The following is a 55,636-nucleotide window of genomic DNA, read 5'->3' as shown; positions in this document are numbered from 1 at the left end:
CCGGCCGAGCAGCAGCAGGATCCAGCAGCGGGTGCCGACACTGCCTACGCCCACCACCTTGCGGGCGACGTCCACCAGCCGGTAGTGGCCCAGCAGATGCCGCCGCTCCGACGGCAGCGTGCGCGCGTACTGTTCCAGCAGCGACTGCAGGTACCGGTCCTCCTGCTCCGCCGATCTGCCGGCCTCCAGGTTCCGCAGGGGAGTGATCAGCGGTGGGTCCGCCGCGATCCGCCGGCCCTGTGGCGTCAGCGTGGTCAGCTTGGCGAAGGCCTGCATATGGGTGCGCGAGCGGGCGCGCGCGGTCGCCTGTTCGGTACGGCGCCTGCCCGCCTTGTCCATCGAGGAGGCCAGCAGTTCGCGCATCCGGTCGGCGTCGTCCTGGGCGTACCAGATGTCGAGCGTGCGCATGTGGGCGAACTCCCGCATCCGCTCCCGGTAGGCCCGCACGCAGCGGAGCACCGCCTCGTTCTGCTGTCCGACCGTGAAGCCGTTGGCCCGGCCCGCGATGACGAAGCTGGCCGCCAGCCGCTTGACGTCCCACTCGAACGGGCCCGGGAAGGTCTCGTCGAAGTCGTTGATGTCGAAGACCAGATGCCGTTCCGGCGAGGCCAGCAGCCGGAAGTTCAGCAGGTGGGCGTCGCCGCACAGTTGTACCTGGAGCCCGGTGCCGGGCAGCGGGCCGAGATCGGCCGCCGTGACCGCCGCGGCGCCGCGGTAGAAGCGGAACGGGGATTCGAGCATCCGGCCGTAGCGGATGGGCACCAACTCCGGTACCCGCGTGGCCGACTGACGCTCCAGCACCTCGATCACGTCCGGCCGGTCCGGCGCGGGTTCGAAGACGCCGTGGCCCGAACGCGGTACGCGGGAGCGGGCGTTCCTGCCCTGGGCCGCGCGGTCGGCCAGTGACCGGGAGACGGTGACGGCACTCGGTGCGGTCATGGTGTGCGCCCTCCTCGTGCCTCACCCCCGTGCCACTCCACCCCACCCGTTCCGGCCGGTGGGAGGGATCACCCACCACGGGTGATCCCTCGCCCCGGCCGGAACGGAATGCTTGCCGCTGAGGGGTTCGCGCGCCGCCCCGCCTGGCGGTCCGGAGACGCCCCGTCGGTCACGCGAGGAGGAGCCATGACCGAGTCGCGTGGTACGACACCGGGCACCGGACCGTCGGATGCGTTCGGCGGGGCGGCCGCGGGACCGGGACCGGGACCGGGGGAGGCCATGACGGTGCTCGCCCGGTCGTGGATCTGGATCCTGGGGTCGGCGGTCGTGACGCTGGTTCCGGGTGTCCTGATCCTCGTCTGGCCGGACGAGACCCTGCACGTGCTGGCCGTTCTCATCGGCCTCTACCTGCTGCTCATCGGCGCGCTGCGGTTCGTCACGGCCTTCTCCCGGGCGGGAGCCGGGGAACGGCTGCCCGGGCTGCTCATCGCGCTGCTGTTCGTCCTGGCCGGGGTGCTCTGCCTGCGCAACCCGCTGCAGACCATCGCCGCGCTGTCACTGATCGTCGGGCTCGCCTGGCTGGCGTCCGGCATCCTCACGCTCTACACCGCGATCTCCGCCGAGGACCTCCCGCACCGCGGCGTGGTCCTCGGCGCCGCGCTGCTCGGCATCGTCGCCGGCATCGTGGTGCTGGTCCTGCCCACCGAGTCGGCGCGGGCGCTGACCCGGCTGCTCGGGCTGTGGCTCGTGCTGCTCGGCCTGGTCGAACTCGCGGTCGCCCTCACCTGGCGGGCCGCGCTGCGCAGGGCGGCCACCGCGCAGGCCACCCCGCGGAGCACGGCATGAGACACCCCGCAGGGCGCCCCGCCGGACAGCTCCGGCCCGCCGCTGCGAGGCAGCCGGACGGTCCGGGCCCGCCGCTCCCGGTGCCGCCGGACGGCGGTGACGCACCGGCCACGATCACCCGCCTCGGGTGAGGCCGCCCCGCCCCGCCCCGCGCACGCTGAGATCGGCATACACCGGCCCGGCCGGCTCGACAGGCCGGAGCCCCGGACTGAGGAGAGAAATGAGCGCGCAGACCTACCTCGCGTACGACTATCCACTGCTGAGCGCCTTCTGGACGATGTTGGTGTTCTTCCTGTGGATCATGTGGTTCGTCCTGCTGTTCCGGATCATCGTCGACATCTTCCGCGACGACGGCATGAACGGCTGGGCCAAGGCCGGCTGGACGCTCTTCGTGATCGTGCTGCCCTTCCTGGGCGTCCTCGTCTACCTGATCGCCCGCGGCAAGGGCATGGGCAGGCGGGAGATTGAGCAGGCGCACGCACAGCAGGCCGCGTTCGACTCCTACGTCCGGGAGACCGCGCTGGGCGGCGCGGGAGGCAGGAGCAGCGCCGACGAACTCGCCAAGCTGTCCGAGATGCGCTCGCGCGGCGACATCAGCGACGACGAGTTCCGCAGGGCGAAGGAACTGGTCCTCAGCGGCGGCGGCACCGGCACGGGCACGGGCACCAGCACGGCGCAGCAGCCCGCTCGCGGCGTACCGACCTCGTCCGGACGCTGAGCACCCCCCACCACGACGAATGGAGGCATTGGTATGACCGCACCGCGCACCAGCACGCACACCCGGGCCGCCAAGCAGCAGTGGGCCGGTGGCCTGACGGCCTTCGCGGGCATCATGCTCATGATCGCCGGGCTGCTCAGCCTGTTCCGCGGCATCATGGCGATCGCCCAGGACGACGTCTTCGTCACGACCCCCAACTACGTCTTCAAGTTCGACCTCACCAGCTGGGGCTGGATCCACCTGGTCCTCGGTGTGATCGCGGTGGCCGTCAGCTTCGGTCTGTTCGGGCCGTCGATGTGGGCACGGATCGCCGGCGTCGCCATCGCCGGGCTCGTCATCATCGCCAACTTCCTGTCCCTGCCGTACTACCCGGTCTGGTCGGTCGTGATGATCGCGCTGTCCGGCTTCATCATCTGGGCCCTGTGCGTCGTCAAGCGTGACGACGTCTCCGCGATGCCCTAGCACCGGGGTCACGCCCCGCCACCGGTCTGCGAGGAGGACGCATGGACAGGTATCCGCCCATCGCGGAGCACGGAATGGTGGGTGACCTCCAGACGGCGGCCCTGGTGTCGTCCGGCGGAACCGTCGACTGGTGGTGCACCCCCCGCTTCGACTCGCCCAGCGTCTTCGCCTCGCTGCTGGACAGCGAGCGCGGCGGTCACTGCCGGCTGGCGGCGGAGCATCCGGACGGCGACGGGATGTCGGTGCGCCAGCTGTACCTGTCCGACACGGCGATCCTGGTCACCCGGTTCATGGGGCCCGGCGGTGTCGGCGAGGTCGCCGACTTCATGGTCCCCGTCGACTCGCCGGAGCCCACCGACCGGCACCGTCTGATCAGGATCGCCCGGGTCGTACGGGGCAGCCTGCCCTTCGTCCTCACCTGCCGGCCGCGCTTCGACTACGGGCGCGCCCGGCACTCCCTCGCCCTCGCGGACGGCCACGCGGCCGTCCTGCGGGGCCCGGGCACGGACCTGCATGTCCAGACCACCGGCGGCATCACGCTGCGGGCCGACGGCGACGACGTCACCGCCCGCTTCACCCTCTCCGCGGGGCAGGTCGCCGCCGTCGTGCTGACCACCACGGACGGTGGAGCCCCGGCCCCTCAGGTGCCGTCCCTGAACAGCGTCGCCGAGGACCTGGAGCAGTGCCGCGAGTTCTGGCTGTCCTGGCTGCGGTCCTGCACCTACCGCGGTCGCTGGCAGGAGGTGGTGAACCGCTCGGCGATCACCCTCAAGCTGCTCACGTACGCGCCGACGGGGGCACCCGTCGCCGCGGTCACCATGGGGCTGCCCGAGCAGGCGGGCGGCGAGCGCAACTGGGACTACCGCTACACCTGGATCCGGGACGCCTCCCTGTCCGTAGGGACCCTGATCGACCTGGGCTTCGTGGAGGAGGCGTACGCCTTCCGCCGCTGGCTGCGCGATCGCATCGAGGCCGGGGGCACCGCCTCGGGCGACCCCCTCCAGATCATGTACCGGGTGGACGGCGACCCCCATCTGACCGAGGAGATCCTCGACCACCTGGAGGGCTACCTGGGATCACGGCCGGTACGGGCGGGCAACGCGGCCGCCGACCAGCTCCAGCTCGACATCTACGGGGAGGCCTCCGACGCCTTCGTGGTCGGCCGGGACGTCGGCGCGATACGGGGCTGGAAGGCACTGAGCGGCGTGCTGAACTGGCTGGCGGACAACTGGGACCGGCCCGACGAGGGCATCTGGGAGACCCGCGGGGGCCGGCAGGACTTCACCTACAGCCGGCTGATGGCCTGGGTGGCGTTCGACCGGGGCATCCGCGCGGCCACCGAGTTCTCCCGCCCGGCCGACATCGAGCGCTGGACGGCCGCCCGGGACGCCATCTTCGAGCAGATCACCGAGCGCGGCTGGCACGACAAGCGGAAGGCCTTCGTGCAGCACTACGACACCGACGTGCTGGACGCCTCGCTGCTGCTGATGCCCCGGGTCGGTTTCCTCTCCCCGCACGACCCGGACTGGATCAGCACCCTCGACGCCATGGACGAGGAACTGGTCAGCGACAGCCTGGTCTACCGGTACGACCCCGCCGCGTCCCCCGACGGACTGCGCGGCTCCGAGGGCACGTTCAACCTCTGCAGCTTCCTCTACGTCGAGGCGCTCGCCCGCTCCGGCCGGCTTCTGCAGGCCCGGCACGCCTTCGACAAGATGCTCACCTACGCCAACCATGTCGGCCTGTTCGCCGAGGAGATCGGCCCCTCGGGCGAGCAACTCGGCAACTTCCCGCAGGCGTTCACCCACCTCTCGCTCGTCACCGCCGCCATGGCGCTCGACGAGGAGCTGAACCGGGCGAGCACGATGCCGAGCGACGGCGGAACCCGGCACCCCGGTGTCCACGGCTTCAAGGTGCCGCCCGAAGTCCCGGACGGAGGCACCGAGGGTGACTGACCAGGCGGTGCCGGCCAAGGTCCCGCCGGGGGAGCGGCGGGTCCTCGCCGCGCTGGCCCTCGCCCAGTTCATCTGCAGCTTCGCCGGCTCCAACATGAACGTGATGATCAACGACATCAGCAAGGACCTGGACACCACGGTCCAGGGGGTACAGGTCTCCATCACCCTCTTCCTGCTGGTCATGGCCGCGCTGATGATCCCCGGCGGCAAGATCACCGACCGCTACGGCCGCAAGCGGTGCTTCCTCGCCGGTCTCGTCGTCTACGCCGTGGGCGCGCTGCTGTGCGCGGTGGCACCCGGGCTCGGTGTCCTCATCCTCGGCAACTCGATCCTCGAGGGCGTCGGCACCGCCCTGCTGATCCCGCCGGTCTACATCCTCACCACGCTGCTGTATCCCGACGTCACCTCCCGCGCCCGGGCCTTCGGGGTGATCATGGCGCTGGGCGGCGTCGGCGCGGCGGCGGGACCGCTGATCGGCGGACTCATCACGACCGGCATCAGCTGGCGCGCGGCCTTCGTGTTCCAGGCGCTGGTCATCGCACTGATCGTGGGGCTGAGCCGCGGTATCGAGGACCCCCTGCCCCCGGACCCGGACCGCGCCTTCGACACCGGGGGAGCGGTCCTGTCGGCCGCCGGCCTGGTACTGATCGTCATGGGCATCCTGGCGGCGGACAACGACGTACGGCTGATGATCGCCCTGATCGTCCTCGGCGTCCTCGTCCTCGCCTGGTTCTTCCGTTCCACGCGCGCGAAGGAACGGGCCGGGCGCGAGCCCCTGCTCTCGCTGAGCCTGTTCCGCAACCGCACCTCCAACCTCGGGCTCATCACGCAGAACGTCCAGTGGCTGCTACTCATGGGCACGTCCTTCACGGTGGCCGCCTACCTCCAGGTGGTCCGCGGCTACGACGCCGTCCAGACCGGAGTGATCTTCACGGCGGCCACGCTGGGGCTGCTGCTGACCTCGCTGTCCGCCGAGCGGCTGGCCGCGCGGCGGCCCCAGCGGACCCTGATCATGGCCGGCTTCGCGCTCTCCGTCGCGGGCGTGGCCGTCCTGGTCGCCCTGGTCGCGACCTTCTCCACCGCCTGGGCCTTCGTGCCCGGGCTGCTGCTCATCGGGCTGGGACTCGGCGTGATGCTGACCCCGTCGGTGAACGTCGTCCAGTCGAGCTTCCCGGAGGAGCAGCAGGGTGAGATCTCCGGCCTGTCCCGCAGCGTGTCCAACCTCGGTTCGTCCTTCGGCACCGCCATCGCCGGCACCATCCTCGTCGCCGGGCTCACCACGGGCGCCTACGCCGCCGCGATGATCACCCTCGGCGTGATCGGCCTCGCCGGCCTCGCCGCGGCGGCCCGTCTGCCCCGCGCGCCGGGCCGTACGGCGGCCGGGGACGCGACGGCCGGCACCGCGCCGGGAACCGAGGCGGAACCGCCGGTCCCGGACCCCGGGCGCCCCCCTGCCCCACGCCGCCCGCACCGCGCGTGACATCATCGGCGCCGGTCAGGACCGACGCCGAAAGCGGTGGCAGGAGCCGCACGAGGAGCACGATGAACCCCGCTCTCACCGCCCCGCCCGCGGTGGGCACCTCGCTGCTGGACGACTTCTCGCTGGAGATGACCGGCAAGGACGTGCCGAAGCTGGAGGAGGCGCGCCACAGCATCCCGCCGGGCACGCGGATCAACGTGACCTTCCTGGCGGGCGAAGACCTCGCCACGCGGCTGGCCGCGGCCCGTGCGGTCAAGCGGCTCGGCTTCGTCCCGGTGCCGCACATCTCCGCCCGCCGCCTGCCCTCCCGGGCCCACCTGGAGGAGTTCCTGGCCGGCCTGGCCGCGGACGGCACCGCCGAGAACGTGTTCGTGGTCGGCGGCGACCCCGCCCGCCCCGAGGGCCCGTACCCGGACGCCCTCTCCGTCATCCGCACCGGGCTGCTGCAGCGGCACGGCGTCCGCCACATCGGCATCAGCGGCTACCCGGAGGGCCACCCCGCGATCACCGACCGCACGCTGTGGTCGGCGCTCACCGACAAGTCGGCGGCCCTCGACACCGAACGGCTCACCGGCGACGTCATCACCCAGTTCGGCTTCGACGTCGACCCGGTGCTCGGCTGGCTGGAGACCGTCCGCGCCCGTGGCGTCGCCCTGCCGGTCCGTATCGGCGTACCCGGCCCCGCCGGGGTGCGCCGGCTGATGACCTACGCCACCCGCTTCGGTGTCGCCACCAGCGCCTCCGTTGCCCGCAAGTACGGCTTCTCGCTGACCAACCTCATGGGTACGGCCGGCCCCGACCGATTCCTGCACGCCCTCGCCCGGCACCTCGACCCCGCCCGGCACGGCAGGGTGAAGGTGCACTTCTACACCTTCGGCGGGCTGCGGGCCACGTCCGAGTGGATAGCCCGGTTCCGGCACGGGGAGCGGACGGGCTGACCACCCGCGGGGCGATTCGGCGGCCACCTGGCACCGCGACGTACGTGTCGGATTCCCGCCAGCGAGCGGCCCCCGCGGTGCCCGATCCTTGAGGCATGCAGACAGGGATGCACCTCGACCGGGAGCGCTGCGTACGCGCCGTGCGGTCCAAGGACGCGCGGTTCGACGGATGGTTCTTCACGGCCGTCCTGACCACCCGCATCTACTGCCGGCCGAGCTGCCCGGCCGTCCCGCCCAAGGCGGAGAACATGACGTTCCTGCCGAGCGCGGCGGCCTGCCAGCAGGCGGGGTTCCGGGCCTGCAAGCGCTGCCGCCCCGACACCAGCCCCGGCTCCCCGGAGTGGAACCTGCGCGCCGACCTGGTGGCCCGGGCGATGCGGCTGATCGCCGACGGGGTCGTGGACCGCGAGGGCGTACCCGGGCTGGCCGCCCGGCTCGGCTACAGCGCACGGCAGGTCGAGCGTCAGCTGCTCGCCGAGCTGGGCGCCGGACCCCTCGCGCTGGCCCGGGCCCAGCGGGCGCAGACCGCCCGGCTGCTCGTCGAGACGACCCCGCTGCCCATGGCGGAGATCGCCTTCGCGGCCGGCTTCTCCTCCATCCGTACCTTCAACGACACCGTCCGCGAGGTCTTCGCGCTCTCCCCGAGCGAGCTGCGCGCCCGGGTGCCGGGAAACCGCGCGGCGAGCACCCCCGGCACCCTCGCGCTGCGGCTGCCGTTCCGTGCCCCGCTCAACCCGGACAACCTCTTCGGCCACCTCGCCGCCACCGCCGTACCGGGCGTGGAGGAGTGGCGGGACGGTGCCTACCGGCGCACGCTGCGGCTGCCGTACGGACACGGCATCGTCGCCCTCACCCCGCGCCCCGACCACATCGCCTGCCGTCTCACCCTCGGCGACCCGCGCGATCTGACCGTGGCCATCTGCCGCTGCCGGCGCATGCTCGACCTGGACGCCGACCCCGTCGCCGTCGACGAGCGGCTGCGCGCCGATCCGCTGCTCGCGCCGCTGGTGGACCGGGCGCCCGGCCGCCGGGTGCCGCGCACCGTCGACGAGGCCGAGTTCGCCGTCCGCGCCGTGCTCGGGCAGCAGGTCTCCACGGCCGCGGCACGCACCCACGCGGCCCGCCTGGTCACCGCGCACGGCAAGCCCCTGGACGACCCCGAGGGCGGCCTCACGCATCTCTTCCCGTCCCCCGAGGCGCTGGCCGCCGTGGACCCCGAGACCCTGGCCATGCCCCGCACCCGCCGCACCACCCTCACCACCCTGGTACGCCAACTGGCCGACGGCACCCTGCACCTGGGCGTCGAGTCCGACTGGGCCGAGGCCCGGGCCCGCCTGCTCGGCCTGCCCGGCTTCGGCCCGTGGACGGCCGACGTCATCGCCATGCGGGCCCTCGGCGACCCCGACGCCTTCCTCTCCACCGACCTCGGGATCCGGCGCGCCGCCCGGGAACTGGGCCTGCCCGCCACCCCGGCCGCGCTCACCGCCCGCGCCGAGTCCTGGCGCCCCTGGCGGGCCTACGCGGTCCAGTACCTGTGGGCGACGGACGGCCACCCCATCAACTTCCTGCCCGCCTGAGGACCTTCACCATGAAGAAGCACACCGTCATCGACAGCCCCTACGGGCCCCTCACCCTCGTCGCCGAGGACGGCGTCCTGTGCGGCCTCTACATGGCCGGCCAGCGCCACCGCCCACCGCAGGAGACCTTCGGCGACCCCGACGACACCCCCTTCGCCGAGGCCGGGGAACAGCTCCGCGCCTACTTCGCCGGCGAGCTGGCGGAGTTCACCCTCGAACTCCGCCTGTCCGGGACCCCGTTCCAGCGCGGCGTCTGGGACCGGCTGACCCGCATCCCCTACGGCGAGACCCGCTCCTACGGCGAACTCGCCACCGAGCTGGGCAACCCCAGGGCGTCGCGTGCGGTCGGCCTGGCCAACGGCAGGAACCCGATCGGCATCATCGTGCCCTGCCACCGGGTCATCGGCGCCGCGGGCGCCCTCACCGGCTACGGCGGCGGCCTCGACCGCAAGCGCCGCCTGCTCGACTTCGAACGGGGAACGGCCCTGTTCTAGCGCCTGTCGCGGGACCGTTCCCGCCCCTGCTCCGGCGCGTCCAGCCGGCCCAGCAGCGTCGGCAGCGCCGTGCCGATCGGCTCGCGGACGACCTCGTCGGCCAGGTCGTCGTACGGTGTCGGCTCGGCGTTGACGATGATCAGCCGCGCCCCGTGGTCGGCGGCGACGCCCGCGAGGCCGGCCGCGGGCTGGACCTGGAGACTGGTGCCGACGGCGATGAAGATCTGGCAGGCCTTGGTGATGGCGACCGCCTCGCCGAGGACGACCGGGTCGAGCCGTTCGCCGAACATCACGGTCGCCGGCTTGAGGATGCCGCCGCACTCCAGGCACGGCGGGTCGTCCTCACCGGCCTCGACGCGGGCGAGGGCGTCCTCCATCGGCCCCCGGGCATGGCACCGGGTGCACACCACACTCCGTGCGGTGCCGTGCAGCTCCAGCACCTTGCGGGCGGGCAGTCCGGCGAGCTGGTGCAGCCCGTCCACGTTCTGGGTGATGACCCTGACCGGCACCCCGGAGCGCTCCAGCCCGGCCACGGCCCGGTGCGCGGCGTTCGGCTCGGCGTCGCGCGCGTCGTTCCCGCGCCGCATCAGCCACGACCGCCGCCGGATCTCCGGATCGCCCATGTAGTACTCGTACGTCACGAGCTTCTCGGCCTCCGGGTCCCGCCGCCACAGCCCGTTGGGGCCGCGGTAGTCGGGGATGCCGGAGTCGGTGGAGATGCCGGCCCCGCTCAGCAGGGCGACGAGGGGCTTGGTCATGTACCCGAGGTTAGGACGGTGATCGAGGACACCGCGAACGGATTTCGACGGGTACGGTCCCGGCGACGGGCGCCGGCTGTTAGCGTCCCGGCATGGCCAAGGTGACTGTCTCGCTCGACGCCCAGCTCGTCGTCGAGGTCATGGTGCTCGCGGGGGTCGGCAACCCGCAGGACGCCGTGGAACTCGTGGTCCGCGACTACATCGAGCGCGGGCACCGCACCGAGGCGCGCGTCACCGAGCGCGAGGACGCGCTGCGCGACGTGGACGCCAGGCCCCGGGACCCGGACGGCTGAACCCTCAGGCCACCCGGTGGCCGTTCTCCAGCTCCGCCGTGCCGGTGCCCTCCGCCAGGACGTCCAGCGCGGCCAGCACCCGGTGGCCGAGGGCACCGGGCAGGTGACCGGGGAGCTCCTCGCGGGGCACCAGGCGCCAGGACAGCAGTTCCTCCTCCTGCAGCCGGATGGCGTCGAACTCGGCCGCGGTGAGGACTCCGCCGTCGTACAGGTACGCCACCAGCGGCGGTCGTCCCGTGCCGTGCACCCAGTCCACCGTCAGCAGCCGGCCGAGTTCCCGGTCCAGGCCGATCTCCTCGAGCGTCTCGCGGCGGGCACCCTGGCGCGGGGTCTCCCCGTCGTCGGACTCGACGGTCCCGCCCGGAAGGGCCCACCCCTCGCGGTAGTTGGGCTCGACGAGCAGCACCCGCCCCTCGGGGTCCCGGAAGAGCGCGGCGGCGGCGGCGAGGACTCGGGGCAGGCTCGCGATGTACGCGGCGAAGGTGTCTGTGCTGGTCATCCAGGAAGGGTAACCAGATACCGGGCGGCTAAGGCCCGGTTGTCGCCAGGCGCACGGTGCGTTCCGCCAGCGCACTGATCCGTACCCCGTCGAAGCCGAACACCGCGCTGCGCACCGTGTCCTGGAGCGGCTCGGTCCACTGGGCCGGGATCGCGGCCGCGCCGGTCATCACCCCGGCCACCGAACCGGCCGTCGCGCCGTTGGAGTCGGTGTCCAGGCCGCCGCGGACGGTGAGGGCGACGGTCCGGGTGAAGTCGCCGTCGCCGTACAGCAGCCCGGCGGTCAGAACGGCCGCGTTGGGGACGGTGTGGATCCAGCCGAGCCCGGCGGTCTCCTCGGACACCGTGCCCAGGGTCTCCTCCCAGGACAGGCGGGTCTCGTGCAGGGACATCACCCGGCGCACGGTACGGGCCAGCCTGCTGCTCGCCGGGATCACGGCCAGCGCGCTCTCCAGCGCGTCCCGCACGCCCGGCGCGGTGAACGCCGCCGAGATCAGCGCGGCCGCCCACATCGCCCCGTAGACGCCGTTGCCGGTGTGCGACAGCACCGCGTCCCGGCGGGCCAGCGAGGCCGCGCGGCGCGGGTCGCCCGGGCAGGTCCAACCGTGCACGTCGGCCCGGATCAGGGCGCCGATCCACTCCTGGTACGGGTTGTCGTACGTCGCCGTCAGCGGCGGCTTCAGACCGTTCGCGAGGTTGCGGTACGCGGCCCGTTCCGCGGTGAAGGTCTGCAGGTACGGCAGCCCCAGCAGCCACAGGTCGCCGACCTGCTCGGTGCTGAAGCCGAAACCGTGGGTCTCCAGCAGGTGCAGGCCGAGGATCGCGTAGTCGACGTCGTCGTCCCGGCAGCTTCCGTGGACGCGGCCGCGCACGCACTGGCGCCACTCGGGTCGCAGCACGGCGGCGTCGGCCGGGTCGGCGGGCTCGGGCAGGTAGTCGGTGAGCGGCAGCGCGGCCGCCCGGCGCAGATAGCCGTCGATGCGCTCGCGCGTCCACACCTCGCCCTGTTCGACCGGCTTGCCGAGCATGTTGCCCGCGATCCGGCCGAGCCAGCCGCCGTGGACGCGGTCGGCGAGGTCCGGCCCGTTGTCGAGGTCACTCATGGCTGGTGCCTACCCGCTTTCCCCGGCCGCCTCCCAGCCGTTTCCCACGGTTCGGCAGGGCATGGCGGCGCGGACGTCCTGCGGTTAAGGTCACAGCGGCGCGACTGGCCCCGACGTGCGCGGGGCCCGGAGAGCAAGGGGAATGCAAGGTGGCGGACGCTGCAGTGAACGGGACCCGTCGGGTGCTCATCGCCGCGGACAAGTTCAAGGGCTCGCTGACGGCCGTGCGGGTCGCCGAGCGGGTCACGGCCGGGCTGCGCCGGGTCGTGCCCGGTCTCGAGGTCGAGGCGCTGCCGGTGGCCGACGGCGGCGACGGCACGGTGGACGCGGCCGTCGCGGCCGGCTTCGAACGCCGGGAGGTCCGGGTGGCCGGGCCGCTCGGGCAGGAGATCACGGCCGCGTACGCGCTGCGCGGCGGCACCGCCGTCGTGGAGATGGCCGAGGCGAGCGGGCTGCAGCGGCTGCCGGCCGGGGTGTTCGCGCCGCTGACCGCCTCGACGTACGGCTCCGGGGAACTGTTGCGCGCAGCGCTGGACGCGGGCGCGCGGACGATCGTGTTCGGCGTCGGCGGCAGCGCCACGACGGACGGCGGCGCCGGGATGCTGTCGGCGCTGGGCGCGCGGTTCCTGGACGCCGACGGGGAGCCGGTGCCGCCGGGCGGCGGCGGCCTCGTCGCGCTGGCGCGGGCCGACCTGTCCGGCCTCGACCCACGCCTGAACTCGGTGGAACTGGTCCTCGCCAGCGACGTCGACAACCCGCTGACCGGCCCGAAGGGCGCGCCCGCGGTGTACGGCCCGCAGAAGGGCGCCACCCCGGACGACGTGGCGGCCCTGGACGCGGCGCTCGCCCACTTCGCCGAGGTACTGGAGACGGCCGTGGGCCCGCGTGCGGCCGACCACGCGGCGGCGCCGGGCGCGGGGGCGGCCGGCGGCATCGGCTACGGCGCCCTCCTGCTGGGCGCCCGGTTCCGCCCCGGTATCGAGGTCATGCTGGACGTGCTGGGCTTCGCCCCGGCGCTGGAGCGCGCCTCGCTGGTGATCACCGGTGAGGGTTCGCTGGACGAGCAGACCCTGCACGGCAAGGCTCCGGCGGGAGTCGCCGCCGCGGCCCGCGCGGCCGGGAAGGAGGTCGTCGCGGTGTGCGGGCGGCTCGCCCTGCCCGAGGAGGCGCTGCGGCGGGCCGGGATCGGCCGGGCGTACCCGCTGACGTCCGTCGAGCCGGACGTCGCGAAGTGCATCGCGGACGCGGGGCCGATCCTGGAGCGGGTCGCGGAGCGGATCGCGCGGGACCTGCTGGACTGACCCGTCACCGCAGGGGGTCAGCCCACCGTCGAAGTCCCGGAACCAGCCGCCGTTGGTGAGGCCCTCCACTTGCGGTTCTCGCACCACTGCTTCGACATGTGGTGGATGGTCCTCGAGGTGCGCTCCCAGACCAGGGAGTGTCCCGGGCCGGCCAGGAGGAACATCAGCTTCCGCGGCCCCGCGACGGCCGCGTGGAGGTCCGGCACTTGACGGGCCAACGGGTGAACCGCTTCCTCCCTTGAAGCCGAAACGGGTGTGGCCCGAGTCGTAAGGACTCGGGCCACACCCGTCGGTACCGACTAGGACGCTAGGGCAGCTGGGCCGCCCGCGACTCGCGGCGGTTGTCGCGGAAGTTGTTCACCCGGCGGGCCGTGGCGAACAGCGGGATCACCGCGCCCATGACGAGCTGCAGCGCGCAGCCGGTCTGCAGGAGCAGCTGTCCGCTCGGGGCGTCGAAGGCCCAGGCGGCCAGGAGACCCATCGACAGGACGATCCAGCAGAGCATCGCCCCGGCGAGGCGGCCGCGCGGCTTCGGGTACTCGACGCGGCTCACCATCAGCCACGCGGTGCCCAGGATCGCCAGCAGGGTGGCCACGAAGGGCAGCTCCAGCAGGACGATCGAGACGACCGTCAGCGCGCCGAACGGCGAGGGCATGCCCTGGAACACGCCGTCCTTCACCGTCACGCAACTGAACCGCGCCAGCCTGAGCACCACCGCGAGGAGCACCACGATCGCCCCCAGCGCCGCCACTCTCTGGTGCGCGTCGTCCGCGACCATGCCGTAGACGAGGACGAAGTACGCGGGCGCCAGGCCGAAGCTGATCAGGTCCGAGAGGTTGTCCAGCTCCGCGCCCATCGGGGACGAGCGCAGCTTCCGCGCGACCAGGCCGTCGAACAGGTCGAAGACCGCCGCGCAGAGCATCAGGATGACCGCCGTGGCCGCGCTGTGGCGGGCCATGCCGGACTCCTGGCTGCCGGTGAGGTGCGGGATCAGGATGCCGGTGGTGGTGAAGTACACCGCCATGAACCCGCACGTGGCGTTGCCCAGCGTGAGGGTGTCCGCTATCGACAGGCGGAGAGAAAGAGGCATCTCCTCCTCGTCGCCCGCGTCGTCGGCCTCGGGCACCCAGCCCGCCTGGGTCTCCGGATCAATCACGGTCAATGCGAGTCACCCCAGCCACGGTCTTCTGTCCGACCTCGACCGCGACCTCCACGCCCTCGGGCAGGTAGAGGTCGACACGCGAGCCGAAGCGGATCAGACCGATGCGGTCGCCCTGCTCGACCTTCGTGCCCTCGGGGATGTACGGCACGATGCGGCGGGCCACCGCGCCGGCGATCTGGATCATCTCGATGTCGCCGAGTTCGGTGTCGAAATGCCAGACTACGCGCTCGTTGTTCTCGCTCTCCTTGTTGAACGCGGGAACGAAGCCGCCGGGGATGTGCTCGACCGACGTCACGGTGCCGGCGAGCGGCGCGCGGTTCACGTGCACGTTGAGCGGGCTCATGAAGATCGCGACGCGGGTGCGGCCGTCCTTCCAGGGCATGATGCTCTGCACCACACCGTCGGCGGGCGAGATGACCCGGCCGGGGGCGATCTCACGCTCGGGGTCGCGGAAGAACCACAGCATGCCCGCCGCGAGCGCGGTGGCGGGCACGGCGACGGCCTTGGCTGCACCCGAGCGGCGGGCGCGGGCCAGGCTGAGGGCTGCGGTGGCGACGGTCGGAAGAAGCCACGGCGATGCTCCGCGCGCGAGGCGTGCGCCTACCAGGCTGTCGCGGTGTGCAGAGGTTTGGCTGTGGGGCATGGATGACCTTCGTAGCGGATGATGCCGCGCTCTGACGGGGGACGGCGGCTTTCCCGGGATCGTACCGGTCGCAGGTCGCAACTGGGCAAGCCAGGAAGCCGAGTCGGCGGCTGAGGGGTATCGACGGGGTGTGATCTTCTTCTCGAAGAAAACACCCCGTTTCCGGACAATCAGCCCTGGAATCGATACTCTTCGAGCAGCCTGCGCCCGATGATCATTTTCTGGATCTCGGCGGTACCCTCACCGATCAGCAGCATCGGAGCCTCCCGGTAGAGGCGCTCGATCTCGTACTCCTTGGAGAAGCCGTAGCCGCCGTGGATCCGGAAGGCGTCCTCCACGACCTCCTTGCAGTACTCGGAGGCGAGGTACTTCGCCATCCCAGCCTCAAGGTCGTTTCGTTCCCCGGAGTCCTTTTTACGTGCCGCGTTGACCATCATGGCATGCGCGGCCTCGACCTTGGTAGCCATTTCGGCCAGCTTGAACTGGATGGCCTGGTGCTGGGCGATGGCCTTGCCGAAGGTGTGCCGCTGCTGGGCGTACCCGACGCCCAGCTCGAAGGCGCGCTGCGCCACGCCGCAGCCGCGGGCCGCCACGTTGACGCGGCCGACCTCCACTCCGTCCATCATTTGGTAAAAACCTCGGCCGGTGACGCCGCCGAGCACCCGATCGGCCGGAACGCGCAGGCCGTCCATGATCAGCTCGGTGGTGTCGACGCCCTTGTAGCCCATCTTGTCGATCTTGCCCGGGATGGTCAGGCCGGGGCGGACCTCACCGAAACCGGGCTCCTTCTCGACCAGGAAGGTCGTCATCGACTTGTGCGGGGCCGTGCCCTCGGGGTGACCTTCGTCACTTCGGACGAGAACGGCGACGAGGGAGGATGTTCCGCCGTTCGTCAGCCACATCTTCTGGCCGTTCAGGACGTACTCGTCGCCGTCCTTGACCGCCTTCGACGTGATCGCCGACACATCGGAGCCGAGGCCCGGCTCCGACATCGAGAAGGCGCCGCGGATGTCGCCGGCCGCCATGCGGGGCAGGAAGTGGTCCTTCTGCTCCTGCGTGCCGTGCTGCTTGAGCATGTACGCGACGATGAAGTGGGTGTTGATGATGCCGGACACCGACATCCAGCCGCGGGCGATCTCCTCCACGCACAGCGCGTACGTCAGGAGCGACTCGCCCAGGCCCCCGTACTCCTCGGGGATCATCAGACCGAAGAGGCCGAGTTCCTTCAGGCCGTCCACGATCGCTTGCGGGTACTCGTCGCGGTGCTCCAGCCCGGTGGCGACCGGGATGATCTCCTTGTCCACGAAGTCGCGGACGGTGGAGAGGATCTCCTGCTGGACGTCGGTCAGACCGGCGGTCTGGGCGAGGCGCGCCATGGCTACTTCTCCGTCTTTTCCGAAGGGGCGTTCAGCTCCGGGCGGCCGGGCTGCTCGCCGCCGCGCTCCTTGATGTACGTCTCGGTGGGCACCATGACCTTGCGGCGGAAGACGCACACCAGGGTGCCGTCCTGCTTGTAGCCCTTGGTCTCGACGTAGACGATGCCGCGGTCGTTCTTGGACTTCGACGGCCACTTGTCCAGCACGGTCGTCTGGCCGTAGATCGTGTCGCCGTGGAAGGTCGGCGCCACGTGCTTGAGCGACTCGATCTCCAGGTTGGCGATCGCCTTGCCGGAGACGTCCGGCACGGACATGCCGAGCAGGAGCGAGTAGATGTAGTTGCCCACCACGACGTTCTTGCCGAAGTCGGTCGTCTTCTCGGCGTAGTTGACGTCCATGTGGAGCGGGTGGTGGTTCATGGTGAGGAGACAGAACAGGTGGTCGTCGTACTCCGTGACCGTCTTGCCCGGCCAGTGCTTGTACGTCGCCCCGACCTCGAACTCCTCGTAGGTGCGTCCGAACTGCATCGCGCTCAGGCCTCCGGGATCTCGAACTTGCTGGTGCGCTGCATGCCGGCGGCGCGGCCCTTGCCGGAGACGACCAGGGCCATCTTGCGGCTGGCCTCGTCGATCATCTCGTCGCCGAGCATCGCGGAGCCCTTCTTGCCGCCCGCCTCGGACGTGTAGTAGTCGTACGCGTCCAGGATCAGCTCGGCGTGGTCGTAGTCGTCCTGGGAGGGCGAGAAGATCTCGTTGGACGCCTCGACCTGGCCCGGGTGCAGCACCCACTTGCCGTCGAAGCCGAGGGCGGCGGCGCGCTGGGCGACCTCGCGGTAGCCCTCCACGTTGCGGATCTGCAGGTAGGGGCCGTCGATCGCCTGGAGGTTGTTGGCGCGGGCGGCCATCAGGATCTTCATCAGGATGTAGTGGTAGGCGTCCGCCGGGTAGCCGGGCGGCTGCTCGCCCACGACGAGGGACTTCATGTTGATGGAGGCCATGAAGTCGGCCGGGCCGAAGATGATCGTCTCCACGCGCGGGGAGGCCTGCGCGATCTCGTTGACGTTGTTCAGGCCCTGGGCGTTCTCGATCTGCGCCTCGATACCGATCTTGCCGACCTCGAAGCCCATCGTCTTCTCGATCTGGGTCAGCAGCAGGTCCAGCGCCACGACCTGCTGGGCGCTCTGCACCTTCGGCAGCATGATGCAGTCGAGGTTCGGGCCGGCGCCCTCGACGACCGTGACGACGTCCCGGTACGTCCACTCGGTCGTCCAGTCGTTCACCCGCACGACACGGGTCTTGCCCGTCCAGTCGCCCTCGTTGAGGAACTTGACGATGGTGTGCCGCGCCTCGGGCTTGGCGAGCGGCGCGCACGCGTCCTCCAGGTCCAGGAAGACCTGGTCGGCGGGGAGGCCCTGGGCCTTCTCCAGGAAGCGCGGGTTGCTTCCCGGTACCGCCAGGCAGGAGCGGCGGGGGCGAAGGCGGTTGACGGTCGTCATGCGGGGACCTCCAGGGGGTCGAGCTTGTTCGCTTTCCGGATCTCGTCGGCGATGCGGCCGATGATCCCGGTGATGTCGAAGTCCTTCGGGGTGAACACCGCTGCCACACCGGCGGCCCGGAGCTCTTCGGCGTCACCGTTCGGGATGATGCCACCTGCGATCACCGGTATATCTGTGGCACCGGCCACACGCAGGCGCTCCAGCACGTCCGGCACGAGCTGCGCGTGCGAGCCGGACAGGATCGACAGGCCCACGGCGTGGACGTCCTCGGCCAGGGCGGCGTCCACGATCTGCTCGGGGGTGAGCCGGATGCCCTGGTAGACCACCTCGAAGCCGGCGTCGCGCGCGCGGACGGCGATCTGCTCTGCGCCGTTGGAGTGACCGTCCAGGCCGGGCTTGCCCACCAGGAAGCGCAGTTTGCCGACGCCCAGCTCGCGGGCGGTGGCGTCCACCTTGGCGCGGACCCCGGCCATGGCCGAGCCGGCCTCGGCGGTGACGGCCACCGGTGCGGAGGACACCCCGGTCGGCGCCCGGAACTCGCCGAACACCTCGCGCAGGGCGCCCGACCACTCGCCGGTCGTCACCCCGGCGCGGGCGCACTCCAGCGTGGCCTCCATCAGGTTGCCGGTGCCCTTGGCGGCCTCCTTCAGCCGGTCCAGCGCCTTGCAGGGGCGCGGGTGGTTGAAGGGCGGCTGGTAGCGGGTGTCCCGCCAGTTCTCCAGCGAGGCGACGACGCGCGCCTCGACCGCCGGGTCGACCGTCATGATCGCGGTGTCCAGGTCGGCCGTGAGCGGGTTCGGCTCGGTCGTCTCGAAGATGTTGACGCCGACGATCTTCTCCTGGCCGGACTCGATCCGCGCCCGCCGCTCGGCGTGCGAGGAGACGAGCTGCGCCTTGAGGTAGCCGGACTCGACGGCGGCCATCGCGCCGCCCATCTCCTGGATCCGGTCCATCTCGGCGAGGGACTCCTCCACCAGGGCGTTCACCTTCGCCTCGATGACGTGCGAGCCCTCGAAGATGTCCTCGTACTCCAGCAGGTCGCTCTCGTGGGCGAGCACCTGCTGGATGCGCAGGCTCCACTGCTGGTCCCACGGCCGGGGCAGGCCCAGGGCCTCGTTCCAGGCGGGGAGCTGCACGGCACGCGCGCGGGCGTCCTTGGAGAGGGTGACCGCCAGCATCTCGAGCACGATCCGCTGGACGTTGTTCTCCGGCTGCGCCTCGGTCAGGCCGAGCGAGTTGACCTGGACGCCGTAGCGGAAGCGGCGCTGCTTGGGGTTCTCGATGCCGTACCGCTCACGCGTCACCTTGTCCCAGATGCGGTTGAACGCCCGCATCTTGCACATCTCCTCGACGAAGCGGACGCCCGCGTTGACGAAGAAGGAGATGCGGGCCACCACGTCGCCCATGCGCTCCTGCGGCACCTGGCCGGAGTCGCGCACGGCGTCGAGCACGGCGATCGCGGTGGACATCGCGTACGCGATCTCCTGCACCGGCGTGGCCCCGGCCTCCTGCAGGTGGTAGCTGCAGATGTTGATCGGGTTCCACTTCGGGATGTGGGAGACCGTGTACGCGATCATGTCCGTCGTCAGGCGGAGCGAGGGCCCCGGCGGGAAGACGTGCGTCCCGCGGGACAGGTACTCCTTGACGATGTCGTTCTGGGTCGTGCCCTGGAGCTTGGTGATGTCCGCGCCCTGCTCCTCGGCGACGACCTGGTAGAGCGCCAGCAGCCACATGGCGGTGGCGTTGATCGTCATCGAGGTGTTCATCTGCTCCAGGGGGATGTCCTGGAACAGCCGGCGCATGTCACCGAGGTGCGAGACGGGCACGCCCACCCGGCCGACCTCGCCGCGGGCGAGGATGTGGTCGGGGTCGTAGCCGGTCTGGGTCGGCAGGTCGAACGCCACCGACAGTCCGGTCTGGCCCTTGGCGAGGTTGCGCCGGTACAGCTCGTTGGACGCCTCCGCCGTGGAGTGGCCGGCGTACGTGCGCATGAGCCACGGCCGGTCCTTCTGACGCTCAGTCATCTATGACCTCCGGGTCCTCAGATGTTCCGGAAGCGGTTGATGGCGTCGATGTGCTTGGCGCGCATCTCCTGGTCGCGCACGCCCAGGCCCTCCTCGGGGGCGAGGCACAGCACGCCGACCTTGCCCTGGTGCAGGTTGCGGTGCACGTCGTAGGCCGCCTGGCCGGTGTCCTCCAGGGAGTACACCTTCGACAGGGTCGGGTGGATCCTGCCCTTGGCGATGAGGCGGTTGGCCTCCCAGGCCTCGCGGTAGTTGGCGAAGTGCGAGCCGATGATCCGCTTGAGCGACATCCACAGGTACCGGTTGTCGTACTCGTGCATGTAGCCCGAGGTCGAGGCGCAGGTGGTGATGGTGCCGCCCTTGCGGGTGACGAACACGGAGGCGCCGAAGGTCTCGCGGCCGGGGTGCTCGAAGACGATGTCGATGTCCTCGCCGCCGGTGAGCTCACGGATGCGCTTGCCGAAGCGCTTCCACTCCTTCGGGTCCTGGGTGTTCTCGTCCTTCCAGAACTTGTAGCCCTCGGCGTTGCGGTCGATGATCGACTCGGCGCCCATGGAGCGGCAGATCTCGGCCTTCTGCTCGCTGGAGACGACGCAGATCGGGTTGGCGCCGCCGGCCAGTGCGAACTGGGTGGCGTAGGAGCCGAGGCCGCCGCTCGCGCCCCAGATGAGGACGTTGTCGCCCTGCTTCATGCCGGCGCCGTTGCGGGAGACGAGCTGGCGGTAGGCGGTGGAGTTCACCAGGCCCGGGGCCGCGGCCTCCTCCCAGCTCAGGTGGTCCGGCTTCGGCATCAGCTGGTTGGACTTCACCAGCGCGATCTCGGCGAGGCCGCCGAAGTTGGTCTCGAAGCCCCAGATGCGCTGCTCGGGGTCGAGCATCGTGTCGTTGTGGCCGTCCGAGGACTCCAGCTCGACGGACAGACAGTGGGCCACGACCTCGTCACCGGGCTTCCAGGCGTTGACGCCCGGGCCGGTGCGCAGGACGACGCCGGCGAGGTCGGAACCGATGATGTGGTACGGCAGGTCGTGGCGCTTGGCCAGCTCGTTGGTGCGGCCGTAGCGCTCCAGGAACCCGAAGGTGGACAGCGGCTCGAAGATCGAGGTCCACACCGAGTTGTAGTTGACCGAGGAGGCCATCACGGCCACCAGGGCCTCGCCCGGACCCAGTTCGGGCAGCGGCACGTCGTCCAGGTGGATCGACTTGCGCGGGTCCTTGTCACGGGTCTGCAGGCCCGCGAACATCTCCGTCTCGTCCTTGTGGACGGTGATCGCGCGGTACGACTCGGGGAGCGGCATGGCGGCGAAGTCGGCGGACGTGGCGTCCTTCGACTGGATCGCGTCCAGGATGTCCTTCACGGTCACGGTGTTGCCTCCGGCGGTGAGCGCCCTGAGGGAGGGGCGCTGGGGGATCGTCGGTGCTGCTGGGAGCTGCTGAGGGTTTTGAGGGTGTGCCGTCGGTTCGGCGGGGGTGGTGCTTCGGCAGCGCTTTGTGGCGCGGGAGGTTGCCTGTGACGCAGGCGTCCGGGCGCGCAGGCCGTCCGGCTTGCGGGGACAGCCGACGCACGAATGGTCTCTGCGCGCCGGCCGCCCGGACTCCCTTCAACGTATGACACCGCGTGTCATGCCGCAAGGCACTGAGTGCCAGAAGCTGCTCTCAGATGAAATCTTTACGTGACAAATGAGCGATGATCGATCGAACGGGCTCCGAAATCTCCTCGAAAAGGGCCCCTGACATGCCAAAACGGCCACCCCGAAGGGTGGCCGTCATCACAGGGCACGCAGTGCCTCAGCGCTCCTTGAGCGCCTCCTCGATGGTGCGCATGACCTCGTCGAGCGGGGCGTCGGTGCGGGCGACCGTCACCAGGACCTCGCCGTGCGCGGAGACCGTCGCCGGCGCCATGGTGGCCGCCTGCCCGGCCGCCGGGCCGCGTCCGGCGCCGATGCCGGTGCCGAACGTCTTGCGCACGATGGCGAAGGCGTGGTCGAGCTGTGCCTCCACGTCGCCCTGGCCGTCGGCCCGCAGCCAGCGCCTGAGGACGTGGTTGTGGGCGGTGACGACGGCGGAGGCGGCGACCTCGGCGAGCAGCGGGTCGTCGTTGGCGTCGTCGGCGTGCGCGTGCTCGTCGAAGTGGCCGAGCAGGTAACGGGTGAACAGGCGCTCGTAGCGGGCCACCGAGGCGATCTCGGCCTCCCGCAGGGTGGGCACCTCGCGCGTCAGCTTGTAGCGGGCGACCGAGATCTCCGGCCGGGCCGCGTACATCCTCATGACTTCCTTGATGCCGCGGCACACCGTGTCCAGCGGATGCTCGTGCGCCGGGGCGGCGTTGAGGACCGCCTCGGCACGGATGAGCGTGTCGTCGTGGTCCGGGAAGATCGCCTCTTCCTTGGAGCGGAAGTGGCGGAAGAAGGTGCGGCGTGCGACCCCGGCAGCGGCCGCGATCTCGTCGACGGTGGTCGCCTCGTACCCCTTGGTGGCGAACAGCTCCATCGCTGCGGCCGCCAGTTCTCGGCGCATTTTCAGCCGCTGGGCGGCGGCGCGACTGCCTGCGGCACTTTCCGGCGCGTCGGGCGTGGCTGGCGTACGTGAGGACTTGGCGGGCTGGGGCATGACCCGAACGTACTGCATGTGCGCAGCAGGATGCGCAGGTCCGGGGGATCCCCCGCCCGCGAGGGGCGGGGGCGTTCCCGCTGGGCCGAGCAGTCCGCCCCAGTCCTTCTCCGTCCGGGACCAGTCGCCGACGCCGTCAGCGGCGGGCATACTCGCGGAAGCCGCGGCCGGTCTTGCGGCCGAGGCAGCCCGCGGCCACCAAGTGCTCCAGCAGCGGCGCCGGGGCCAGGCCCGGGTCGCGGAACTCGCGGTGCAGCACCTTCTCGATCGCCAGCGAGACGTCGAGGCCGACCACGTCCAGCAGCTCGAACGGGCCCATCGGGTAGCCGCCGCCGAGCTTCATGGCCGCGTCGATGTCGTCCAGCGTCGCGTAGTGCTCCTGGACCATCTTGATCGCGTTGTTGAGGTACGGGAACAGCAGCGCGTTCACGATGAACCCGGCCCGGTCGCCGCAGTCGACGGCGTGCTTCCTGATCCGCCCGCAGACCTCGCGGACGGTGGCGTGCACGTCGTCGGCCGTCAGGACCGTGCGCACGACCTCGACCAGCTTCATCGCCGGGGCCGGGTTGAAGAAGTGCATGCCGATCACGTCCTGCGGGCGCGAGGTGGCGCGGGCGCAGGCGACGACGGGCAGCGAGGAGGTGGTGGTGGCCAGCACCGCGCCCGGCTTGCAGACCTTGTCCAGCGCCGCGAACAGCTGCCGCTTGACCTCCAGGTCCTCGGCGACCGCCTCGACCGCCAGGTCGACGTCGGCGAAGGCGTCGTAGGAGCCCGCCGGGGTGACCCGGCCCAGGGTCTCGGCGGCCGCCTCGGCGGTCATCCGCCCCTTGTCGACAGAGCGCGAAAGCGACTTGCCGATACGGGCCTTGGCCGTCCGCGCCTTCTCCTCGCTGCGGGCGGCGAGGACGACCTCGTAGCCGGCCTTGGCGAACACCTCGGCGATGCCGGAGGCCATGGTGCCCGAGCCCGCGACACCGACGGACCGGACCGGACGTCCCTCGGCCCCGGTGCCGCCGGCGGCCGGCGTCAGCGGGTCCGGCACGACCGTGGCGCTGCCCGGCGCCTCGTAGGTGTAGAAGCCGCGCCCGGACTTGCGGCCGGCCAGGCCCGCCTCGCTGAGCTGCTTGAGGATCGGGGCGGGGGCGTGCAGCCGGTCGCGGGACTCGGCGTACATGGCGTCCAGGACCGTACGCGCGGTGTCGATGCCGATCAGGTCCAGCAGGGCCAGGGGGCCCATGGGCAGGCCGCAGCCGAGCCGCATCGCGGCGTCGATGTCCTCACGGGAGGCGTACTTCGCCTCGTACATCGCGGCGGCCTGGTTGAGGTAGCCGAACAGCAGGCCGTCCGCGACGAACCCGGGGCGGTCGCCGACCGCGACCGGCTCCTTGCCCAGCTCGATCGCGAGGTCCGTGACCGCGGCGACCGCGGCCGGCGCGGTCAGCACCGAGGAGACGACCTCGACCAGCTTCATCGCCGGGGCCGGGTTGAAGAAGTGCAGGCCCAGCACCCGCTCGGGGCGTGCGGAGTCGGCGGCGAGACGGGTGACGGACAGCGCGTTGGTGCCGGTGGCCAGGATGGTCTCCGGGCGCACGATGCCGTCCAGCTCGCGGAAGACCTGGTGCTTGATCTCGTACGACTCCGGGACCACCTCGATGACCAGGTCGGCGTCGGCCGCCGCGCGCAGGTCGCAGGAGAGGCGGACCCGGGCCAGGACGCCGGCGCGGTCCTGCTCGGTCAGCCGGCCGCGCTCGACGGCGCGGGCGGTGGCGGCCTCCAGGGCGGCGAGCGCCCGCGAGGTCTGGGCCTCGGCGACGTCGATGCCGATCACCTCGCGGCCCGCCTTCGCGAGAACCTCGGTGATGCCGGTGCCCATGGTGCCGAGGCCGACGACGGCGATCGTCTTGAGCTGGGACAGAGGGGTGTCGGACAGGGGAGTGGCCATCGCGGGACTCCAGAAATGAGGGTGACGACTGGGAACGCGCCGGGTGCGCCCGAAGGCGCACACCGGGGCGGAAAGGAGTGCGGGTGTTGCCGGGCTGCTGGCGCACACGCCCGGTGCCGGCACCACGGGCGTGCACACGCCCGGGAGCGGCGGAATCCGACCGGCCCTGTCCCGGAGCCGGGTCGTACTGCGGTACCGAGGTACCGAACCGACCAGCGCACGACGGCTGCGTCACCAAACCGTCGTGAGCGAACAGCGAGTGGGTAACTCGCTCGTCTGAGCTTAACCGGCCAGTAACGAGCGCGCCAGCCCTGCGCCGTAGCCGACTTTGTGATGTAGCTCCCTGCGCACCGGCGACCGGCCTACGCTGGCCCCGTGGACGAAGAGTCGCGATCGCTCACGGAACGCCTAAGGCAGGAGTCGCACGGCTCGCCCGGTTACGAGCGGCTGCTGACGACCGGGGACCACGACGAACTGGCCGAGGTGCTCACCGCGCCCGGACAGCCGCTGTGGGCCCGGGAACTGGCCGCGTTCCGGCTGGGCCGGGCCGGCGACCGGCGCGCCTTCGAAGCGCTCGTGCTGCTGCTCAACCACCGCGACCCGCCCCGCTGCGCCTCCGCCGCCCACGCCCTCGCCCGGCTCGGCGACCCGCGTACGGCCCGCGCCGCGGCGGCCCTCGCCACCAACGAACTGCGCGTCGCCTACGCCCTGCAGCCGGTACGGCTCCTCGTCGAGCTGCGCGCCCCGGAGTCCGTACCCGCGCTGATCACCACCCTGGAGCGCCGGCTGCGCCCGCACGACCCCTACCGGCGGGTGGCCCTCGCCTGCGTGGACGGGCTCGGCACGCTCGGCGACGCCCGCGCCCGGCGGGTGCTGGGCGAGGCCCTCGCCCACCCGGCGCTCGCCGAGGCGGCGGTGCGGGCGCTGGCCCGCATCCCGCGCCAGGAACGGAAGTGACGCCGGGTCAGTCGCCCAGGGCCCGGGCGTAACGCACCTCGGGCACGAGCTCGCCGCCCGCCTCGAAGGGCTCCTCGGCGCCGTCCCACCGGAAGCCGGCCCGCTCGTAGAAGCGGCGGGCGCGCGTGTTCTCCTTCAGCACCCACAGGAACATGCGCGGATACCCGGCGCACCGCTCGACCGACTCCGCCAGCAGCGCCCGGCCCACCCCGGTGCCGAGATGGTCCGGGTCGAGATAGATGGCGTACAACTCGGCCTCCCCGGTGCGCACTTCACCGTCGCGGTACGGCCCGTACGCCGCCCAGCCGGCCATCTCGCCGCCCCGCTCGGCGACCAGGTTCACCACGGCGCCGTTCCCCTGCGCGAACCAGGCGCGCCGCCGCTCGGCGTCCCGCGCCACGCTGAGCGCGTCGAGATACGGCTGCGGCACGAGCCCACGGTAGGCGTGCTGCCAGCCCCGGACGCGGATCTCCGAGACACGGTCGCAGTCGTCGAGGGTCATCGGGCGGATGCGGAGGGAGGGGTCGTCCATGACCGCACCCTAAGGAGCCGCTCCGCCCGGCGCCCGTGAATATTCGCCGGCCCCGACCGGCGAGGTGCCGGCCGGCCGTCTTAACCGCGGAAGCCCAGCAACCTGTGCAGGTCCGCGCCGCGCGAGACGGTCGGGGCCGCCTTGTCCGCCGGGGGCTCGGGGTCCGGCGACCTCTCGCAGACCGCGTCGGCCGTACCGGCCGTGCCGCCCTGGCGCGGGAGCCCGCCGCCGGAGAGGTAGTCGGCCAGGTACCGGTCCAGGCACGCGTTGCCGCTGAGGCTGATGCCGTGGTTGCCGCCGCCCTCCTCGACCACCAGGCGGGAGCCGGCCAGCAGCCGGTGGGCCGTCACCCCGCCCGCGTACGGCGTCGCCGCGTCGTCGGTCGCCTGGAACAGCAGCGCAGGCGGCAGCTTCGTGTTGGCGACGTCCACCGGCCGCTGCGTCCCGGTCGGCCAGAACGCGCACGGTGCGTTGTACCAGGCGTTGTTCCAGGCCATGAAGGGCGCCTTCGCGTACACCCCCCAGGTCTCCGTCCGCCAGCGGTTCCAGTCGCGTGGCCAGGAGGCGTCACGGCACTGCACCGCCGCGTAGACGCTGTACCCGTTGTCGCCCGGGCCGTCCACGGCGCCGTAGTCCTGGTACGCCTTCACCAGCGGCCCCGTCCTGCCCTCGTTCGCGTAGGCGGCGAACGCCGCCGCGAGGTGCGGCCAGTAGCCGTTGTAGTAGCCGCCGGGGATGAAGGCATCCTCCAGTTCGGCGGCGCCCACCTTGCCGCCGGCCGGCTTCTTCGCCAGGGCCGCGCGCATCGCGTACCACTCGGCCTCGACCTTCGCGGGGTCCTTGCCGAGCCGGTACCTGGCGTCGTGCCGGGCGATCCAGGCCATCAGGGCGCGGTGGCGGGCGTCGAAGGCGTAGTCCTGGCCGACGTTGTCCTCGTGCCAGACGCCCGTCGGGTCCACGATCGAGTCCAGCACCAGGCGCCGTACCCGCTCGGGGTAGAGCTTGGCGTACACCGCGCCCAGATAGGTGCCGTACGAGTACCCGAAGTAGCTGATGCGCGGCGCGCCCAGGGCCCGGCGGACGGCGTCCATGTCACGGACGGCGTCGATGGTGTCGATGTACGGCAGCACGTCCGCGTACTTGCGGCCGCAGGCGGCGGCGAAGGACCGGGCACGCTCGAGGTTCGTCCGCTCCAGCGCCGGTGTGGCGGGCACGGTGTCGGGCCGCACCGGCGCGAAGCGGCCGGCCGAGCAGTCCAGCGCGGGCGTGCTCTTCCCGACGCCCCGCGGGTCGAAGCCGATGACGTCGTACTGGGCCGCCACCGACCTGGGCAGTGCCGACGCGACGTAGCCGGCGAGCTTCAGGCCGCTGCCGCCGGGGCCGCCGGGGTTGACCAGCAGCGGGCCCTGGGAGGTCGGGGCGGTGTGCGGGACGCGGGACAGGGCGAGCGTGATCTGCCGGCCGGACGGCCGCGCGTGGTCCAGCGGCACCTGCAGTGACGCGCACTGCAGGGCCGGGTAGTCGTCGGTGCCGCACTTCTTCCAGGTGAGCTTCGGCGCCGGAGCGGTGGGGGCCGCCTGCGCGGGGACGGCCGTGACCGAGCCCGCCACCATGGCGGCGGCTGCGCACAGCACGGCTGCGCGTGTCCTCATGGGTCCTCCCGGGACGGAGGGTGACGCGAACCGTGTGATCACGGTCCTCGCCGGATCGTCCCGAAATCGGTGCCCCGCAGAACCCGTTCTGTCGATACTTGACCCAATTGGGTCGAGGGATGCCCTCCAACGCTCTCAGAGGAGGGTGAGCTGGGTCGGCTCCGAAGGGGCGGGTGCCTCGGCGGCCCCGGCCGGGCGGATCCGCCGGGCCGCTCCCGCGCGCGTGGGGCCGATGCCGTACTCCTGGGCCAGTTCGTGCACCTGGCGGGTGATGCGGCGCTGGTACCACTTGGGCGCGTAGGCGCCCTCCGCGTACAGCCGCTCGTAGCGGCGCACCAGGTGCGGGTGGTGCTGCCCGAGCCAGGCCATGAACCACTCCCGCGCGCCCGGCCGCAGATGCAGCACCAGGGGCGTGACCGAGGTTGCCCCGGCCGCCGCGATCGCCCGCACCGTCTCCCGGAGCTGGGCCGGGTGGTCGCTCAGGAAGGGGATGACCGGCGCCATCAGTACCCCGCAGCCGATGCCGTGCTCGCCGAGGACGCGGACCACGTCCAGCCGGCGTTCGGGCGCGGGCGTGCCCGGCTCCACGGTGCGCCACAGCCCGGTGTCCGTGAAGCCCACCGAGACCGAGATGCCCACGTCCGTCACCCGGGCCGCCCGGGTCAGCAGCTCCAGGTCGCGCAGGATCAGGGTGCCCTTGGTCAGGATCGAGAACGGGTTCGCGTGCTCGGTGAGGGCCGAGATGATGCCCGGCATCAGCCGGTAGCGGCCCTCGGCGCGCTGGTAGCAGTCGACGTTGGTGCCCATCGCCACGTGGTCGCCCTGCCAGCGGCGCGAGGCGAGCTGACGGCGCAGCAGCTCGGGAGCGTTCACCTTCACCACGATCTGGGTGTCGAAGTCGATGCCCGTGTCGAGGTCCAGGTAGCCGTGCGTCTTGCGGGCGAAGCAGTACACGCACGCGTGCGTGCAGCCGCGGTACGGGTTCACCGTCCACTCGAACGGCATCCGGGACGCGCCCGGCACCCGGTTGAGGATCGAACGCGCCCGGACCTCGTGGAACGTGATCCCCCGGAACTCGGGCGTGTCGAAGGTGCGGGTGGTCACGGCGTCCGCGCCGAACAGGGCGGGGTCGGCCCGGCGGTGTTCGGGCTCGCCTGTGAGGTTCTCCCAGCGCATGACGCCTCCTCGGTAGCACTGCCGCACAGAATAGAACATCTGTTCCCGTGATCGTGCGACCCCGATTTGGGCGGCCGGGCACCGGGGTGGTTGGCTTGCTCCCACTTCGAGAAAACTGGTCCTGGAGGAACGCAATGGCGCAGGTCGAGGCCACTACGGAGCGGGTCGTCGCGGCGGACGCGGAGAAGGTGTTCGACGCCCTCGCCGACTACAGCGGCACACGGCAGCGGCTGCTGCCCGAGCACTTCAGCGAGTACGAGGTGCGCGAGGGCGGTGACGGCGAGGGCACCCTCGTGCACTGGAAGCTGCAGGCCACCAGCAAGCGGGTGCGCGACTGCCTGCTGGAGGTCAGCGAGCCCACCGACGGCGAGCTGGTCGAGAAGGACCGCAACTCCTCCATGGTCACCACCTGGCGCGTCACCCCCGCCGGCGAGGGCGGCTCCAGGGTCGTCGTCACCACCAACTGGCAGGGCGCCGGCGGCATCGGCGGCTTCTTCGAGCGGACCTTCGCACCCAAGGGCCTCGGCCGGATCTACGACGCGATCCTCGCCAACCTGGCGCGCGAGGTCGAGAAGTGACCGGGCGCGCCAAGTGACTGGGTGCGTCCGCGGCTGACCCCAAACGCCGTCCGGCGGCGGGGTGTTGTGCCCCTCACCGGTTCGAGTGGATTCGCATCCCGTCCGAGCTTGTGCCGTAACTCGCCGTACTTGTCCGCAGTTGTCGTCTTGCGCGGGAATTGTGTGACAGGTGCGACGAGGGGAGCGGTACGTGGGTGGGACGACTCTGGTCCGGGACGAACCGGTCACGGCACCCCCCGGGACACCCGCGCCCCCAGCGCCCGAGACCGCCGAACTCGGCGCCCGACGGGTGCGGTTGATCTTCCTCGGGCTGATGCTGGCGCTGCTGCTCGCCGCGCTGGAGCAGATGATCGTCGCCACCGCGCTGCCGAAGATCGTCGGTGAGCTGCACGGCCTGGACAAGATGTCCTGGGCGATCACCGCCTATCTGCTCACCGCCACCATCGGCCTGCCGCTGTACGGCAAGCTCGGCGACCTCTTCGGCCGCAAGGGCGTCTTCCAGTTCGCGATCCTGGTCTTCGTGGCCGGTTCCGCGCTCGCCGGGCGGGCGCAGAGCATGGACCAGCTGATCGCCTTCCGCGCCGTCCAGGGCGTCGGCGCGGGCGGACTGATGATCGGGGTGCAGGCGATCATCGCCGACATCGTGCCGCCACGGCAGCGCGGCCGCTACATGGGCCTGATCGGCGCCGCGTTCGGCGTCGCCTCCGTCGCCGGTCCGCTGCTCGGCGGCTACTTCACCGACCATCTGTCCTGGCGCTGGTGCTTCTACATCAACGTCCCCTTCGGCCTGCTCACCCTCGCCGTGGTCACCGCCGTCCTCAAACTCCCCAGGCCCCGCGTCCGTGCCCGTCTCGACGTGCCCGGCGCGCTGCTGCTGGCCGCCGCCTCCACCTGCCTGGTGCTGCTCACGAGCTGGGGCGGCACCGAGTACGCCTGGGGCTCACGGGAGATCCTCGGCCTCGGCGCGGGCGCCCTGGCCGCCACGGTCCTCTTCCTCGTCGCCGAGCACTTCGCCGCCGAACCCCTCATCCCGCTGCGCCTGTTCCGGGACTCCGTCTTCAACGTCACCGGCCTGGTCGGCCTGGTGATCGGCGTCGCGCTGTTCGGCGCCGCCAGCTATCTGCCGACCTTCCTGCAGATGGTCGACGGGGCCAGCGCCACCGAGTCCGGGCTGCTGATGCTGCCCATGATGGCCGGCATCGTCGGCGCCTCGATCATCGGCGGGCAGCTCATCAGCCACACCGGGCGGTACAAGCTCTATCCCGTCCTCGGCGGCGCCCTGTCCGCCGTCGGCATGTGGCTGCTGTCCCGGCTCGAGGTGGACACGCCCCGGCTGTACTACAGCGTCTGGATGGCCGTCCTCGGCGCCGGCATCGGCCTGGTGATGCCGGTCCTGGTCCTCGCCGTGCAGAACTCCGTGCGCCCCGCCGACCTCGGCACCGCCACCAGCGCCAACAACTACTTCCGGCAGATCGGCGGCAGCGTCGGCGCCGCCGTCTTCGGCACGCTCTTCGCCGGCCGGCTCACCGACGCCCTGCGGCGCGAACTGCCGCCGCGCGCGGGCGCCGGGCTGCCCGACCCCGAGTCCCTGACCCCGCAGCTCGTACACGCGCTGCCACCGGCGCTGCGCGACGCCTACATCCGCGCCTACGCCGACGCGATGCCCCGGATCTTCCTCTACCTCGTCCCGGTGCTCGTCCTCGGCCTGCTCATCGCCATCTTCCTCAAGGAGAAACCGCTGGTGTCCCACAACGCCGCCGAAACCGGGCCCGTGTCCCCGACCACCCCCATCCCGCAGGCCCGCCACCAGCCCCCGGCCGGGGCGTCCCGCTCGCCGTACGCCGCCGGAGTCCCCGTCTGCGGCACGGTGCAGCATCCCGACGGGACCGTGGTGCCCCGCGCGGCGCTCACCCTCATCGACATCGCCGGACAGCAGATCGGGCGCGGCGCGAGCGGCGACGACGGGCGCTACGCGCTCGCCACGCCCGGCGTCGGCTCGTACGTGCTGATCGCCGCGGCCGGCGGCCACCAGCCGCAGGCCGTCTCCGTCACCGTCGGGGAGCGGCCCGTCGAACTCGACGTCGTCCTCGGCGGCGCCGGACGCCTCGCCGGCAGCGTGCTCACCGCCGACGGCAGCCCCGTCCGGGACGCCACCGTCACCCTCACCAACGTGCACGGCGAGGTCGTCGCCAGCACCCGCAGCGGCCGTGAGGGCGGTTACGACATCACCGAGCTGGTGGCGGGCGAGTACACCCTCGCCGCCAGCGCCCCCGCCTTCCGGCCCGCCGCGCTCCCGGTCACCGTGCAGGCCGCCCGGGAGACCCGGCAGGACGTCGAACTCGCGGGCGGCGCCGTGCTGCGGGGCACCGTCCGGGCGAGCGGCGGCCGTCCGGTGGAGGACGCCCGCGTCACGCTCCTGGACGCCGCCGGGAACGTCGTGGACACCCTCACCACCGGAGCCGACGGGGCGTTCCGGTTCGTGGACCTGTCCTCCGGCGAGTACACGGTCATCGCCGCAGGTTACCCACCGGTCGCAACCGTCCTGCAGGTCGCCGGCGGCGGCCGCACGGAGCGCGATCTGCAACTCGGCCACGAGGACTGACGGGGGGCGCCCGCAGGGCGCTGAGCTGCGCGCCGGGGCGGTCCGGTGAAACCAATTCCAGGATTGCCGCACATCGCGACCGGCCGCCGCCGTACCGTAGTGGCGGGCGGCACAGATCGTTTGCGAACAGCCGTGGGGAGAGAGGGCCTGGGCCATGGACCGTGGCAGCGAGCGGGACGAACCTCCCGGCCGCGGCGCCGGCGACGCCGCGGCGGGCCGGATTCCGCTTGCCGTGGTGGTCGTCGACCGCGACGGTCTGGTGTCCCGCTGGAGCAGTGGCGCGGGCCGCCTGTTCGGCGTCGACCGGCAGGACGCGGTCGGGCGTCCCGCGGTGGATCTGCTGCCGGTCTCCGGCGCGCTCTCCGACGACCCGCACAGCGACGCGATGCCGGACGCCTACGGCCCCTACGAGGCGTACGACGGGCTCGGCCCCGACCTGGAGGCCTCCCTCGGCGGCCGTACCGCCTACCCGGCGGCCGGCCGGGCCCGCCAGTCCCCGCACAAGGACGGGCGGTCCGGTGCCGAGGCGGCCGACGGCGAGCGGATCGACGTGCTCTGGTGGGCCTACCCACTGGTCGGCCCGGGCCCGTTCCGGCTGCTGGTGCTCGCCGCCGACGCCGCCCGGCTGCGCGAGGAACGCGGCTACGACGACGAGGCGACCGAGCACATCTCGCCCGGCTTCGCCCGCCACACCGAGCTGCCCGCCTCCGACGAACTCGAGCGCCGGCTCCCCGAGATCCTGCCCAACATGGGCCCCGGCCTCAGCGGCCGCATCGTCTCCCAGATCCTCGAACTCGGCTATCCGGTCCTGGAGTTCAGCCAGTTCGACCGGGTGCCCGTCACCCCGTACTGGGGTGTCCCGCGCCGCCCCGGCCGCAGCCGCGCCGAGGCCGTCGTACCGCAGCAGCGGACCGCGCCCGTGATCCCGGCCGGAGCCGAGCAGGACCTCGAGTACGCCGCCGTGCGCGAGCGGCTGGAGTTCCTCAACGAGGTCAGCTCCGGCATCGGCACCTCGCTCGACCTCGGCGAGACCATCCGCGAGGTCACCAGCGCCGCCGTGCCCCGCTTCGCGGACTTCGCCGGCACCCATCTGCGTTCGGCGGTGCTGGCCGGCGAGGGCTTCCCGGACGGCCCGCCGGACGCGAGCACGGTGATGCACCGGGTCTGGGTCGAGCACAACGACGAACCGGGCCGCTGGGACGACACCGTGCCGGTCGGCGAGACGTTCGCCTTCCCCGAGCACACCCCGTTCTACAAGTGCATGGTGACGGGCGAGCCGGTGCTGATCCCGAGGGTCACCGAGGAGCTGTCCAGCCGCATCTCCGGCGAGTTCGAGAAGCGCGACCTCAGGCCGCTCATCGGCGGCCGCTCCCTGCTGATCGTGCCTCTCAAGGCGCGCAACGTCGTCCTCGGCTTCATGGTGCTGATGCGCCGCCCGGACCGTGCCGCGTTCGACGACATGGACCGCACCACGGGCGCCGAACTCGCCGCCCGCGCGGGCCTGGTGCTCGACAACGCCCGTATGTACACGTACCAGGAGAACGTCGCCGACACCCTGCAGGACAGCATGCTGCCGCAGGTCACCCCGCGGATGGCCGGCTGTGACGCGGCGACCCGCTATCTGCCCGGCACCCGGCTCGGCCGGATCGGCGGCGACTGGTTCGACACCATCAAGCTGCCCGGCTCACGCACCGCCCTCGTGGTCGGCGACGTCATGGGCCACGGGCTGAACTCGGCCGCGATGATGGGGCAGTTGCGCACGGCCGTACAGACCATGGCCACCATGGAGACCCCGCCCGCCCAACTGCTGCGCAACCTCGACGACCTCGCCCGCCGGCTCGGCGAGAACTACCTCGCCACCTGCCTCTACGCGGTCTACGACCCGATCCGCGGCGAACTGCATCTCGCCAACGCCGGGCACATCCCGCCCGTGCTGGTGCGGGCCGAGGACGGCCGCAGCGAACTGCTCGACCTGCCGACCGGCGCGCCCATAGGTGTGGGCGGTGTCCCCTTCGAGGCCACAGTCGTCCGGGTCGCGCCCGGCGACCGGCTGGTGCTGTGCACCGACGGCCTGGTCGAGGTGCGCGGCTCCGACATCGGCGAGGGCCTGGCCGCGCTCTGCGAGTCCGCCGCCCATCCCGCGGCCTCGATGGACGACGCCTGCGACACCATCATCCGGGCCCTCAACACCGATGGCGGCCGCAAGGACGACGTCGCCCTGCTCATGGCCCGGCTCAACGGCATCCCCGGCGACCACGTCGCCGAATGGCACTTCGACGCGGACCCGCGCGAGGTCGCCCGGGCCCGGAACCTGGTCCGCGACCGGCTGCTGGACTGGGATCTGCCGCAGGCCGTGGAGACGGCGCGGCTGCTGGTCAGCGAGGTCGTCACCAACGCCGTACGGCACGGCGGGGGCGGCCGGGTCGGACTCCGTGTGGTCCGCACCGACGCGCTGCTGTTCGAGGTCACGGACGACGAACCCGCCCTGCCCACCATGCTCGCCGTGGGGCCGTACGACGAGGCCGGGCGCGGTCTGCGGGTGGTCAGCAGGCTGGCCCGCGAGTGGGGTGCCAGCGCCACCGGACACCGCAAGACGGTCTGGTTCGAACAGGGCCTCACCGAAAGACGATGACGGGGGGCGCGCCACCTGCTCCGCGCGCCGTTCGCGGTGGCCGCGGTCCATACATCCGGTGAAGGTGACCTCCGGCCCCTTGCCCCGCACACGGCGGTCGCGATATCCCGATCACGCAACCGACCGTGGGGAGATCGCCATGAACGTCTCGGACAACTATCGCAACTCCTGGGAGAGTTACTGGCGGGAGACCGCCGACGGGACGGGAGAGGCGATCTGGGACTCCGACCCGTCCCTGAGTGCCGAGCCGCACAGCGCGCTGCTCCTGCCGTACGCGGACACCGGGCGCACCATAGTGGACCTCGGTTGCGGCAACGGCACCCAGACCCGCTTCCTCGCCACCCGGTTCGCCCGCGCCGTGGGCGTCGACCTCTCGCACGCCGCCGTCGAGCACGCCCGGCGTGCCGCGAACGGCGGCGCCGTCGAGTTCCAGCAGCTCGACCTGACGGACACCGGCGCCGTACGGGAGCTGCACGAGCGGCTCGGCGACACCAATGTGTACATGCGCGCCGTCCTCCACCAGAGCGAGCCGCACGCACGCGCCGCGGTGGCCGCCGCGGTCGCCGAGCTCCTGGGCGCCGACGGACGCGCGTTCGTCGTCGAGCTGACGTCCGGGTCCCGCGATGTCCTCAAGCAGGCCGCCGGCGGGCCGGAGGGGCCGGGGCCCAAGCTGCGCCGGGTCTTCCACCACGGCCTCAAGCCCGCCGACGCCGACGACGAGGAGATCCCGCGCCTGCTCGGCGAGGCCGGCCTCAAGATACTGGCCACCGGCGAGACCACCGTGCCGCAGACCGAGCACCTGGCCGACGGCACCCGGATCGACCTGCCCGCCCGCTGGTTCGTGCTCGCCGGCAAGTGACGAGGTCCCGGGGCCGGCGGTCATGGCGTACGGGGGTCGTAGCCGCCGCCCCGGGGTACCGCGTAACGTGCGGTGCATGAAGATCCTCATCAGTGCGGACATGGAGGGTGCCACCGGCGTCACCTGGCCTGCCGACGTGCTCCCGGGGACGCCGCAGTGGGAGCGGTGCCGGTCCATGTTCACTTCCGACGTGAACGCCGCCGTGCTCGGCTTCTTCGAGGGCGGCGCCGACCAGGTGCTCGTCAACGAGGCCCACTGGACCATGCGCAACCTGCTCCTGGAACAGCTCGACGAGCGGGTCGAGATGCTCACCGGGCGGCACAAGGCGCTCTCCATGGTGGAGGGCGTCCAGCACGGCGACGTCGACGGCATCGCGTTCATCGGCTACCACGCGGGCGCCGGCATGGAGGGCGTCCTCGCCCACACCTACCTCGCGAACCAGATCACCGGGGTGTGGGTGAACGACGTCCGCGCGAGCGAGGGTCTGCTCAACGCGCACGTCGTCGCCGAGTACGGCGTCCCCGTCGTGCTGGTCACCGGCGACGACCTGGCCTGCGAGGACGCCCTCGGGTACGCGCCCGAGGCGCTGAAGGTCGCGGTCAAGGACCATGTGTCCCGGTACGCGGCGGTCTGCCGTACTCCGGCCCGTACCGCCACCGACATCCGCGCCGCGGCCAAGGAGGCCGCACAGCTGGCCGTCCGGTACGAGCCGGTGCGGGGCGGCCCGTTCACGGTCGCCGTCGAGTTCGACGCCGAGCACCTGGCGATGGCCGCGACCGTCGTGCCGGGCGTCGCACGCGTCGGCGAGCGCAAGGTGGCGTACACCAGCGACACCATGTATGAGGGAATCCGTACCTTCAAGGCGGTCACCACGATCGTCTCGGCCGCAGTGGAGGAGCAGTATGGCTGACCAGCAGGCCCTGGACGAGGTGGTGGAGTTCACCTCCGGCCTGATCCGCATCGACACCACCAACCGGGGCGGCGGCGACTGCCAGGAGCGGCCGGCGGCCGAGTACGCGGCCGAGCGGCTGGCCGGAGCGGGCCTGGAACCCCTGTTGCTGGAGCGGACCCGGGGGCGGACCAACGTCGTCGCCCGGATCGCGGGCACCGACCCGTCCGCCGACGCGCTGCTGGTGCACGGCCATCTCGACGTGGTGCCGGCCGAGGCCGCCGACTGGAGCGTCGACCCGTTCTCGGGCGAGATCCGCGACGGCGTGGTGTGGGGGCGCGGCGCCGTCGACATGAAGAACATGGACGCGATGATCCTCGCGGTCGTCCGCTCCTGGGCCCGGCAGGGCGTACGGCCGCGCCGGGACGTCGTCGTCGCGTTCACCGCCGACGAGGAGGCCAGCGCCGAGGACGGCTCCGGGTTCCTCGCCGACGAGCACCCGGAGCTGTTCGATGGCTGCACCGAGGGCGTCAGCGAGTCGGGCGCCTTCACCTTCCACGACGGCTCCGGGCGGGAGCTCTACCCGATCGCCGCGGGGGAGCGGGGCACCGGCTGGCTGAAGCTGACCGCGCGCGGCCGGGCCGGACACGGCTCCAAGGTGAACAAGGAGAACGCGGTCACCCGGCTCGCCGCCGCCGTCACCCGCATCGGCGAGCACGAGTGGCCGCTCCGGCTCACCCCGACCGTGCGGGCCGCGCTCGGCGAACTCGCCGCCCTGTACGGCGTCGACGCCGACTTCCGGGACGTGGACGGGCTGCTGAAGAAGCTGGGCCCGGCCGCCAAGCTGGTCGAGGCCACCGTCCGCAACAGCGCCAACCCGACGATGCTGGACGCCGGTTACAAGGTGAACGTCATCCCGGGCGAGGCGGTCGCCTATGTGGACGGACGGTATCTCGCGGGTGGCGAGGAGGAGTTCCGCACCACCCTCGACCGGCTCACCGGGCCGGACGTGGACTGGGAGTTCGCTCACCACGAGGTCGCCCTGCAGGCGCCCCTGGACTCGCCCACCTACGCGAAGATGCGGGCGGCCGTCGAGGAGTTCGCGCCCGAGGGGCACGTGGTGCCGTACTGCATGTCCGGCGGCACGGACGCCAAGCAGTTCTCGCGGCTCGGCATCACCGGCTACGGCTTCGCACCGCTGAAGCTCCCCGAGGACCTCGACTACCAGGCGCTCTTCCACGGCGTCGACGAACGCGTCCCCGTCGAGGCGCTGCACTTCGGCGTCCGTGTCCTCGACCGGTTCCTGCGGACGGCCTAGGCGATGGAGCAGAACATGCAGCGGCAGCCGTACGGTTCCTGGCCCTCGCCGATCGACGCGGCGCTGGCCGCGGCGCACGACGGGCAGCCGGAGTGGGTGGGGTTCGTCGGGGACGAGGTCTGGTGGACCGAGCCCCGGCCCGCCGAGGGTGGCCGCCGGGCCCTGGTGCGGCGCACGGCCGAGGGCACCGAGGAATCGGTGCTGCCCGCGCCGTGGAACGTGCGCAGCCGGGTCATCGAGTACGGCGGCCGGCCGTGGACCGGAACGGTCCGGGACGGCGCGCCCCTGGTGGTGTTCACGAACTTCGCCGACCAGCGGCTGTACCGGTACGAGCCCGGCGGCGAACCGCGCCCGCTCACCCCCCTGTCGCCGGTGGGCGGCGGACTGCGCTGGGCGGAGCCGCGGGTGGACCTCACCCGTGGCGAAGTGTGGTGTGTGCTGGAGGAGTTCACCGGGGACGGCCCGGACGACGTGCGGCGCGTCCTGGCCGCCGTACCGCTGGACGGCTCGGCCGCCGATGACCGGGCCGCCGTACGCGAACTCGTCCCGGAACGGCACCGGTTCGTCACCGGCCCCCGGCTCTCGCCCGACGGCCGCCGGGCCGCCTGGCTGGCCTGGGACCATCCGCGGATGCCGTGGGACGGCACGGAGCTGCTCGTCGGCGAGGTCGGTGACGACGGCACCCTGCACACGGTCCGCACCGTCGCCGGCGGCCCCGAGGAGTCCGTCGCGCAGGTGGAGTGGGCCGCCGACGGCCGGCTGCTGTACGCCGGCGACCGCGGCGGCTGGTGGAACCTGTACCGCGACGGTACCCCGCTGTGCCCGCGCGAGGAGGAGTTCGCCGGGCCGCTGTGGAAGCTCGGCCTGAACTGGTTCGCGCCGCTGGACAACGGCCTGATCGCGGTCGTGCACGGCCGCGGCGCCGCCGTACTGGGAATACTGGACCCCGAGTCCGGCGAGGTCGTCGACGCCGCCGGACCGTGGACCGAGTTCGGGTCCACTCTCGCGGCCCACGGCGAACGGGCCGTCGCGATCGGGGCCGGCGCGCGCACCGGCCCCGAAGTGGTGGAACTGGACACCCGGATCGGACGCGCCCGGGCCATCGGCGCCCGCCACCGGGACGCCGTGGACCCCGCGTACTACCCGGAGCCCGAGACCCGCGTCTTCACCGGTCCCGGCGGCCGCGAGGTGCACGCCCACGTCTACCCGCCGCACCACCCCGGCCGCACCGCCCCCGACGGCGAACTGCCGCCGTACGTCATCTGGGCGCACGGCGGCCCCACCGGCCGGGTGCCGTGCGTACTCGACCTGGAGATCGCCTACTTCACCTCGCGCGGCATCGGAGTCGCCGAGGTCAACTACGGCGGTTCCACCGGGTACGGCCGCGCCTACCGGGAGCGGCTGCGCGAACAGTGGGGCGTGGTCGACGTCGAGGACTGCGCGGCCGTCGCCCTCGCCCTGGCCGAGGAGGGCACCGCCGACCGGGGCCGGCTCGCCATCCGGGGCGGCAGCGCGGGCGGCTGGACCACCGCCGCCTCCCTGACCGGGACGGACGTGTACGCCTGCGGCACGATCATCTACCCCGTCCTGGACCTCGCCACCTGGGGACCGGGGGAGACCCACGACTTCGAGTCGCGTTATCTGGAGTCGCTGATCGGACCGCTTGCCGAGGTCCCCGACCGGTACGCCGAGCGCTCGCCCACCGCGCACGCCGACCGGCTCACCGCGCCGTTCCTGCTGCTCCAGGGCCTGGACGACGTGATCTGCCCGCCCGCCCAGTGCGAGCGCCTGCTCGCCGGCATCGAGGGCCGCGGTGTGCCGCACGCCTACCTCACCTTCGAGGGGGAGGGGCACGGCTTCCGGCGGGCCGACACCATGGTGCGCGCCCTGGAGGCCGAACTGTCCCTGTACGCCCAGGTGTTCGGGCTGGACCCGACGCCCGCCGTGCCGAAGCTGGAGCTGGGCACATGAGCGAACCGCGCAGACCGGACCGGCTGGCCCCCGGCGCGCGGGTGGCCGTCGTCGCTCCCAGCGGGCCGGTGCCCGAGGAACGGCTCCAGGCCGGTCTCGACGTGCTGCGCGGCTGGGACCTCGACCCGGTGGTCGCGCCCCATGTACTGAACCGGCACGGGGAGTTGGGCTATCTGGCGGGCACCGACGCCGACCGGGCGGCCGACCTGCAGCACGCCTGGTGCGACCCCGCCGTGGACGCGGTGCTGTGCGCCCGGGGCGGATACGGCGCCCAGCGCATGGCCGATCTGCTCGACTGGGAGGCGATGCGCGCGGCCGGGCCGAAGGTGTTCGTCGGTTTCAGCGACATCACCGTGCTGCACCAGGCGTTCGCCACCCGGCTCGGCCTGGTCACCCTGCACGGGCCGGCCGCCGCGGGCGTCGACTTCATCAAGAACGCCCGGGCGCAGGAGCATCTGCGGGCCACCCTGTTCGCACCGGAGACGGTCCGCACCCTCGCCTCGGGCCGCCCCGCCCTGGCGCCCGGGCGGGCCCGCGGGGTGACCCTCGGCGGCTGTCTCAGCATGCTCGCCAGTGACCTCGGCACGCCCCTGGCCCACCCCGGCGCCCGTGGCGGGCTGCTGCTGCTCGAGGACGTGGGGGAGCAGCCGTACCGCGTGGACCGGCTGCTGACCCAGCTCCTGCGCTCCGGCTGGCTCGACGGCGTCAGCGGGATCGGGCTCGGCTCCTGGCGCGACTGCGGACCGTACGACGAACTCCGCGCGGTCCTCGCCGACCGGCTCGGCGGGCTCGGGGTGCCGGTCGTCGAGGAGATCGGATTCGGGCACTGCGACGGGGCGTTGACGGTGCCGTTCGGAGTGACGGCCGAACTCGACGCCGACGCGGGGACCTTGACGCTGGACGAGCCCGCACTGCGCTGACCGGACCAGCCGGGGCGCACGCGGTGCGGGGCCCGGCCGGGGCCGCAACAATGCGCTGCGATGTCCCGGCCGGTGACGCGTAGGCTGGCCGGATGCCGCACACCGCAGCCCACTACCTCGCCACCGGCCCCCGCGTGGGTATCCGTGCCTTCACCCTCGAGGACGGCCCCGAGTTCACCGCCCGGGCCGGGGAGAGCAAGGACCTGCACCGGCCGTGGCTGTTCCCGCCGGACACCGACGAGGGCTACGCGAGCTACGCCGGGGCGCTCATCAAGGATCCGGCCAGGGTCGGGTTCCTCGTGTGCGAGAAGGACACCGGGGACATCGCGGGGTTCATCAACATCAACAACATCGTCCGGGGCGGCTTCCAGTGCGGCGCCCTCGGCTACGGCGCCTTCGCCCACGCGGCCGGCCGGGGACTGATGCGCGAGGGCCTCGACCTGGTGATCGGGTACGCGTTCGGGGCGCTCGGACTGCACCGGCTCGAGATCAACGCCCAGCCGGACAACACCGCCTCCGCCGCGCTGGCGCGCGGCGCGGGCTTCCGCCTGGAGGGCTTCTCACCGGCCATGATCTTCATCGACGGTGCCTGGCGCGACCACGAACGCTGGGCGCTGACCGCCGAGATGCGCACCGGCAACTGAACCCGTCGCCCGGCTGAGGGAGTTCTCCATGCGAACGCTCGTCCTGCTCGACGCCCCGTCCAACCTGGGTCTGCGCCCGCCGGCCCCCGGCACCGTTCCGGGCTGCTACAAGCTGGCGGGAGCCCTCCGGGAGCAGGGCCTGCTGCGACGGCTCGGCGCACGGGAGGGCGGTGTGGTCGTACCGCCCCGCTACGACCGCGGCGACTGGCGGGAGGGCGACGGAGTGTTCAACGCGGCCGCGCTCGCCGGGTACACCGTGCGGCTCGCCGACCGCGTCGAACGCCACCTGCGCGCCGGGGAGTTCCCCGTGGTGCTGGGCGGCGACTGCTCCATTCAGCTCGGCGCCTCCCTCGCCATGCGCCGCCTCGGCCGGTACGGGCTCGCGGCGATCGACGCCTCGCACGACTTCCGGCACCCCGGGAACTCCGGCCGGATCGGCGCCGCGGGCGGCGAGGAGGTCGCGATCGGCACCGGACGCGGTCAGGAGGACCTGACGAACCTGGAGGGGCTCCGGCCCTACCTCAGGGACGAGGACGTACGGTTTCTCGGCATCCGCGACGCCTTCATCGACGACCTGGCAGAACTCGCCTCGCTGAAGATGCCGGCCGTCACCGTCGGCGGTATCCGCGCCGCGGGTGCCGAGCTGGTCGCCCGGGCCGCCGCCGAGGCCTTCCGGGCACCCGGACTCGACGGCTTCTGGGTCCACCTGGACGCCGACGTCCTCGACCCGTCCGTGATGCCGGCCGTCGACAGCCCCGACCCGGACGGCCTGCTGCCGGCCGAACTGGAGGAACTGCTGCGCCCGCTGCTCGCGTCCCCGCGCTGCGTGGGCCTCAACGTCACCATCTACGACCCCGACCTCGACCCCGAGGGCACGGCGGGAGCCCTGCTGGCCGACCTGATCGTGGCCGCCTTTGCGCAATCCTGACCGGCCGATCCCCTGGCCGACTCGCCGCATGCCGGGTTCCATGGTCATCGTGACGAGGATCCGACGTGAGGTAATCACCCTGCCCGCCGCGCAGTTGGGCCCCGACAACCCCCTGCCCCCGCTTTGTCCCCTCGACGAGGTGCACCGCGTCGTCGACCGGGACCGCGGGGACATGCCCCGCGACATGGCACGGCAGCTCGACTACGAGCCGCTGCGCAGCCTGCTGCCGGTGCGGGTGCGCGACGGGTACGGCAGAACCCGCGAACCCGGCGCCCTCCAGGCCCTGGTGATCGAGAACGACCGGCTGCGCGCCACCGTCCTGCCCGGCCTGGGCGGCCGGATCGCCTCCCTCGTCCACCTGCCCACCGGACGCGAACTCCTCTACCGCAACCCGGTGTTCCAGCCCGCCAACTTCGCGCTCAACGGCGCCTGGTACTCCGGCGGCATCGAGTGGAACATCGGCGCCACCGGCCACACCACCCTGTCCTGCGCACCCCTGCACGCCGCCCGCGTCCCCGCCCCCGACGGCTGGGGGCACCGCCCACGCCGTTCGGGCAGTGGGGGAGAGATGCTGCGCCTGTGGGAGTGGGAGCGGCTGCGCGACCTGCCGTTCCAGGTCGACCTGTGGCTCCCGGAGGGATCCGACTTCCTGTACGTGGGCGTCCGGATCCGAAACCCGCACGAGCACCCGGCGCCCGCCTACTGGTGGTCCAACATCGCCGTACCCGAGGACCGCCGGGTCCTCGCCCCGGCCGAGGAGGCCTGGCAGTTCGGCTACGAGCGCCGGCTGCGCCGGGTGCCGGTCCCCTGCCACGACGGCATCGACCGCACCCACCCACTCAACAGTCCCTACGCCGCCGACTACTTCTACGAGGTCCCGGACGGCCGGCGCCGCTGGATCGCGGCGCTGGACGCGGACGGGCAGGGGCTGGTGCAGACCTCCACCGACGTGCTGCGCGGCCGGAAGCTGTTCGTGTGGGGCAGCGGCCCGGGCGGCCGGCGCTGGCAGGAGTGGCTGACCGAGCCCGGTACCGGCGGCTACTGCGAGATCCAGGCCGGCCTCGCCCGCACCCAGCTCGAGCACGTCCGGCTGGAACCCGGGAGCGAGGTGTCCTGGCTGGAGGCGTACGGCCCGCTGGACGCCACTCCCGACGGCCCCTCGTGGCCGGCGGTCGTGCGGGGGGCCGAGGACCGGCTGGCGGCGGTGCTGCCGCGGGCCCGCGTCGAGCAGGCGTACACGGACTGGAAGCCGTACGCCGACACCGAACCCGGCGAGCGGCTGGCCACCGGCTCCGGCTGGGGCGCGCTCGAGGTCCTGCGCGCCGACTGGAAACTGCCCGGCACGCCGTTTCCCGAGTCCACCCTCGGCGAGGCGCAGACGCCCTGGCTGGAGCTGCTGCGCACCGGCTCGCTGCCGGAACCGCGCCGGGTCCGCCCGCCCGGCGAGACACTGGTCGCCCCGCACTGGCGGGACATGCTGGAGACCGCACCCGCCACCCCGCACACCGAGTACCACCTCGGCATCGCCCAGTGGCACGCCGGTGACCGTGCCCAGGCGGTGCGCAGCTGGGAGCGGGCCGTGCCGCTCGCCCCTTCGCTGTGGCCGCTGCTGCGCTGCCTGGCCGTCGCCGACCAGGAGTCCGGCCACCACGAGCGGGCCGCCGACCGGTACGCGGAGGCCTTCGACGACCTGTGCCGCGAACGGCGTGACGACGGAGAGCTCTGGACCGCCGCCGTGGCCGCGCTCGGCCGGGAGGCGCTCCAGGCGCTGCTGCGGGCGGGGCGCACGGCGCAGGCCCGCGCGGTGTGGGAGCGGCTGCTGCCCGCCGTGCGGCGGCGCGGCCCGTTCCGGCTGCTGGAGGCCGGACTGCTGCTCGCCGAGGGGCGGCGGACGGACGCCCGGGCCGTCCTCGACGAGGGGTTCGAGGTGGCGGACCTGCGGGAGGGCGCGGACGTGATCGAGCTGCTGTGGGCCCGGCTCACCGACGAACCGCTGCCCGCCCGCCTCGACTTCCGGATGCGGCCGGACCCCGGCTGAGCGGGCGGCCGGCTCAGCCGCTCTGGTCGACGTACTCGAAGATCGAGCCATCCGGATGCATCGCCAGCAGGTTCCGGCCCGCCGGGGTCGGCACCGGCCCGGCGATGATCCGGGCGCCCAGGTCGGTCAGCAGCCGGTGCGCCTCGGTCACGTCCTTGACAGCGATCGTCGCCGTCACCTTGCGGAGCACCTCCAGCTCCGCCTCCGGGCCGCTCATCAGGAGGAAGGAGCCGATCGCGGCCACCTGGACCCCGCCGCGTTCGAACCGGAGCGCCCGGCCGCCCGCCAGCCGTTCGTAGAAGGGGATCGCGGTGTCGAGGTCGTCGACGCAGATGCGCAGGGTGGCGCCCAGAATCTCCATGCGCACGAGCCTAGTTGGGACGTCCGGGCCGGCACAGGCCGAGTCCCGGCGGGGCACCGGGCGATGCCGTTACTGCTCGGGTCCTGCGGGTACGCGTATTGCATGGACCGTTTGGATCACCTGGAACATCTGGACAAGCACCTCGTCGAAGAGCTGGCACAGGTGGCACGCGAGACGGTACGCGACGAACTGCGCGAGCAGAGCCGCAAGCAACGCCGCACCGCCATGCTCTACGCCGCCTCGGGCGCCGTCGCCCTGTACGCGGGCGGCGCCCTCGCGCTCGCGGTGGGCCTCGCCCTGGCCGTGGGCCTGCCGGGCTGGGCGGCCGCACTGATCACCGCCGCGATCCTGGGCGCCCTCGCCTACGTGCTGCGCGGCGCCGCCCACCCGAAACACGGGCACGGCTCGGCCACCGCCCAGGTGGCGGCCGCCACCCACCCCGGCACCCCCTACCCCCCGATGCCGACCGAGGCCCCGGCCCCTCCGGACGACGTCCCCCACCACAGGGCCTGACCCCCGCCCCCGCGCCCCGCACCGTGCAAGCCGACGGCGACGGGGCGCGCGCACCTGCGCGCCCAGCCAACCCGACCACGCCCCGCGCCGGCCCTCACACCCTGAAGCCTGCAAGCCGGCGGCGACCCACGCAGGGGCGCGGGCACCCGCGCGCCCAGCCACACCCGACCCGCACCCGACCACCCCCGCGCCTGCCCTCACGCCCGGTGCCATGCAAGCACCGGCAACCACTCAACCCCTCCGCGCGACCGGACGGCCGGGATCGCGACTGGTGGGGATCGAGGGGACCCGGGGCGGGGAACCGCCGCCGACCGGGCGAAACGTGGGCGCGACCGGCGTCCGGGTGAGCCGGGCGGCGTTTGGGTGCGGCGGCCCCGGTTACGCGGAAGGCCTTGAGGGAGCCACACCGCCGGAGGGACACCCGTGAGTCGACCACGTGTCGTGATCGTCGGCGCCGGCTTCGCCGGGTACCGGGCGGCCCGCACCCTCGCCCGGCTCACCCGCGGCCGTGCCCGGATCGCCCTGCTCAACCCGACCGACTACTTCCTGTACCTGCCGCTGCTGCCCCAGGTGGCCGCCGGGATCCTGGAGGCCCGCAGGGTCACCGTCTCGCTGCCCGGCACCCTGCGCGGGGTGCGGCTGGTGCTCGGGGAGGCCACCCGGGTCGACCTCGACCGGCGCACCGTCCACTACCGGGACCCCGAGGACGGCACCGGAACCCTCGGCTACGACCGGCTGGTGCTGGCCGTCGGCAGCGTCAACAAGCTGTTGCCCATCCCCGGCGTCGCCGAGCACGCGCACGGGTTCCGCGGACTGCCCGAGGCGCTGTATCTGCGCGACCACGTCACCCGGCAGGTGGAACTCGCCGCGACGGAGGACGACCCGGAGGTCCGCGCCGCCCGGTGCACCTTCGTCGTCGTCGGCGCCGGCTACACCGGCACCGAGGTGGCCGCACAGATGCGGATGCTCACCGATCACCTGGCCCGCCGTGACCTGCCCGGGGTGGCACGGCCCCGCTGGATCCTGCTGGACACTGCGCCCCGCGTGCTGCCGGAGATGGACGAACGGCTCTCCCGCACCGCCGACCGGGTGCTTCGGGCACGCGGCGTCGACGTCCGCACGGGCACCTCCGTGAAGGAGGCGACCCATGACGGTGTACTGCTCACCGACGGCGACTTCGTGGCGTCGCGGACCCTGGTCTGGTGCGTCGGGGTCCGGCCGGATCCGCTGATCGAGGGCGTCGGACAGCCGCTGGAGCGGGGCCGGCTCATCGTCGATCCGTACCTCCAGGTGCCGGGCCGCACCGAGGTGTTCGCCTGCGGGGACGCGGCGGCCGTGCCGGACCTGGAGCGTCCCGGCGAGTTCACCCCGATGACCGCCCAGCACGCCTGGCGGCAGGGCAGGGTGGCCGGCGGGAACGTGGCCGCCTCGCTCGGCCTCGGCCGGCGCCGGCGCGCCTACCGCCATCGCGACCTGGGCTTCGCCGTGGACCTCGGCGGCGTGCGTGCCGCCGCCAACCCGTTCGGCGTCCCGCTGTCCGGACCGCCGGCCGGCGCGGTCACCCGCGGCTACCACCTGGCCGCCCTGCCCGGCAACCGCCTGCGCGTCGCCGCCGACTGGCTGCTGGACTCCGTACTTCCGCGTCAGACCGTGCAGTTGGGCCTCGTACGGTCCTGGTCGGTCCCGCTGGACACGGCATCCCCGGAGCTGGCCCGGGTACCCGGCGGTCCCGGGCGGCCCGGCGACAGCGCGCACGACGGCAACGGCGGCGAACCCGTTGCGAGCCGGCCGGCCGACGCGCCCGCGGCGGACCGGCCCGCACCGCCCACCGACCATCCCGCCCCCGTCCGGCGCGTCGACCCCGCGGATCCCGCGGACCGCCCGGACCCACCCGAACCAGCAGAAGGAGATTCATGAACACCGCCGAACTCGCCGAACTCGGGCAGCAGTTGCGCGTGGACAGCGTGCGGGCCGCCGCCGCGGCGGGCTCCGGGCATCCCACTTCGTCGATGTCCGCCGCCGACCTGATGGCCGTCCTGCTCGCCAACCACCTGCGCTACGACTTCGAGCGCCCCGAACACCCCGCCAACGACCGCTTCGTGCTCTCCAAGGGCCACGCCTCGCCGCTGCTGTACGCCGCGTACAAGGCGGCCGGTGCGGTCGAGGACGGCGAGCTGCTGAGCTTCCGCAAGCTCGGCAGCCGCCTCGAGGGGCACCCGACCCCGCGCCGGCTGCCGTGGGTGGAGACCGCCACCGGCTCGCTCGGCCAGGGCCTGCCGGTCGGTGTGGGCATCGCGCTCGCCGGGCAGCGGCTGGACCGCACCGGCTTCCGCGTGTGGGTGCTGTGCGGGGACAGCGAACTGGCCGAGGGCTCCGTCTGGGAGGCGGCCGAGCAGGCCGCGTACGAGAACCTGGACAACCTCGTGGCCGTCGTGGACGTCAACCGGCTGGGCCAGCGCGGCCCGACCCGGCACGGTCACGACCTGGACGCCTACGCCCGCCGTTTCCAGGCCTTCGGCTGGCACACCATCGAGATCGACGGCCATGACGTCGACGCGATCGACCGGGCGTACGGCGAGGCCCTGTCGACGACCGGACAGCCCACCGTGATCCTCGCCCGCACCCTCAAGGGCAAGGGCGTCGCCGCCGTCGAGGACCGTGAGGGCCTGCACGGCAAGCCGCTGCCCGAGGCCGAGGAGGCCATCGCCGAGCTGGGCGGACCGCGCGACGTGCGCGTCCAGGTCGGCGAGCCGGCCGCCGCGGCGACGCTCCGCTCCCTCAACACCGAGGTGGTCCGGCTGCCGCGGTACGACAAGGGCGAGGAGGTGGCCACCCGGGACGCCTTCGGCAAGGCCCTCGCCGCGCTCGGCACCGCCCGGGGCGACGTGGTCGCGCTGGACGGCGAGGTGGGCGACTCCACCCGCACCGAGGTGTTCGCCAAGGAGCACCCCGACCGTTTCTTCGAGTGCTACATCGCCGAACAGCAGCTCGTCGCCACCGCAGTCGGCATGGCGGCCCGCGGCTGGGTGCCGTACGCCTCGACGTTCGCGGCCTTCCTCAGCCGCGCCCACGACTTCGTCCGCATGGCCGCCGTCAGCGGCAGCGGGATCAACCTGGTCGGCTCGCACGCCGGCGTGGCGATCGGGCAGGACGGGCCCTCGCAGATGGGCCTGGAGGATCTTGCGATGTTCCGGTCCGTGTACGGCTCGACCGTGCTGTACCCCTGCGACGCCAACCAGACGGCCAGGCTGATCGCCACCATGGCCGGCCTCGACGGCGTCCGCTATCTGCGCACCTCGCGCGGCAAGAGCCCGGTGATCTACGGCCCCGAGGAGGAGTTCCCGGTCGGCGGCAGCAAGGTGCTGCGCGCCGGCGAGCAGGACCGGCTGACCGTCGTCGCGGCCGGGGTCACCGTCCACGAGGCCCTGGCGGCCGCCGACCGGCTCGCCCAGGACGGCATCCAGGTCCGGGTGATCGACCTGTACTCCGTGAAGCCCGTCGACACCGAGACCCTGCGCCGGGCCGGCGAGGAGACCGGCTGTCTGCTCACCGTCGAGGACCACCACGAGCAGGGCGGCCTCGGCGACGCCGTCGCCGAGGCGTTCGCCGACGGCCGGCCCGTGCCCCGCCTGGTCCGGCTCGCGGTGCGCAACATGCCGGGCTCGGCCGCGCCCGACGAGCAGCTGCAGGCCGCCGGCATCGACGCCGCGGGCATCGCGGCCGCGGCGAAGCTGCTGGTCGAGGAGGCGGTCGTGGGATGAGCGACGACGACGCGCGGACGATACGGGCGGGCCGCCGCTCGGTGCGCGTCCGGCGGCCCGGGAAGGTCCTCTTCCCGGGCGGCGCCGAGGGGTACACCAAGGGCGATCTCGCCGACTACCACCGGTCCGTCGCGCCGTATCTGCTGCCGCACCTGCGGGGCCGTCCGCTGATGCTGGAACGGTATCCGGACGGCCTCGACGGCCCGCGCTTCATGCAGAAGAACACCCCCGATCACTACCCGGACTGGATCACCCGGGCCGAGGTCGCCAAGGAAGGCGGCACGGTGACGCACGTCGTCTGCGACGACACCGCCACCCTGCTGTACCTCGCCGACCAGGCCTGTCTCACCCTGCACCGCTGGCTCTCCCGCACTGACCGGGCCCGCGGCCCGGACCACCCCGACCGGCTGGTCTTCGACCTGGACCCCGCCCCGGCGCCCGAAGGGCCCGGCGGGAGCCCGGAGGACGCCTTCGCCGCCGTCCGGGAGGCGGCCGGGATACTGCGCGAGCTGCTGGACGAGCTGGGCCTGCCCGTGGCGCCGATGACGACGGGCTCACGCGGACTCCACCTCGTGGTCCCGCTGGACGGCCGCCACGACTTCGACGAGGTACGCCGGTTCGCCCGTGAGGTGGCCGAGTTCGCCGAGGCCGCGCACCCCGACCGGCTCACCACGGCCGCCCGCAGGCGCGACCGCGGCGACCGCCTCTACCTCGATGTGCAGCGCAACGCCTACGCGCAGACCGCTGTGGCCCCGTACACCGTCCGCGCTCTGCCCGGCGCGCCCGTCGCGGTGCCCCTAAGCTGGGAACAGGTGGCCGATCCAAGCGTCCACGCCCGCCGCTGGACCATCGCCGACGCCGCCGATCAGGCCCGCAGCGACCCGTGGGCCGCACTGCCGGGCCGGGGACGCGCCCTCGGACCCGCTCAGCGCCGCCTCGCGGGACTGAAGGGCTGACGACGGTCGGCCGTGGCCGGTTCCGGGCCCGCGTTCACCGTCTGTGACCTGCGGCTTCGAGAACCCGCACCCCCGGAATGTTTGGCCAAGGGATGAGCGGCCACACGCAGGGGAGAGGTGGCCATGACGAACACAAAGAACACGCATCAGTCACAGAATTCACAGGAGAAGCGGAACTCGTCCCAGGCGGACGATGACGCGCCGCAGGGCGCGGCCACCGGCCGGCGGCCGCGTCCCATGGAAGTGCTGCGCGAGGCACGCGCCCAGCTCGCCGAGTTGACCGGGCTCCAGCCGGAGTCGGTGTCCTCCTTCGAGCAGACCGAGGACGGATGGTCGCTCGAGATGGAGGTCCTCGAACTCGAGCGGGTCCCGGACACCATGAGCCTGATGGCGAGTTACCAGGTGGAGCTGGACGAGGAGGGGCAGCTCACGGGCTATCGCCGCGTCCGCCGTTACGAACGCGGACGGGCGGACGCACGCGGCCGCTAGGCCGCCCGTCCCCCGTGTCCGGCACCCACCGGCGCACCACTTGTCCGATCACCGAGAAGGAGGAACGGCCGGCATGACGGTTGTACCAGCACAACAGAGCGGCGGCGGAGGCGGCAGCAGCGGCCTCTACGACGTACTGGAACTGGTTCTGGACAGGGGGCTCGTGATCGACGCGTTCGTCCGTGTCTCCCTGGTCGGCATCGAGATCCTGAAGATCGACGTCCGCGTCGTCGTGGCCAGCGTCGACACCTATCTGCGCTTCGCCGAGGCGTGCAACCGCCTCGACCTGGAGTCGGGCCCGAACAAGAGCCCCGGCCTGCCCGAGATCGTCGGCGAGGTCACCGAGTCCGGTGCCCGCGGCAAGAGCAAGGGCGCGCTGTCGGGGGCCGCGGAGACCATATCCGGCGCCTTCCAGCAGGCCCGTGACGAGGGGCAGGAGGGCCAGAGGGAGTCCCGGCCGCGGGCCCGCAAGACCGCGGCCCGGCGTAAGGAGGAGTCGGAGTGAGCACCTACGTCTACGGCATCACCGCCCGCTCGCACCCGGCGCTTCCCGAGGGCATGTCCGGCGTCGGCGAGCCGCCGCTGCCGGTGCGGGTGCTGACGGCCGGCGAACTGGCGGCCGTGGTCAGCGACGCGCCCGAGGGGCTGCGGCCCAAGCGCCGGGACCTGCTCGCGCACCAGAACGTGCTCGCCGAGACCGGCGCGGCCGGCTGCATCCTGCCGATGCGCTTCGGCAGTGTCGCCCCCGACGACGACTCCGTCACCCAGGTGCTCGGCGAGCGCGCGCAGCACTACCAGGAGCGGCTGCGGGAGCTGGACGGCAAGGTCGAGTACAACGTCAAGGCCACGCATGTCGAAGAGGCCGTGCTGCACCGCGTGATGGCCGAGAACGCCGAGGTGCGCTCCCTGGCCGAGGCCAACCGGACCTCCGGTGGCGGCAGTTACGACGACAAGATCCGTCTCGGTGAGATGGTCGCGGCCGCCGTCAAGGCCAAGGAGGTTGAGGACGCGGCCGAGGTGCGCGGTGCGCTCGAAGCAGCCGGCACCGCCCTGAGCGTGGGCCCCGAGTCGACCGGCTGGCTGGTCAACCTGTCGTTCCTGGTGGCCCGGGACACGGCCGAGGAGTTCCTGGCCGCGGTCGAGCAGGTCCGCACCAGCCACCCCCATCTCGATGTGCGGATCAACGGGCCGCTCCCGCCGTACAGCTTCGTGGAGCCCGGCCCCGCCGAACCCGCGGACAGCACGGCCGGCGCCGACGCCGGAGCGCAGTAACAGCGGCCCGGCCCGAACGGAAGGAGGGACGACCGTGGGACTGATCAGCGAGGTGCTGCTGCTGCCGTTCGCCCCGGTGCGCGGCGCCGGATGGGCGATCAAACAGGTGGTCAGCGAAGCGGAGCGGATCTACTACGACCCCGCCACCGTACGGGCCGAACTCGCGCGCCTCGAGGAGGAGCTGGAGGCAGGCGAGATCACCGAGGAGGAGTTCGACCGCCGCGAGGACGAACTGCTCGACCGGCTGGAGACCGCCATGCGCTCCGGCGAAACCACTGGCAACGGGACAACGTGATGAATCGAACGGGACTCGGCCTGGCGATAGGGGCCGGCTACTTTCTGGGACGCACCAAGAAGCTCAAACTGGCCCTCGCGGTCGGCTCCGTGGTGGCCGGCAAGAAGCTGAACCTCACTCCGCGGGCCCTGGCGGACCTGCTGGGCCAGCAGCTTCGCGACAACCCGCAGTTCAAGGAGATCGGGGACCAGGTCCGCCAGGACCTGCGCGGCGTCGGCAAGGCCGCCACCGGGGCCATGGCCGAGCGGCAGATGAGCGCGCTGGCCGACCGGCTGCACGGCCGTACCAACGCGGTGCGCGACCAGCTCTCCGGCGTGGTCCCCGGCAACGGGTCCGAGCCGGAGGAGCCGGAGGAGTACGAGGAGGAGGACGAGGGAGCCCACGAGGACTCCGCCGAGCGGGAGGACGAACAGCCCCGTCGCGAGGCGCGCGAGAAGAAGGCCCCCGCGAAGAAGTCGCCCGCCAAGAAGGCGCCCGCCAAGAAGGCCGCGGCGAAGAGCACGGCCGGCCGGACGGCCGCCAAGAAGGCGGGCGCGGCCCGCAGGACGGCCACGAAGAAGACGGCCGCGGCCGGCGGCAGCCGTGACACCGGCCGGTCCGGGCAGTCGAAGGGTGGCGATGACCGATGACCGAGACCGTCGGATCCGCGACGTCAGCCGCCGGCAAGGCCGCGGGCGGAGCGGCCACGAGCAACCCCCTGACCGATCTGGCCCACAGCGAGGCGGCGGACCGGCTCAAGGCGGAGGTGCAGGACTACCTGGCCGCCCAGGCCCAGAAGCTGCTCACCGGCTTCGGCCGCAAACTCGGCGAGACCACGGGCAAGCTGACCGACATCGCCGAGGGCAACAGCCCGGGCTTCGGCAAGCTCGCCCTGGACGCCGGCCGCAAGGTCGCCGAGGGCAAGGGCCCGCTGCGCTCCGCGCTGGAGCTCGGTGCCTCACACGCCAAGGACACCGTCATGGACAAGCTGAAGGGTCTTGGGGGAGGCAAGGGCAAGAAGCGCAAGGGCGGGGGCAACAAGCCGACCGTCATCGTCGAGTCCGTCGACGTCGGCGTGCCGGTGCGCACCGCCTACGACCAGTGGACCCAGTACCAGGACTTCAGCACCTTCGCCAAGGGTGTGAAGAGCGCGAGCCGCGCCGACGACACGAACTCCGACTGGCAGGCCAAGATCTTCTGGTCCAGCCGGAGCTGGAAGGCCCACACGGTCGAGCAGGTCCCCGACTACAAGATCCAGTGGCAGTCGGAGGGTGCCAAGGGCACCACGAAGGGCGTCGTCACCTTCCACCGGCTCGACGAGAACCTGACCCGCATCCTGCTCGTCATGGAGTACTACCCGAGCGGCTTCTTCGAGAAGACGGGCAACATCTGGCGTGCCCAGGGCCGCCGGGTCCGGCTCGACTTCAAGAACTTCGCCCGGTTCATCACGCTCAAGGGCGAGGCGGAGGACAGCTGGCGCGGGGAGATCCGCGACGGCGAGGTCGTCCGCAGCCACGAGGACGCGGTGGCCGAGGAGGAGTCCGAGCAGGAGGAGGGCGAGGAGGGCGAGGAGCCCGAGGAGGGCGAGGAGCCCCAGGAGTCCGCGGAGCCCGAAGAGGGCGAAGAGGGTGAGGAGCCCGCCGCCGAGGAAGAGGGCGAGGAGGCCTACGAGGACGAGGCCGAGGAGGAGCCCGAGGAGGAGGAGTACGAGGACGAGGAGCAGCCCGAGGAGGAGTACGAGGAAGAGCCCGAGGAGGAGGAGTACGAGGAGGAGCCCGAGGAAGAGCCTGAGCACGCCGGAGGCAGGAGCCGTCGATGACGACTGCCAGCCGGTTCCCCGAGCCCTACGGCCAGAGTGGCGGCGGGGCCAACCTCGCCGACATTCTGGAACGTGTGCTCGACAAGGGTGTCGTCATCGCGGGTGACATCAAGATCAACCTGCTCGACATCGAACTCCTCACCATCAAGCTCCGGCTCGTCATCGCCTCGGTCGACAAGGCCAAGGAGATGGGCATCGACTGGTGGGAGACCGACCCCGCTCTGTCCTCCCGCGCCCGCCAGAACGAGCTGGCGAAGGAGAACGCCGAGCTCAGGGAGCGGCTGGAGCGGCTCCAGGAACTGACACCCGGCAGCGTACCGACGGAGGAGGAGGCCCCATGAGCGCACTGCGGTACGTCTACGCCGTCTGCCGCCCCCTCGACGCGCCCCTGCAGGCCGAGCTGACCGGTATCGGGGGCGCCCCGCCGGCGCTGTTGCATCACCACGGGCTGGTCGCGGTCGTCAGCACGGTGCCGGAGGCGGACTTCGACGAGCAGGGGCTGCGGGCCCGTCTCGAGGACCTGGACTGGCTGAGCGCGACCGCCCGCGCCCACCAGGGCGTGATCGCCGCGCTCAGCACCGTCACCACCCCGCTGCCCCTGCGCCTCGCGACCGTCTTCCGGGACGACAGTGGCATCCGGGCGATGATCGAGTCCCGCGAGGACGACTTCCGGCGCGCCCTGGACCGGCTCGAGGGCCGGGTGGAGTGGGGCGTGAAGGTGTTCGTGGAGTCCGAACCCGCCGAGCCCGCCGCCGCGCAGGCGGCGAAACCGGCCAGCGGCCGTGACTATCTGCGCAGCCGCCGGCGGCACAGCGAGGCGCACGAGGAGAGGTGGCAGCAGGCGGAGTCGTTCGCGCGGTCCCTGCACGAGCGGCTCAGCCGGCACTCCGAGGACTTCCGGATGCATCCCGCGCAGAACTCCGCGCTGTCCGGGGCGTCGGGACAGAACGTGCTCAACGCGGCCTATCTCGTGCCGCGTTCGGGTTGCGAGGAGTTCGTGGAGCTGGTGGACCGCACGAAGGACGAGACGCCCGGCATCCGGGTGGAACTCACCGGTCCGTGGGCCGCGTACTCGTTCAGTGGGGAGGAAGCGTGACCGTCGTCGAGCGACGCGAGATCGCACTCGTGGACCTGCTGGACCGGCTGCTGGCCGGCGGGGTCGTCATCACCGGGGACCTGACGCTGCGGATCGCGGACGTCGACCTCGTCCGCATCGATCTCAACGCGCTGATCAGTTCCGTGAACGAGACGGTGCCCTCACCCTTCGAGGAGTTGCTGTGACCGCCCGCAACCGGCTCGACCTGGAGCCCGACACGGTCGAACGCGACCTGGTCAAACTGGTGCTGACCGTGGTGGAACTGCTGCGCCAGCTCATGGAGCGGCAGGCGGTGCGCCGCTTCGACACCGGTGAGCTGACCGAGGACCAGGAGGAGCGGATCGGGCTCACCCTGATGCTCCTGGAGGAGCGGATGGCCGAACTACGGGACCGCTACGGGCTGCGGCCCGAGGACCTGAACCTGGATCTCGGGCCGCTGGGGCCGCTGCTGCCCCGCCAGTGAGCCGGGTGGCCCCGGGGGCTCTCCACAGGGCTGCGGTCAGGCCGCCTTGCGGCACAGGATCTCGCCGTGCAGGACACCGAACCAGGCGTCCTCCCGCCGGCCCCAGTCCCGCCAGGCGGCCGACGCAGCCCGCAGCCGTTCGGGTGTCGCGTGCCCGCCCCGCACGGCCCGGTCGGCGTAGTCCGAATCCACCGTGCGGTCGGCCCACAGCCCGCTCCACCAGGCCCGTTCCTCGGGGGTGGCGAACGTCCAGGTGCTGGAGGTCGCCGTGACGTCCGTCAGCCCCGCGGCCAGCGCCCAGGCCCGCAGCCGCCGGCCGGCGTCC

54 protein-coding genes (2 of these 54 running past the window's edge) are annotated in these 55,636 nt (G+C 72.4%); 36 read left to right on the top strand and 18 right to left on the bottom strand.

The features are described from left to right. On the bottom strand, positions 1 to 939 hold the 5' portion of the coding sequence (locus tag ACFVVO_RS26995) for a DUF2252 domain-containing protein (protein WP_390058180.1). The gene continues 471 nt to the left of window position 1, outside the view; the window shows 939 of its 1,410 coding nt (coding positions 1-939); the start codon lies at positions 937 to 939; its stop codon lies beyond the left edge, outside the window. Positions 940 to 1,125: 186 nt separating this feature from the next. On the opposite strand from ACFVVO_RS26995, the gene ACFVVO_RS26990 reads away from it, so the two are divergent. The 8 genes from ACFVVO_RS26990 to ACFVVO_RS26955 all read left to right on the top strand — a co-directional run bounded on the left by ACFVVO_RS26990 (position 1,126) and on the right by ACFVVO_RS26955 (position 9,409). Continuing rightward, entirely contained in the window at positions 1,126 to 1,785 is a 660-nt protein-coding gene (locus ACFVVO_RS26990; protein WP_390058179.1) for an HdeD family acid-resistance protein, read from the top strand. Positions 1,786 to 2,005: 220 nt separating this feature from the next. After that, complete coding sequence (locus tag ACFVVO_RS26985) at positions 2,006 to 2,503, top strand: SHOCT domain-containing protein (RefSeq protein ID WP_390058178.1); 498 nt, start codon at positions 2,006 to 2,008, stop codon at positions 2,501 to 2,503. Between the two features lie 33 nt (positions 2,504 to 2,536). Then, on the top strand, positions 2,537 to 2,965 hold the full coding sequence (locus ACFVVO_RS26980; RefSeq protein WP_390058177.1) for a hypothetical protein: 429 nt from the start codon (positions 2,537 to 2,539) through the stop codon (positions 2,963 to 2,965). A 41-nt stretch (positions 2,966 to 3,006) separates the two neighbouring features. Next, on the top strand, positions 3,007 to 4,920 hold the full coding sequence (locus ACFVVO_RS26975; RefSeq protein ID WP_390058176.1) for a glycoside hydrolase family 15 protein: 1,914 nt from the start codon (positions 3,007 to 3,009) through the stop codon (positions 4,918 to 4,920). Continuing rightward, on the top strand, positions 4,913 to 6,400 hold the full coding sequence (locus ACFVVO_RS26970; RefSeq protein ID WP_390058175.1) for an MFS transporter: 1,488 nt from the start codon (positions 4,913 to 4,915) through the stop codon (positions 6,398 to 6,400). Before ACFVVO_RS26975 ends, ACFVVO_RS26970 begins: the two co-directional genes overlap by 8 nt. A 62-nt stretch (positions 6,401 to 6,462) precedes the next feature. After that, positions 6,463 to 7,338 (top strand): methylenetetrahydrofolate reductase, encoded by an 876-nt coding sequence (locus ACFVVO_RS26965; RefSeq protein WP_390058174.1) that lies wholly within the window; start codon positions 6,463 to 6,465, stop codon positions 7,336 to 7,338. Positions 7,339 to 7,433: 95 nt separating this feature from the next. After that, complete coding sequence (locus ACFVVO_RS26960; protein ID WP_390058173.1) at positions 7,434 to 8,915, top strand: AlkA N-terminal domain-containing protein; 1,482 nt, start codon at positions 7,434 to 7,436, stop codon at positions 8,913 to 8,915. Between the two features lie 11 nt (positions 8,916 to 8,926). Next, positions 8,927 to 9,409 (top strand): methylated-DNA--[protein]-cysteine S-methyltransferase, encoded by a 483-nt coding sequence (locus tag ACFVVO_RS26955; protein ID WP_390058172.1) that lies wholly within the window; start codon positions 8,927 to 8,929, stop codon positions 9,407 to 9,409. Here ACFVVO_RS26955 and ACFVVO_RS26950 read toward each other — a convergent pair. Then, complete coding sequence (locus tag ACFVVO_RS26950) at positions 9,406 to 10,167, bottom strand: NAD-dependent deacetylase (RefSeq protein ID WP_390058171.1); 762 nt, start codon at positions 10,165 to 10,167, stop codon at positions 9,406 to 9,408. The genes ACFVVO_RS26955 and ACFVVO_RS26950 overlap by 4 nt on opposite strands. Before the next feature lie 92 nt (positions 10,168 to 10,259). Here ACFVVO_RS26950 and ACFVVO_RS26945 point away from each other — a divergent pair, with 92 nt between their 5' ends. Further along, positions 10,260 to 10,460, top strand: coding sequence for a DUF2191 domain-containing protein (locus tag ACFVVO_RS26945; RefSeq protein WP_390058170.1), 201 nt, complete (start codon positions 10,260 to 10,262; stop codon positions 10,458 to 10,460). Between the two features lie 4 nt (positions 10,461 to 10,464). Here the strand turns inward: ACFVVO_RS26945 and ACFVVO_RS26940 are convergent, their stop codons facing one another. Continuing rightward, positions 10,465 to 10,959, bottom strand: a complete 495-nt coding sequence (locus ACFVVO_RS26940; protein ID WP_390058169.1) for an NUDIX domain-containing protein — start codon at positions 10,957 to 10,959, stop codon at positions 10,465 to 10,467. Between the two features lie 28 nt (positions 10,960 to 10,987). Continuing rightward, positions 10,988 to 12,061, bottom strand: coding sequence for an ADP-ribosylglycohydrolase family protein (locus ACFVVO_RS26935; RefSeq protein ID WP_390058168.1), 1,074 nt, complete (start codon positions 12,059 to 12,061; stop codon positions 10,988 to 10,990). 164 nt (positions 12,062 to 12,225) lie between these two features. Between ACFVVO_RS26935 and ACFVVO_RS26930 the strand changes: the two genes are divergently transcribed. Further along, positions 12,226 to 13,362 carry a glycerate kinase gene (locus ACFVVO_RS26930; RefSeq protein ID WP_390058167.1) on the top strand — a complete coding sequence of 379 codons (1,137 nt, stop codon included), beginning with the start codon at positions 12,226 to 12,228 and terminating at the stop codon, positions 13,360 to 13,362. Between the two features lie 307 nt (positions 13,363 to 13,669). Here the strand turns inward: ACFVVO_RS26930 and pssA are convergent, their stop codons facing one another. From pssA to ACFVVO_RS26885, 9 genes are all read right to left on the bottom strand, one after another. Further along, on the bottom strand, positions 13,670 to 14,488 hold the full coding sequence (pssA, locus tag ACFVVO_RS26925) for a CDP-diacylglycerol--serine O-phosphatidyltransferase (RefSeq protein WP_390058282.1): 819 nt from the start codon (positions 14,486 to 14,488) through the stop codon (positions 13,670 to 13,672). A 22-nt stretch (positions 14,489 to 14,510) separates the two neighbouring features. After that, a complete protein-coding gene (locus tag ACFVVO_RS26920) occupies positions 14,511 to 15,167 on the bottom strand; it encodes a phosphatidylserine decarboxylase (protein ID WP_250400346.1) in 657 nt (218 codons plus the stop codon). Between the two features lie 170 nt (positions 15,168 to 15,337). After that, entirely contained in the window at positions 15,338 to 16,543 is a 1,206-nt protein-coding gene (locus ACFVVO_RS26915; RefSeq protein WP_390058166.1) for an acyl-CoA dehydrogenase family protein, read from the bottom strand. Positions 16,544 to 16,545: 2 nt separating this feature from the next. Then, the gene (locus tag ACFVVO_RS26910) at positions 16,546 to 17,070 is read right to left on the bottom strand and encodes a MaoC family dehydratase (RefSeq protein WP_390058165.1); all 525 of its coding nucleotides are present in this window, start codon (positions 17,068 to 17,070) and stop codon (positions 16,546 to 16,548) included. Positions 17,071 to 17,075: 5 nt separating this feature from the next. Then, complete coding sequence (locus ACFVVO_RS26905; RefSeq protein WP_390058164.1) at positions 17,076 to 18,038, bottom strand: HpcH/HpaI aldolase/citrate lyase family protein; 963 nt, start codon at positions 18,036 to 18,038, stop codon at positions 17,076 to 17,078. Then, complete coding sequence (locus tag ACFVVO_RS26900; protein ID WP_390058163.1) at positions 18,035 to 20,062, bottom strand: protein meaA; 2,028 nt, start codon at positions 20,060 to 20,062, stop codon at positions 18,035 to 18,037. The genes ACFVVO_RS26905 and ACFVVO_RS26900 overlap by 4 nt, the downstream gene beginning before the upstream one ends. Before the next feature lie 17 nt (positions 20,063 to 20,079). Continuing rightward, positions 20,080 to 21,417: a crotonyl-CoA carboxylase/reductase gene (gene ccrA, locus ACFVVO_RS26895; protein ID WP_390058280.1), complete on the bottom strand. Its 1,338-nt coding sequence runs from the start codon at positions 21,415 to 21,417 to the stop codon at positions 20,080 to 20,082. 430 nt (positions 21,418 to 21,847) lie between these two features. After that, a complete protein-coding gene (locus ACFVVO_RS26890) occupies positions 21,848 to 22,669 on the bottom strand; it encodes a TetR family transcriptional regulator (protein ID WP_390058162.1) in 822 nt (273 codons plus the stop codon). Between the two features lie 136 nt (positions 22,670 to 22,805). Then, on the bottom strand, positions 22,806 to 24,611 hold the full coding sequence (locus ACFVVO_RS26885; protein ID WP_390058161.1) for a 3-hydroxyacyl-CoA dehydrogenase family protein: 1,806 nt from the start codon (positions 24,609 to 24,611) through the stop codon (positions 22,806 to 22,808). A gap of 375 nt (positions 24,612 to 24,986) precedes the next feature. On the opposite strand from ACFVVO_RS26885, the gene ACFVVO_RS26880 reads away from it, so the two are divergent. Next, positions 24,987 to 25,568, top strand: coding sequence for an adenylosuccinate lyase (locus tag ACFVVO_RS26880; RefSeq protein WP_390058160.1), 582 nt, complete (start codon positions 24,987 to 24,989; stop codon positions 25,566 to 25,568). 7 nt (positions 25,569 to 25,575) lie between these two features. On the opposite strand, the gene ACFVVO_RS26875 is transcribed toward ACFVVO_RS26880, so the two are convergent. The 3 genes from ACFVVO_RS26875 to ACFVVO_RS26865 all read right to left on the bottom strand — a co-directional run bounded on the left by ACFVVO_RS26875 (position 25,576) and on the right by ACFVVO_RS26865 (position 28,928). Continuing rightward, entirely contained in the window at positions 25,576 to 26,100 is a 525-nt protein-coding gene (locus ACFVVO_RS26875; protein ID WP_390058159.1) for a GNAT family N-acetyltransferase, read from the bottom strand. Between the two features lie 80 nt (positions 26,101 to 26,180). Beyond that, positions 26,181 to 27,752 (bottom strand): alpha/beta hydrolase, encoded by a 1,572-nt coding sequence (locus ACFVVO_RS26870; protein WP_390058158.1) that lies wholly within the window; start codon positions 27,750 to 27,752, stop codon positions 26,181 to 26,183. 135 nt (positions 27,753 to 27,887) lie between these two features. Continuing rightward, entirely contained in the window at positions 27,888 to 28,928 is a 1,041-nt protein-coding gene (locus ACFVVO_RS26865; RefSeq protein WP_390058157.1) for an Rv2578c family radical SAM protein, read from the bottom strand. 134 nt (positions 28,929 to 29,062) lie between these two features. On the opposite strand from ACFVVO_RS26865, the gene ACFVVO_RS26860 reads away from it, so the two are divergent. The 11 genes from ACFVVO_RS26860 to ACFVVO_RS26810 all read left to right on the top strand — a co-directional run bounded on the left by ACFVVO_RS26860 (position 29,063) and on the right by ACFVVO_RS26810 (position 44,307). Beyond that, positions 29,063 to 29,506 (top strand): SRPBCC family protein, encoded by a 444-nt coding sequence (locus ACFVVO_RS26860; protein WP_390058156.1) that lies wholly within the window; start codon positions 29,063 to 29,065, stop codon positions 29,504 to 29,506. Positions 29,507 to 29,696: 190 nt separating this feature from the next. After that, on the top strand, positions 29,697 to 32,108 hold the full coding sequence (locus ACFVVO_RS26855; protein ID WP_390058155.1) for an MFS transporter: 2,412 nt from the start codon (positions 29,697 to 29,699) through the stop codon (positions 32,106 to 32,108). A 154-nt stretch (positions 32,109 to 32,262) separates the two neighbouring features. Further along, complete coding sequence (locus ACFVVO_RS26850) at positions 32,263 to 34,740, top strand: SpoIIE family protein phosphatase (protein ID WP_390058154.1); 2,478 nt, start codon at positions 32,263 to 32,265, stop codon at positions 34,738 to 34,740. Positions 34,741 to 34,879: 139 nt separating this feature from the next. Continuing rightward, complete coding sequence (locus ACFVVO_RS26845; RefSeq protein WP_390058153.1) at positions 34,880 to 35,599, top strand: class I SAM-dependent methyltransferase; 720 nt, start codon at positions 34,880 to 34,882, stop codon at positions 35,597 to 35,599. A 76-nt stretch (positions 35,600 to 35,675) separates the two neighbouring features. Further along, positions 35,676 to 36,509, top strand: coding sequence for a M55 family metallopeptidase (locus ACFVVO_RS26840; RefSeq protein ID WP_390058152.1), 834 nt, complete (start codon positions 35,676 to 35,678; stop codon positions 36,507 to 36,509). Next, positions 36,502 to 37,806, top strand: coding sequence for a M20/M25/M40 family metallo-hydrolase (locus ACFVVO_RS26835; RefSeq protein ID WP_390058151.1), 1,305 nt, complete (start codon positions 36,502 to 36,504; stop codon positions 37,804 to 37,806). The genes ACFVVO_RS26840 and ACFVVO_RS26835 overlap by 8 nt, the downstream gene beginning before the upstream one ends. Positions 37,807 to 37,821: 15 nt before the next feature. Then, complete coding sequence (locus ACFVVO_RS26830) at positions 37,822 to 39,777, top strand: prolyl oligopeptidase family serine peptidase (protein ID WP_390058150.1); 1,956 nt, start codon at positions 37,822 to 37,824, stop codon at positions 39,775 to 39,777. Further along, positions 39,774 to 40,697 carry an LD-carboxypeptidase gene (locus ACFVVO_RS26825; RefSeq protein WP_390058149.1) on the top strand — a complete coding sequence of 308 codons (924 nt, stop codon included), beginning with the start codon at positions 39,774 to 39,776 and terminating at the stop codon, positions 40,695 to 40,697. Before ACFVVO_RS26830 ends, ACFVVO_RS26825 begins: the two co-directional genes overlap by 4 nt. 92 nt (positions 40,698 to 40,789) lie before the next feature. Continuing rightward, entirely contained in the window at positions 40,790 to 41,341 is a 552-nt protein-coding gene (locus ACFVVO_RS26820; protein WP_390058148.1) for a GNAT family N-acetyltransferase, read from the top strand. A gap of 28 nt (positions 41,342 to 41,369) precedes the next feature. Continuing rightward, positions 41,370 to 42,269: an arginase family protein gene (locus ACFVVO_RS26815; RefSeq protein WP_390058147.1), complete on the top strand. Its 900-nt coding sequence runs from the start codon at positions 41,370 to 41,372 to the stop codon at positions 42,267 to 42,269. 40 nt (positions 42,270 to 42,309) lie between these two features. Next, positions 42,310 to 44,307 (top strand): DUF5107 domain-containing protein, encoded by a 1,998-nt coding sequence (locus ACFVVO_RS26810; RefSeq protein WP_390058146.1) that lies wholly within the window; start codon positions 42,310 to 42,312, stop codon positions 44,305 to 44,307. 13 nt (positions 44,308 to 44,320) lie between these two features. Here ACFVVO_RS26810 and ACFVVO_RS26805 read toward each other — a convergent pair whose 3' ends face one another. Beyond that, positions 44,321 to 44,668, bottom strand: coding sequence for a VOC family protein (locus tag ACFVVO_RS26805; RefSeq protein WP_390058145.1), 348 nt, complete (start codon positions 44,666 to 44,668; stop codon positions 44,321 to 44,323). Positions 44,669 to 44,770: 102 nt separating this feature from the next. Between ACFVVO_RS26805 and ACFVVO_RS26800 the strand changes: the two genes are divergently transcribed. The 14 genes from ACFVVO_RS26800 to ACFVVO_RS26735 all read left to right on the top strand — a co-directional run bounded on the left by ACFVVO_RS26800 (position 44,771) and on the right by ACFVVO_RS26735 (position 55,311). Next, a complete protein-coding gene (locus ACFVVO_RS26800; RefSeq protein WP_390058144.1) occupies positions 44,771 to 45,181 on the top strand; it encodes a phage holin family protein in 411 nt (136 codons plus the stop codon). A 423-nt stretch (positions 45,182 to 45,604) separates the two neighbouring features. After that, positions 45,605 to 47,098: an NAD(P)/FAD-dependent oxidoreductase gene (locus ACFVVO_RS26795; RefSeq protein ID WP_390058143.1), complete on the top strand. Its 1,494-nt coding sequence runs from the start codon at positions 45,605 to 45,607 to the stop codon at positions 47,096 to 47,098. Further along, the gene (locus ACFVVO_RS26790) at positions 47,095 to 48,942 is read left to right on the top strand and encodes a transketolase (protein ID WP_390058142.1); all 1,848 of its coding nucleotides are present in this window, start codon (positions 47,095 to 47,097) and stop codon (positions 48,940 to 48,942) included. Before ACFVVO_RS26795 ends, ACFVVO_RS26790 begins: the two co-directional genes overlap by 4 nt. Further along, the gene (ligD, locus tag ACFVVO_RS26785; protein WP_390058141.1) at positions 48,939 to 49,898 is read left to right on the top strand and encodes a non-homologous end-joining DNA ligase; all 960 of its coding nucleotides are present in this window, start codon (positions 48,939 to 48,941) and stop codon (positions 49,896 to 49,898) included. The genes ACFVVO_RS26790 and ligD overlap by 4 nt, the downstream gene beginning before the upstream one ends. Positions 49,899 to 50,021: 123 nt before the next feature. Continuing rightward, positions 50,022 to 50,387, top strand: coding sequence for a gas vesicle protein (locus ACFVVO_RS26780; protein WP_390058140.1), 366 nt, complete (start codon positions 50,022 to 50,024; stop codon positions 50,385 to 50,387). A 73-nt stretch (positions 50,388 to 50,460) separates the two neighbouring features. After that, positions 50,461 to 50,892, top strand: a complete 432-nt coding sequence (locus ACFVVO_RS26775; protein WP_358927813.1) for a gas vesicle structural protein GvpA — start codon at positions 50,461 to 50,463, stop codon at positions 50,890 to 50,892. After that, positions 50,889 to 51,659 carry a GvpL/GvpF family gas vesicle protein gene (locus ACFVVO_RS26770; RefSeq protein ID WP_390058139.1) on the top strand — a complete coding sequence of 257 codons (771 nt, stop codon included), beginning with the start codon at positions 50,889 to 50,891 and terminating at the stop codon, positions 51,657 to 51,659. The genes ACFVVO_RS26775 and ACFVVO_RS26770 overlap by 4 nt, the downstream gene beginning before the upstream one ends. A 34-nt stretch (positions 51,660 to 51,693) precedes the next feature. After that, positions 51,694 to 51,954 (top strand): gas vesicle protein GvpG, encoded by a 261-nt coding sequence (locus ACFVVO_RS26765; protein WP_390058138.1) that lies wholly within the window; start codon positions 51,694 to 51,696, stop codon positions 51,952 to 51,954. Continuing rightward, a complete protein-coding gene (locus ACFVVO_RS26760; protein ID WP_390058137.1) occupies positions 51,954 to 52,583 on the top strand; it encodes a DNA primase in 630 nt (209 codons plus the stop codon). Before ACFVVO_RS26765 ends, ACFVVO_RS26760 begins: the two co-directional genes overlap by 1 nt. Then, positions 52,580 to 53,752: an SRPBCC family protein gene (locus ACFVVO_RS26755; protein ID WP_390058136.1), complete on the top strand. Its 1,173-nt coding sequence runs from the start codon at positions 52,580 to 52,582 to the stop codon at positions 53,750 to 53,752. Before ACFVVO_RS26760 ends, ACFVVO_RS26755 begins: the two co-directional genes overlap by 4 nt. Further along, on the top strand, positions 53,749 to 54,093 hold the full coding sequence (locus tag ACFVVO_RS26750) for a gas vesicle protein (RefSeq protein ID WP_390058135.1): 345 nt from the start codon (positions 53,749 to 53,751) through the stop codon (positions 54,091 to 54,093). The genes ACFVVO_RS26755 and ACFVVO_RS26750 overlap by 4 nt, the downstream gene beginning before the upstream one ends. Next, positions 54,090 to 54,848: a GvpL/GvpF family gas vesicle protein gene (locus tag ACFVVO_RS26745; RefSeq protein ID WP_390058134.1), complete on the top strand. Its 759-nt coding sequence runs from the start codon at positions 54,090 to 54,092 to the stop codon at positions 54,846 to 54,848. Before ACFVVO_RS26750 ends, ACFVVO_RS26745 begins: the two co-directional genes overlap by 4 nt. Further along, positions 54,845 to 55,033, top strand: coding sequence for a gas vesicle protein (locus tag ACFVVO_RS26740; RefSeq protein WP_143638825.1), 189 nt, complete (start codon positions 54,845 to 54,847; stop codon positions 55,031 to 55,033). The genes ACFVVO_RS26745 and ACFVVO_RS26740 overlap by 4 nt, the downstream gene beginning before the upstream one ends. Continuing rightward, positions 55,030 to 55,311: a gas vesicle protein K gene (locus ACFVVO_RS26735; RefSeq protein ID WP_390058133.1), complete on the top strand. Its 282-nt coding sequence runs from the start codon at positions 55,030 to 55,032 to the stop codon at positions 55,309 to 55,311. Before ACFVVO_RS26740 ends, ACFVVO_RS26735 begins: the two co-directional genes overlap by 4 nt. Positions 55,312 to 55,347: 36 nt before the next feature. On the opposite strand, the gene ACFVVO_RS26730 is transcribed toward ACFVVO_RS26735, so the two are convergent. Beyond that, on the bottom strand, positions 55,348 to 55,636 hold the 3' portion of the coding sequence (locus ACFVVO_RS26730; protein ID WP_390058132.1) for a class I SAM-dependent methyltransferase. The gene runs 533 nt beyond the window's last position; only the last 289 of its 822 coding nucleotides appear in the window; the start codon falls outside the window, past its right edge — the gene reads right to left on this strand; its stop codon occupies positions 55,348 to 55,350.

The sequence above is a fragment of the Streptomyces sp. NPDC058145 genome (genome assembly GCF_042884245.1).
GTDB lineage: Bacteria > Actinomycetota > Actinomycetes > Streptomycetales > Streptomycetaceae > Streptomyces.
This window is presented reverse-complemented; position numbering and strand designations above follow the sequence as displayed.

Excerpts from the sequence above, each read along its gene's own strand:
- ACFVVO_RS26940 (WP_390058169.1), bottom strand. The coding sequence starts at position 10,959 with ATGACCAGCACAGACACCTTCGCCGCGTACATCGCGAGCCTGCCCCGA.
- ACFVVO_RS26750 (WP_390058135.1), top strand. The coding sequence starts at position 53,749 with ATGACGACTGCCAGCCGGTTCCCCGAGCCCTACGGCCAGAGTGGCGGC.
- ACFVVO_RS26950 (WP_390058171.1), bottom strand. The coding sequence starts at position 10,167 with ATGACCAAGCCCCTCGTCGCCCTGCTGAGCGGGGCCGGCATCTCCACC.
- ACFVVO_RS26755 (WP_390058136.1), top strand. The coding sequence starts at position 52,580 with ATGACCGAGACCGTCGGATCCGCGACGTCAGCCGCCGGCAAGGCCGCG.
- ACFVVO_RS26860 (WP_390058156.1), top strand. The coding sequence starts at position 29,063 with ATGGCGCAGGTCGAGGCCACTACGGAGCGGGTCGTCGCGGCGGACGCG.
- ACFVVO_RS26885 (WP_390058161.1), bottom strand. The coding sequence starts at position 24,611 with ATGGCCACTCCCCTGTCCGACACCCCTCTGTCCCAGCTCAAGACGATC.
- ACFVVO_RS26905 (WP_390058164.1), bottom strand. The coding sequence starts at position 18,038 with ATGACGACCGTCAACCGCCTTCGCCCCCGCCGCTCCTGCCTGGCGGTA.
- ACFVVO_RS26920 (WP_250400346.1), bottom strand. The coding sequence starts at position 15,167 with ATGCCCCACAGCCAAACCTCTGCACACCGCGACAGCCTGGTAGGCGCA.
- ACFVVO_RS26745 (WP_390058134.1), top strand. The coding sequence starts at position 54,090 with ATGAGCGCACTGCGGTACGTCTACGCCGTCTGCCGCCCCCTCGACGCG.
- ACFVVO_RS26910 (WP_390058165.1), bottom strand. The coding sequence starts at position 17,070 with ATGCAGTTCGGACGCACCTACGAGGAGTTCGAGGTCGGGGCGACGTAC.
- ACFVVO_RS26815 (WP_390058147.1), top strand. The coding sequence starts at position 41,370 with ATGCGAACGCTCGTCCTGCTCGACGCCCCGTCCAACCTGGGTCTGCGC.
- ACFVVO_RS26780 (WP_390058140.1), top strand. The coding sequence starts at position 50,022 with ATGACGAACACAAAGAACACGCATCAGTCACAGAATTCACAGGAGAAG.
- ACFVVO_RS26790 (WP_390058142.1), top strand. The coding sequence starts at position 47,095 with ATGAACACCGCCGAACTCGCCGAACTCGGGCAGCAGTTGCGCGTGGAC.
- ACFVVO_RS26935 (WP_390058168.1), bottom strand. The coding sequence starts at position 12,061 with ATGAGTGACCTCGACAACGGGCCGGACCTCGCCGACCGCGTCCACGGC.
- ACFVVO_RS26835 (WP_390058151.1), top strand. The coding sequence starts at position 36,502 with ATGGCTGACCAGCAGGCCCTGGACGAGGTGGTGGAGTTCACCTCCGGC.
- ACFVVO_RS26975 (WP_390058176.1), top strand. The coding sequence starts at position 3,007 with ATGGACAGGTATCCGCCCATCGCGGAGCACGGAATGGTGGGTGACCTC.
- ACFVVO_RS26875 (WP_390058159.1), bottom strand. The coding sequence starts at position 26,100 with ATGGACGACCCCTCCCTCCGCATCCGCCCGATGACCCTCGACGACTGC.
- ACFVVO_RS26960 (WP_390058173.1), top strand. The coding sequence starts at position 7,434 with ATGCAGACAGGGATGCACCTCGACCGGGAGCGCTGCGTACGCGCCGTG.
- ACFVVO_RS26840 (WP_390058152.1), top strand. The coding sequence starts at position 35,676 with ATGAAGATCCTCATCAGTGCGGACATGGAGGGTGCCACCGGCGTCACC.
- ACFVVO_RS26865 (WP_390058157.1), bottom strand. The coding sequence starts at position 28,928 with ATGCGCTGGGAGAACCTCACAGGCGAGCCCGAACACCGCCGGGCCGAC.
- ACFVVO_RS26825 (WP_390058149.1), top strand. The coding sequence starts at position 39,774 with ATGAGCGAACCGCGCAGACCGGACCGGCTGGCCCCCGGCGCGCGGGTG.
- ACFVVO_RS26775 (WP_358927813.1), top strand. The coding sequence starts at position 50,461 with ATGACGGTTGTACCAGCACAACAGAGCGGCGGCGGAGGCGGCAGCAGC.
- ACFVVO_RS26805 (WP_390058145.1), bottom strand. The coding sequence starts at position 44,668 with ATGGAGATTCTGGGCGCCACCCTGCGCATCTGCGTCGACGACCTCGAC.
- ACFVVO_RS26800 (WP_390058144.1), top strand. The coding sequence starts at position 44,771 with ATGGACCGTTTGGATCACCTGGAACATCTGGACAAGCACCTCGTCGAA.
- ACFVVO_RS26965 (WP_390058174.1), top strand. The coding sequence starts at position 6,463 with ATGAACCCCGCTCTCACCGCCCCGCCCGCGGTGGGCACCTCGCTGCTG.
- ACFVVO_RS26820 (WP_390058148.1), top strand. The coding sequence starts at position 40,790 with ATGCCGCACACCGCAGCCCACTACCTCGCCACCGGCCCCCGCGTGGGT.
- ACFVVO_RS26990 (WP_390058179.1), top strand. The coding sequence starts at position 1,126 with ATGACCGAGTCGCGTGGTACGACACCGGGCACCGGACCGTCGGATGCG.
- ACFVVO_RS26900 (WP_390058163.1), bottom strand. The coding sequence starts at position 20,062 with ATGACTGAGCGTCAGAAGGACCGGCCGTGGCTCATGCGCACGTACGCC.
- ACFVVO_RS26850 (WP_390058154.1), top strand. The coding sequence starts at position 32,263 with ATGGACCGTGGCAGCGAGCGGGACGAACCTCCCGGCCGCGGCGCCGGC.
- ACFVVO_RS26915 (WP_390058166.1), bottom strand. The coding sequence starts at position 16,543 with ATGGCGCGCCTCGCCCAGACCGCCGGTCTGACCGACGTCCAGCAGGAG.
- ACFVVO_RS26810 (WP_390058146.1), top strand. The coding sequence starts at position 42,310 with ATGGTCATCGTGACGAGGATCCGACGTGAGGTAATCACCCTGCCCGCC.
- ACFVVO_RS26985 (WP_390058178.1), top strand. The coding sequence starts at position 2,006 with ATGAGCGCGCAGACCTACCTCGCGTACGACTATCCACTGCTGAGCGCC.
- ACFVVO_RS26870 (WP_390058158.1), bottom strand. The coding sequence starts at position 27,752 with ATGAGGACACGCGCAGCCGTGCTGTGCGCAGCCGCCGCCATGGTGGCG.
- ACFVVO_RS26845 (WP_390058153.1), top strand. The coding sequence starts at position 34,880 with ATGAACGTCTCGGACAACTATCGCAACTCCTGGGAGAGTTACTGGCGG.
- ACFVVO_RS26830 (WP_390058150.1), top strand. The coding sequence starts at position 37,822 with ATGCAGCGGCAGCCGTACGGTTCCTGGCCCTCGCCGATCGACGCGGCG.
- ACFVVO_RS26980 (WP_390058177.1), top strand. The coding sequence starts at position 2,537 with ATGACCGCACCGCGCACCAGCACGCACACCCGGGCCGCCAAGCAGCAG.
- ligD (WP_390058141.1), top strand. The coding sequence starts at position 48,939 with ATGAGCGACGACGACGCGCGGACGATACGGGCGGGCCGCCGCTCGGTG.
- ACFVVO_RS26955 (WP_390058172.1), top strand. The coding sequence starts at position 8,927 with ATGAAGAAGCACACCGTCATCGACAGCCCCTACGGGCCCCTCACCCTC.
- ACFVVO_RS26945 (WP_390058170.1), top strand. The coding sequence starts at position 10,260 with ATGGCCAAGGTGACTGTCTCGCTCGACGCCCAGCTCGTCGTCGAGGTC.
- ACFVVO_RS26890 (WP_390058162.1), bottom strand. The coding sequence starts at position 22,669 with ATGCCCCAGCCCGCCAAGTCCTCACGTACGCCAGCCACGCCCGACGCG.
- ACFVVO_RS26760 (WP_390058137.1), top strand. The coding sequence starts at position 51,954 with ATGAATCGAACGGGACTCGGCCTGGCGATAGGGGCCGGCTACTTTCTG.